48 protein-coding genes and 1 pseudogene (1 of these 49 running past the window's edge) are annotated in these 57,671 nt (G+C 74.1%); 21 read left to right on the top strand and 28 right to left on the bottom strand.

What is annotated here, in order from left to right:
* From LY71_RS21360 to LY71_RS21350, 3 genes are all read right to left on the bottom strand, one after another.
* A protein-coding gene (locus tag LY71_RS21360) for a hypothetical protein (protein WP_106281587.1) crosses the window boundary here: on the bottom strand, positions 1-460 show its 5' portion. It extends 44 nt beyond the left edge of the window; the window shows 460 of its 504 coding nt (coding positions 1-460); the start codon lies at positions 458-460; its stop codon lies off the left edge, out of view.
* Between the two features lie 122 nt (positions 461-582).
* A complete protein-coding gene (locus LY71_RS21355) occupies positions 583-1,005 on the bottom strand; it encodes a hypothetical protein (protein WP_106281585.1) in 423 nt (140 codons plus the stop codon).
* Positions 998-4,270: a TM0106 family RecB-like putative nuclease gene (locus tag LY71_RS21350; protein WP_106281583.1), complete on the bottom strand. Its 3,273-nt coding sequence runs from the start codon at positions 4,268-4,270 to the stop codon at positions 998-1,000. Before LY71_RS21350 ends, LY71_RS21355 begins: the two co-directional genes overlap by 8 nt.
* Before the next feature lie 66 nt (positions 4,271-4,336).
* On the opposite strand from LY71_RS21350, the gene LY71_RS21345 reads away from it, so the two are divergent.
* Both LY71_RS21345 and LY71_RS21340 read left to right on the top strand, forming a co-directional pair.
* A complete protein-coding gene (locus LY71_RS21345) occupies positions 4,337-5,740 on the top strand; it encodes an ADP-ribosylglycohydrolase family protein (RefSeq protein ID WP_106281581.1) in 1,404 nt (467 codons plus the stop codon).
* A 130-nt stretch (positions 5,741-5,870) separates the two neighbouring features.
* Positions 5,871-6,254, top strand: a complete 384-nt coding sequence (locus LY71_RS21340; protein ID WP_106281579.1) for a nuclear transport factor 2 family protein — start codon at positions 5,871-5,873, stop codon at positions 6,252-6,254.
* Positions 6,255-6,271: 17 nt separating this feature from the next.
* On the opposite strand, the gene LY71_RS21335 is transcribed toward LY71_RS21340, so the two are convergent.
* The 5 genes from LY71_RS21335 to LY71_RS21315 form a co-directional block, all read right to left on the bottom strand.
* A complete protein-coding gene (locus tag LY71_RS21335) occupies positions 6,272-7,819 on the bottom strand; it encodes an SIR2 family protein (RefSeq protein WP_106281577.1) in 1,548 nt (515 codons plus the stop codon).
* Positions 7,820-8,050: 231 nt separating this feature from the next.
* Entirely contained in the window at positions 8,051-8,482 is a 432-nt protein-coding gene (locus LY71_RS21330; RefSeq protein ID WP_106281574.1) for an ester cyclase, read from the bottom strand.
* 92 nt (positions 8,483-8,574) lie between these two features.
* Complete coding sequence (locus LY71_RS21325; protein WP_106281571.1) at positions 8,575-8,946, bottom strand: type II toxin-antitoxin system death-on-curing family toxin; 372 nt, start codon at positions 8,944-8,946, stop codon at positions 8,575-8,577.
* Positions 8,943-9,143, bottom strand: coding sequence for a ribbon-helix-helix domain-containing protein (locus LY71_RS21320; protein ID WP_245888190.1), 201 nt, complete (start codon positions 9,141-9,143; stop codon positions 8,943-8,945). Before LY71_RS21320 ends, LY71_RS21325 begins: the two co-directional genes overlap by 4 nt.
* Positions 9,144-9,185: 42 nt before the next feature.
* Positions 9,186-10,574 carry a DUF4407 domain-containing protein gene (locus LY71_RS21315; RefSeq protein ID WP_106281567.1) on the bottom strand — a complete coding sequence of 463 codons (1,389 nt, stop codon included), beginning with the start codon at positions 10,572-10,574 and terminating at the stop codon, positions 9,186-9,188.
* A 164-nt stretch (positions 10,575-10,738) separates the two neighbouring features.
* On the opposite strand from LY71_RS21315, the gene LY71_RS21310 reads away from it, so the two are divergent.
* From LY71_RS21310 to LY71_RS21290, 4 genes are all read left to right on the top strand, one after another.
* Positions 10,739-11,155, top strand: coding sequence for a cupin domain-containing protein (locus tag LY71_RS21310; protein ID WP_106281673.1), 417 nt, complete (start codon positions 10,739-10,741; stop codon positions 11,153-11,155).
* Between the two features lie 266 nt (positions 11,156-11,421).
* Entirely contained in the window at positions 11,422-13,152 is a 1,731-nt protein-coding gene (locus tag LY71_RS21300) for a DUF6398 domain-containing protein (RefSeq protein WP_106281564.1), read from the top strand.
* A gap of 281 nt (positions 13,153-13,433) precedes the next feature.
* Positions 13,434-13,664 (top strand): FitA-like ribbon-helix-helix domain-containing protein, encoded by a 231-nt coding sequence (locus LY71_RS21295; RefSeq protein ID WP_245888181.1) that lies wholly within the window; start codon positions 13,434-13,436, stop codon positions 13,662-13,664.
* Positions 13,661-14,053, top strand: a complete 393-nt coding sequence (locus LY71_RS21290; protein WP_106281562.1) for a type II toxin-antitoxin system VapC family toxin — start codon at positions 13,661-13,663, stop codon at positions 14,051-14,053. Before LY71_RS21295 ends, LY71_RS21290 begins: the two co-directional genes overlap by 4 nt.
* Before the next feature lie 201 nt (positions 14,054-14,254).
* On the opposite strand, the gene LY71_RS21285 is transcribed toward LY71_RS21290, so the two are convergent.
* The 5 genes from LY71_RS21285 to LY71_RS21265 all read right to left on the bottom strand — a co-directional run bounded on the left by LY71_RS21285 (position 14,255) and on the right by LY71_RS21265 (position 17,810).
* Positions 14,255-14,491: a DUF5615 family PIN-like protein gene (locus tag LY71_RS21285; protein ID WP_170121430.1), complete on the bottom strand. Its 237-nt coding sequence runs from the start codon at positions 14,489-14,491 to the stop codon at positions 14,255-14,257.
* Positions 14,488-14,715, bottom strand: coding sequence for a hypothetical protein (locus LY71_RS24330; RefSeq protein ID WP_245888179.1), 228 nt, complete (start codon positions 14,713-14,715; stop codon positions 14,488-14,490). The genes LY71_RS21285 and LY71_RS24330 overlap by 4 nt, the downstream gene beginning before the upstream one ends.
* Before the next feature lie 310 nt (positions 14,716-15,025).
* Positions 15,026-15,388: a DUF4333 domain-containing protein gene (locus LY71_RS21275; RefSeq protein WP_146146205.1), complete on the bottom strand. Its 363-nt coding sequence runs from the start codon at positions 15,386-15,388 to the stop codon at positions 15,026-15,028.
* A gap of 173 nt (positions 15,389-15,561) precedes the next feature.
* Entirely contained in the window at positions 15,562-16,926 is a 1,365-nt protein-coding gene (locus LY71_RS21270) for a DUF4407 domain-containing protein (RefSeq protein WP_106281558.1), read from the bottom strand.
* Positions 16,923-17,810, bottom strand: coding sequence for a hypothetical protein (locus LY71_RS21265; RefSeq protein WP_106281556.1), 888 nt, complete (start codon positions 17,808-17,810; stop codon positions 16,923-16,925). The genes LY71_RS21270 and LY71_RS21265 overlap by 4 nt, the downstream gene beginning before the upstream one ends.
* Before the next feature lie 221 nt (positions 17,811-18,031).
* Here LY71_RS21265 and LY71_RS21260 point away from each other — a divergent pair, with 221 nt between their 5' ends.
* Together LY71_RS21260 and LY71_RS21255 are read left to right on the top strand one after the other, a co-directional pair.
* Entirely contained in the window at positions 18,032-18,550 is a 519-nt protein-coding gene (locus LY71_RS21260) for an HAD domain-containing protein (protein WP_106281554.1), read from the top strand.
* 95 nt (positions 18,551-18,645) lie between these two features.
* Entirely contained in the window at positions 18,646-21,915 is a 3,270-nt protein-coding gene (locus tag LY71_RS21255; RefSeq protein WP_106281552.1) for an ATP-binding protein, read from the top strand.
* Here the strand turns inward: LY71_RS21255 and LY71_RS21250 are convergent, their stop codons facing one another.
* Complete coding sequence (locus LY71_RS21250; protein WP_106281550.1) at positions 21,916-22,596, bottom strand: hemerythrin domain-containing protein; 681 nt, start codon at positions 22,594-22,596, stop codon at positions 21,916-21,918.
* A 166-nt stretch (positions 22,597-22,762) separates the two neighbouring features.
* Here LY71_RS21250 and LY71_RS21245 point away from each other — a divergent pair, with 166 nt between their 5' ends.
* Together LY71_RS21245 and LY71_RS21240 are read left to right on the top strand one after the other, a co-directional pair.
* Positions 22,763-23,383, top strand: a complete 621-nt coding sequence (locus LY71_RS21245) for a hypothetical protein (RefSeq protein ID WP_106281548.1) — start codon at positions 22,763-22,765, stop codon at positions 23,381-23,383.
* A 219-nt stretch (positions 23,384-23,602) separates the two neighbouring features.
* Positions 23,603-26,077 carry a lysylphosphatidylglycerol synthase transmembrane domain-containing protein gene (locus LY71_RS21240; RefSeq protein ID WP_106281546.1) on the top strand — a complete coding sequence of 825 codons (2,475 nt, stop codon included), beginning with the start codon at positions 23,603-23,605 and terminating at the stop codon, positions 26,075-26,077.
* A gap of 51 nt (positions 26,078-26,128) precedes the next feature.
* On the opposite strand, the gene LY71_RS21235 is transcribed toward LY71_RS21240, so the two are convergent.
* Positions 26,129-26,584: an HNH endonuclease gene (locus LY71_RS21235; protein WP_211297470.1), complete on the bottom strand. Its 456-nt coding sequence runs from the start codon at positions 26,582-26,584 to the stop codon at positions 26,129-26,131.
* A 129-nt stretch (positions 26,585-26,713) separates the two neighbouring features.
* On the opposite strand from LY71_RS21235, the gene LY71_RS21230 reads away from it, so the two are divergent.
* Entirely contained in the window at positions 26,714-27,607 is an 894-nt protein-coding gene (locus tag LY71_RS21230; RefSeq protein WP_245888177.1) for a phosphorothioated DNA-binding restriction endonuclease, read from the top strand.
* Positions 27,608-27,659: 52 nt separating this feature from the next.
* Here the strand turns inward: LY71_RS21230 and LY71_RS21225 are convergent, their stop codons facing one another.
* Positions 27,660-28,244 (bottom strand): hypothetical protein, encoded by a 585-nt coding sequence (locus LY71_RS21225; protein WP_106281538.1) that lies wholly within the window; start codon positions 28,242-28,244, stop codon positions 27,660-27,662.
* Positions 28,245-28,278: 34 nt separating this feature from the next.
* Complete coding sequence (locus LY71_RS21220; RefSeq protein ID WP_106281669.1) at positions 28,279-29,925, bottom strand: nuclease-related domain-containing DEAD/DEAH box helicase; 1,647 nt, start codon at positions 29,923-29,925, stop codon at positions 28,279-28,281.
* 165 nt (positions 29,926-30,090) lie between these two features.
* Between LY71_RS21220 and LY71_RS21215 the strand changes: the two genes are divergently transcribed.
* On the top strand, positions 30,091-30,315 hold the full coding sequence (locus LY71_RS21215) for a hypothetical protein (protein WP_106281535.1): 225 nt from the start codon (positions 30,091-30,093) through the stop codon (positions 30,313-30,315).
* On the opposite strand, the gene LY71_RS21210 is transcribed toward LY71_RS21215, so the two are convergent.
* Positions 30,316-30,990: an NUDIX hydrolase gene (locus LY71_RS21210; protein ID WP_106281533.1), complete on the bottom strand. Its 675-nt coding sequence runs from the start codon at positions 30,988-30,990 to the stop codon at positions 30,316-30,318.
* A gap of 64 nt (positions 30,991-31,054) precedes the next feature.
* On the opposite strand from LY71_RS21210, the gene LY71_RS21205 reads away from it, so the two are divergent.
* From LY71_RS21205 to LY71_RS21185, 5 genes are read left to right on the top strand one after another with little or no spacing between them, the layout of a single operon-like run.
* Positions 31,055-31,906: an ARPP-1 family domain-containing protein gene (locus LY71_RS21205; RefSeq protein ID WP_106281531.1), complete on the top strand. Its 852-nt coding sequence runs from the start codon at positions 31,055-31,057 to the stop codon at positions 31,904-31,906.
* Between the two features lies 1 nt (position 31,907).
* On the top strand, positions 31,908-33,326 hold the full coding sequence (locus LY71_RS21200) for an ADP-ribosylglycohydrolase family protein (RefSeq protein WP_106281528.1): 1,419 nt from the start codon (positions 31,908-31,910) through the stop codon (positions 33,324-33,326).
* Positions 33,323-33,787, top strand: coding sequence for a hypothetical protein (locus LY71_RS21195; protein WP_106281525.1), 465 nt, complete (start codon positions 33,323-33,325; stop codon positions 33,785-33,787). Before LY71_RS21200 ends, LY71_RS21195 begins: the two co-directional genes overlap by 4 nt.
* Positions 33,784-35,040: a hypothetical protein gene (locus LY71_RS21190; RefSeq protein WP_146146204.1), complete on the top strand. Its 1,257-nt coding sequence runs from the start codon at positions 33,784-33,786 to the stop codon at positions 35,038-35,040. The genes LY71_RS21195 and LY71_RS21190 overlap by 4 nt, the downstream gene beginning before the upstream one ends.
* Positions 35,037-35,702 carry an HD domain-containing protein gene (locus LY71_RS21185; protein WP_211297469.1) on the top strand — a complete coding sequence of 222 codons (666 nt, stop codon included), beginning with the start codon at positions 35,037-35,039 and terminating at the stop codon, positions 35,700-35,702. Before LY71_RS21190 ends, LY71_RS21185 begins: the two co-directional genes overlap by 4 nt.
* Positions 35,703-35,882: 180 nt before the next feature.
* On the opposite strand, the gene LY71_RS21180 is transcribed toward LY71_RS21185, so the two are convergent.
* The 4 genes from LY71_RS21180 to LY71_RS21165 form a co-directional block, all read right to left on the bottom strand.
* A complete protein-coding gene (locus LY71_RS21180; protein ID WP_146146203.1) occupies positions 35,883-36,257 on the bottom strand; it encodes a hypothetical protein in 375 nt (124 codons plus the stop codon).
* A gap of 160 nt (positions 36,258-36,417) precedes the next feature.
* Positions 36,418-36,603 carry a zinc-ribbon domain-containing protein gene (locus LY71_RS21175; RefSeq protein ID WP_106281519.1) on the bottom strand — a complete coding sequence of 62 codons (186 nt, stop codon included), beginning with the start codon at positions 36,601-36,603 and terminating at the stop codon, positions 36,418-36,420.
* The gene (locus tag LY71_RS21170; protein WP_106281517.1) at positions 36,603-37,145 is read right to left on the bottom strand and encodes a hypothetical protein; all 543 of its coding nucleotides are present in this window, start codon (positions 37,143-37,145) and stop codon (positions 36,603-36,605) included. The genes LY71_RS21175 and LY71_RS21170 overlap by 1 nt, the downstream gene beginning before the upstream one ends.
* Positions 37,146-37,260: 115 nt before the next feature.
* On the bottom strand, positions 37,261-38,679 hold the full coding sequence (locus LY71_RS21165; RefSeq protein WP_106281514.1) for a hypothetical protein: 1,419 nt from the start codon (positions 38,677-38,679) through the stop codon (positions 37,261-37,263).
* A gap of 121 nt (positions 38,680-38,800) precedes the next feature.
* On the opposite strand from LY71_RS21165, the gene LY71_RS21160 reads away from it, so the two are divergent.
* Together LY71_RS21160 and LY71_RS21155 are read left to right on the top strand one after the other, a co-directional pair.
* A complete protein-coding gene (locus LY71_RS21160; protein ID WP_146146202.1) occupies positions 38,801-39,412 on the top strand; it encodes a hypothetical protein in 612 nt (203 codons plus the stop codon).
* Positions 39,409-40,761 carry a hypothetical protein gene (locus tag LY71_RS21155; RefSeq protein ID WP_106281509.1) on the top strand — a complete coding sequence of 451 codons (1,353 nt, stop codon included), beginning with the start codon at positions 39,409-39,411 and terminating at the stop codon, positions 40,759-40,761. The genes LY71_RS21160 and LY71_RS21155 overlap by 4 nt, the downstream gene beginning before the upstream one ends.
* A 69-nt stretch (positions 40,762-40,830) precedes the next feature.
* On the opposite strand, the gene recD is transcribed toward LY71_RS21155, so the two are convergent.
* The 4 genes from recD to LY71_RS21135 form a co-directional block, all read right to left on the bottom strand.
* Positions 40,831-42,720, bottom strand: a complete 1,890-nt coding sequence (recD, locus tag LY71_RS21150; protein WP_106281507.1) for an exodeoxyribonuclease V subunit alpha — start codon at positions 42,718-42,720, stop codon at positions 40,831-40,833.
* Positions 42,717-46,106, bottom strand: coding sequence for a UvrD-helicase domain-containing protein (locus tag LY71_RS21145; protein WP_211297468.1), 3,390 nt, complete (start codon positions 46,104-46,106; stop codon positions 42,717-42,719). The genes recD and LY71_RS21145 overlap by 4 nt, the downstream gene beginning before the upstream one ends.
* Positions 46,103-49,438, bottom strand: coding sequence for an exodeoxyribonuclease V subunit gamma (recC, locus tag LY71_RS21140; RefSeq protein ID WP_211297467.1), 3,336 nt, complete (start codon positions 49,436-49,438; stop codon positions 46,103-46,105). Before recC ends, LY71_RS21145 begins: the two co-directional genes overlap by 4 nt.
* A 202-nt stretch (positions 49,439-49,640) precedes the next feature.
* Positions 49,641-51,746: a DUF262 domain-containing protein gene (locus tag LY71_RS21135; protein WP_106281503.1), complete on the bottom strand. Its 2,106-nt coding sequence runs from the start codon at positions 51,744-51,746 to the stop codon at positions 49,641-49,643.
* Between the two features lie 280 nt (positions 51,747-52,026).
* On the opposite strand from LY71_RS21135, the pseudogene LY71_RS24615 reads away from it, so the two are divergent.
* Positions 52,027-52,838: pseudogene (locus tag LY71_RS24615) on the top strand (HNH endonuclease); the annotation flags it as partial.
* A gap of 118 nt (positions 52,839-52,956) precedes the next feature.
* Here the strand turns inward: LY71_RS24615 and LY71_RS21125 are convergent.
* On the bottom strand, positions 52,957-53,802 hold the full coding sequence (locus tag LY71_RS21125) for a thermonuclease family protein (protein WP_342748031.1): 846 nt from the start codon (positions 53,800-53,802) through the stop codon (positions 52,957-52,959).
* Positions 53,803-53,845: 43 nt separating this feature from the next.
* Positions 53,846-54,097: a thermonuclease family protein gene (locus LY71_RS23840; RefSeq protein WP_211297466.1), complete on the bottom strand. Its 252-nt coding sequence runs from the start codon at positions 54,095-54,097 to the stop codon at positions 53,846-53,848.
* A gap of 175 nt (positions 54,098-54,272) precedes the next feature.
* Between LY71_RS23840 and LY71_RS21115 the strand changes: the two genes are divergently transcribed.
* Complete coding sequence (locus LY71_RS21115; protein WP_106281497.1) at positions 54,273-57,380, top strand: DEAD/DEAH box helicase; 3,108 nt, start codon at positions 54,273-54,275, stop codon at positions 57,378-57,380.
* The last annotated feature ends 291 nt before the right edge of the window (positions 57,381-57,671 follow it).

Below are 57,671 nucleotides of genomic sequence, written 5' to 3'. Positions count from 1 at the left end.
GCGCCTGGTCGTCGGACACGGAGGGGAACATCCGCTCCACTCCCTCCGACATCCGGAACTGGTCGTACTCCGGCTGCGCCAGCCGGACGCAGATGCCGTCGGCGAGCACCCAGCCCGTGTGCGGGTCCAGCGGGATGCCGATCTGCTGCATCGCGGTGGCGAACTCGGGCGGGACCTCCGGCGTGGGTGCCACCTCCGCGGCGGTCGCGGCCAGCGCGGGCGCCGGCGCGGTCGGGACGGTCGGGGACGTGCTCGCCACCGGGGTCTGCGCGGCCCGGTCGGCGGCGGCCGCGTCGTCGTCCTGCTCCCCCGAGGCGACGAGCAGCGCGATGGCCACCGCGACGACGACCAGGGCGCCGACTGTGGCCAGCAGCAGCGGGCCGCGGGGGCGCCGGCGCGCCGGGCGGTGCGCGTGCCGGTGCCGGTCGGCAGGGGCGGGGCTGGTGGTGGGGTCGGCCATGAGGAGGCTCCGCGGCGACTCAGCGGGACGCACGGGGCGCCTACGGCGTCTTCGTGGCCCCCGTGTGAGGCGCGGAGCCTACGCGCCGAGCGATCCCGCCGGGACCCTCCGCCGCCCCGTCCTCAGTACCGGACGCCGAGGTGCTCGGCCGCGCAGCCCGTGCACAGGCCGGTGTTGTCGTGCACGTGCTCGCGGCCGCTGACCTGCCGGCACACCGGGCACCAGCGGAACGTCCGCCGTCGCCGGCGGGCCACCTCCTCCGCCGCCTCGGCCAGCTCCGCCCGCTCGTACAGCACCTCGTCGGAGGAGAACCGGCGGTCGGCCGCGAACTCCCACACCAGGTCGTTGCCGGCCCACCGCGGCTCGGGACGGGCCAGCGTGAAGCCGAACCCGTCCCAGCCGACCGCCACCTGCGCCGGCTCCCCGCTCACGAACCACCGCTCGTGCTCCGGCCCGCGCACCTCGGTCCAGCCGGCGCCGAGCGCCCGCACCAGCACGTCGGGTGCCACCCCGACCAGGGCGGCGAGCCCGGCGGTGTCAGGCACCCGCCATCTCCGCGAGCCGGCACAGCGCGTTGACCTGGCGCAGCTGCTCCGGCGTCCGCACCTGGGCGTCGAGCAGCAGCGGGCTCATCACCACCACCGCCAGCGCCTTGGCCCGGGAGACCGCGACGTTGAGCCGGTTGAGGTCGTAGAGGAACGACACCCCGCGCGGGGCGTCGTCGGCCGACGTCGAGGTCGTCGAGTACACGACCACCGGCGCCTCCTGGCCCTGGAACCGGTCGACGGTGCCCACCCGCGCGCCGTCGGGCAGCAGCGAGCGGATCAGCGCCACCTGGTTGTTGTACGGCGCGACGACGAGCACGTCATCCGGCCCGATCGGCCGCTCGGCGCCCTCGGCGTCCACCCAGCCGACGCCCTGCAGCGACCGCCAGACGGCGGCGACCTCGGCCGCCTCCTCCCGGGACGCCGCCGACGCCGACACCGTGTGGGACACCGACCGCACCGCCAGGCCGCTGCCGGACACCAGCCCGCCCGGCCGCACGGTGATCCGCTCCCGCAGCGGCGCCGACTCCAGCCGGCCCTCGTACGCCAGGTCGGACACGAACGCGGTCAGCGCCGGGTGCATGCGGTAGGTCGTGTCGAGGAAGACGCCGCGGCCCTCCGGCACCGTCGGGTGGCCCTCCAGCAGGTGCTCGAGCGCCGAGAGCCCGGAGTCGCCGGGGTGGACGCCCTGCGACGGCTGGGCGAGCTGCTGCGGGTCGCCCAGCAGCACCAGCGACCGCGCGGACCGCGCCACCGCGACGGCGTTGGCCAGCGAGAACTGCCCGGCCTCGTCGACGACGAGCACGTCGACGGCCTCGGCGAGGTCGGGCTGCGTCCAGAACCACGCCGTCCCGCCGACCAGCGACACGTCGCCGTCGAGCAGCCGCGAGGCGACCTCCTTGCCGTCCCTCGACCACTCCACGCCGGGCGCGCCGCAGGCCTGCTTCTCGTCGCACTTCTGCAGCGCGGGCCGCCCGACCGCCGACAGCACGTTGCCGATCACGGCGTGCGAGGTGGCCGTGACGCCGACCTTCTTGCCGGCGTCGAGCAGCGCGCGGATCAGGTGCGAGGCCGCCCGCGTCTTGCCGCTGCCGGGCGGGCCCTGGACGGCGAGCACCTCGCCGTCGAGCGCGAGTCCGATGCGGACGACGGCGTCGCCGGCCTGCTCGTCGGGACGGCGGCGGCAGTCGGCCGGCACCCGCCGCTCCAGCAGCGCCTGCCCGAGACAGGGCTTGCCGGTCAGCACGGCCTCGGCGGTGGCCGCGATCGCCCCCCGCATGCCCTTGTCGTCGATCGGCCCCTCCGGACCGAGCGCCCGCGGCGCGGGCTCCTTGGTCGACTTCACGACGACGCGGCCGGCGACGGCGTCCAGCTCGCGGATCTCGCCGACCCGGACGCGGGTGTCGACGTCGACCACCTTGGACCCCACCGACAGCTTGGTGTCCTGCGTCGGGAAGCCGAGCGCGTAGAGCTTCGACCGCTTCTCGGTGCCGACCTCGACCGGCGCCGACAGTCCGCCGAGCACCGTGCCGTCCTCGACCAGGGCGGCGTCGTCGAGGTCCTTGCGGCTGAAGAACTCCCACCAGCCGGGGCGGGCCTCGCGGCGGTGCCACTGGACGAGGTCGGCGAGCAGGTCGTGCCCGGCCTCCTGCAGCCGGCCGACCAGCGCCAGCTCGGCGAGCTCGGCTTCCGACCGCTCGGCCGGGCCGGTCGTCTCCGAGACGAGCGGGCGGTCCTGGCCGCCGAACTCGCGCTCCAGCTCCTCGCGCTGCGTCTCCAGCCAGTCGTGCAGCTCGCGGGTGGAGTCGACGTCGTCCTTGTTGTAGAGCTCGATGTCCACGAGCCGCTGGGGGTCGCGGTCGGCGAGCCACTTCTCGTAGGCGATGACGCTGCCCATCGCGTCGGCGACGTCGCCGGTGTGCTGCCGGCCGTAGAACGCCTCGACCTTCTTGATCGAGTAGGAGCCCTTGCTGATCCGCATCGACTGCTTGACGACCGGATAGAGGTCGACGAACCGCTCGGCGCGCAGCAGCTCGTCGAGCTCGGCCTCGCGGACGCCGTAGCAGCCGGTGAGCCGCTTGAGCGCGCTGACCTCGTAGGCGGCGTAGTGGTAGACGTGCATGCCCCGGTCGGCGTGCCAGGCCGCCCGGATCAGGTCGATCAGGTCGGCGACCATCTGCTTCTCGGCGGCGGGGTCGTGGGCCCACAGCGCGGTGAAGCTGCCGTCGCGCCGTCCGATGCCGGCGAGGTACTCCAGCCCGGCGCCGTCGGCGGAGTGCGGATCGCCCTCGAAGTCGAGGTAGAGGTCGCCGTGGCTGGGTTCGGGCAGCCGGAGCAGGCCGGTGTTCTTGGCCGGCGGGAGCAGGGTGCGGGTGGGGACGCCGGTGGTGCGCTCGCGCAGCTGCTCGCGGGCCTGCTCCTGGACGCGGGTGCGGGTGGCCGCGCCGATGCGGGCGGCCTTCAGCGTCGCGTCGTCGGCGGCGGCGAGCTGCTCGAGGGTGGTGATGCCGGCGGTGCGCAGGGCGGCGCGGGTGTCGGCGCGCATGCCGGCGACGAGGCTCAGGTCGTCGGCCGCGAGCAGTTCGCCGTCGCAGCGCGGCTTCCAGGTGCACTGGCTGCAGTAGGGGGTGGGGACCGGCTCGGTGGCCGGGGGGTCGGCGACGAAGGCGGTCAGCTTCGCGCGGGCGCGGCGGGCGTAGGCGGCGACGTCGACCAGCCGCCACGGGTGGGCGACGCCGTCGCCGGTGACCACACAGACGCGGTCGGGCTGCCGGCCCTGGAGGACGGCGAGCCGCTCGGCGTAGGTGGCCATCTGCAGCAGCGCGGGCACCTTGACGCGGCGGGCGAGCTTGGCGTCGGCGACCTCGTAGGACCACTCCCCCAGCGCCGACGGGGTGGGCACCTTGAGGAGGAAGTCGGCGGCGCCGGCCCACGTGCCGTCGGTGAACTGCGCCTGGTGGACGACGTCGACGCCGGCGCGCATCGCCTGCAGGGTGAGCGCCTCGGCCTCCCGGCGGCCGCGCGCGTCCAGGCGGACGGGGATGCGCACGACGCTGCGCCCCTCGGCCTCCATCGCGTCGAGGTAGCGCAGCTCGTGCTCGGTGCCGAGGTCGGCGATGAGCTCGGCGTGGTCGCCCGGGCCCTCCGCGAGCGGCGCGAGCCGGCCGTCGGCGACGGCGAGATCGAGCGTCGTGAGGTGGGCGCAGGCCTGGTGGCGGGTCAGGTCGGTGGGGCTCAGGACCAGGGAGCCGTCGGTGCGGTACATCGAGACGGGACGGTCTCATGCGGGCGCCGGGATCGGGGCGTCCCGCGCCGGAGGGAGGATGCGTGCGTGACCGCTGGACTGCACCGCTCGCACCGGGTGGCCGGGGCCCTGGTCGGGTCGGCCGTGGGGGACGCGCTGGGCGCGCCGTTCGAGTTCGGCCCGCCCGGGGCGTTCTCGGCGCGCTTCCCCACGCCCGCCCGGGGGTCGGCGACCGAGATGTGCGGCGGCGGGTCCCTGGACTGGGAGCCGGGTGAGTTCACCGACGACACGCAGATGGCGCTGCTGGTGGCGCGGTCGCTGGTCGAGCGCGGCGGTCTGGACGAGGCCGACCTGTTCGACCGGTTCGCGACCTGGGCGGCGGCCGGCCCGCCGGACATCGGCGTGCAGACCCGGGTGGTGTTCGACTCCGGGCTGCCGTGGGACCGCGCGGCGGCCGAGCACTTCGCGCGCACCGGGCGGGCGGCGGGCAACGGCTCGCTGATGCGGACCACGCCGGCGGCGATCTGGTTCTCCCGGTTCGGCACCGCGGCCACGGTGGACGCCGCCCGGCGCATCTCGGCGCTGACCCACGGGGACCCGGCCGCGGGTGAGGGGTGCGCGGTGTTCCACGAGCTGCTGCGGGTGGCGCTCGACGGCGGCGACCCGCTGGCCGCCGTCCCCGCAGCTCTGGAGCTGGTCGCCTCTTCGGAGCGCGAGCGGTGGGCGACCGTGCTGGCGCCGGACTGGGAGCCGTCGAGGGCCACCGAGTCGAACGGTGCGGTGTGGCCGACGCTCGGGCAGGCGCTGTGGGCGCTGCGGCACGGGCGTGACTTCGCCGAGGTGCTGCGGCTGGTGGTCGACCTGGGCGGGGACACCGACACGGGGGCGTGCGTGGCCGGCGGGCTGGCCGGGGCGGTGTACGGGATGGGCGGCATCCCGATGCGGTGGGCCTCGGTGGTGCACGGCCGCGTCCCCGGGCACGGCGACCGGGTGGAGCGGCTGGCCGACCTGCTGCGGCTGGCCGCCGACCTCGACGGCAAGGAGTTCTTCCAGGCGGAGACCGGCGTGATCCCGAAGGTTGGGCCGGCGGAGGTGCTGCCGGGGATCTGGGCGGGCAACCTCGACGGCGCGCGCTGGAGCGAGGAGGACTTCGCCGTCATCAGCCTGTGCCGGCTGGCCGAGCCGTTCCCGCACACGCTGCACCGGATGGCCTACCTGACCGACAACAACCACAACGTGGACGTCGACGTCGTGCTGGCCGACGTGCTCGACGACCTCGCCGCGCTGCACGCCGAGGGCCACCGGGTGCTCGTGCACTGCCACGGCGGGGCGTCACGCACCGGGCTGGTGCTGCGTGCCTGGCTGGTGCGCGAGCAGGGCATGACGCCGGCCGAGGCGACGGCGCACGTGGCCGAGCGCTGGCCCTACCTCGGGCTGTGGAACGACAGCTTCACCGCGGCGCTGGAGCGGCTGGCCGCGCGGTCCGGCTGATCACGCGATCGCCACGGGCAGCGGGCTCCGGGACCTCGGTCCCTACCCCGGCCGGGGAGACGCTCACTACCTTCCCCGCTCACGGGGCCGTGACCGCACGGCCCGGGTGCTCGGCGGAGGGGGAACCGCGATGTCCCAGTCGGACGTGGCCGCGCTGCGGGAGGCCTACGAGGCGTTCAGCCAGGGGGACTTCGCGGCTGCCAGCAAGGTCCTGGCCCCGGACGTCGAGTGGGTCGAGCACGGCGTGGGCATGCCGTACAGCGGGACCTGGCACGGCCGCGACAGCGTGGTCAACGACGTGTGGACGTCGTTCGCGCAGTACTGGGGCGGCCCGGGTGTGGTGGGCCTCGAGACGGACCAGTTTCTGGACGCCGGTGACCAGATCGTGGTGACCGGCCGCTTCGTGGGCAGGGACAGCGAGGGCCGGACCCTCGACGCCCCGTGCGCTCACGTCTGGCGCATGTCCGACGGCGTCGCCACGCACTTCGCCAACTACACCGACTGGACCGTGTAGGGGAGCTCCGACCCGGTTCAGAGATCGGCGAGGCCCTGGATGGCGTCCCGGATCTGGCCGTAGTCGTCGAACCAGACGATCTGCACCCCGAGGTCCCGCAGCACCTCCTCGGCCAGCCCGTGGTGCCAGGCCAGGAAGGAGCCGAGGGTCGCTGCCGGCACCTCCTGCAGCGTCTCGTCCTCCCGGAGCAGGTCCGGAACCGTGCGCCGCTTCATGAAGGCGTAGTGCCGGACGGTCTCACTGCTCCGCGACCCGATCTCCAGGAGCCGCCGGAGGTTCGGATCGGTCATGGACAGCCCGATGAACACGCACGTGTGCTCACGGATGGCGTTGAGCTGGACGATGTTGGTCCAGTGGTACGGGTCGGTGTAGAGCGCGTGGTACTGCTGCTCGGCGAAGACGACCGGCTCCCGGGCGGGTCTACCGGTGTTCGCCGGGTCCCGCGGCAGCAGGCCGTGCACGTGGTAGACCGGCAGCTCGTCGGCGCGGGGCGCCGCGCTGGCCTCGAACACCGACAGCGCCTTGACCCGCCGGGTGGCGAGGTTCTCCTCCAGCAGGTCGTCGAAGTTGTAGGTGACGACGGAGTGCACCCGGGACCCGCGTCGGGTCGCCATGCAGAGGTCCGAGATGGCCCACAGCAGAGGCCGGCCGCCGTCCGCCCCGACGTCCCGGTACAGGACCGAGGACAGCCGCTCCTCGAACCCCTTCCCCTGCTGGGCCAGCGCCCGCTGGACCGCGCGGGCCGCCTGCAGCGGGGAGTCGCTGCTGAGGCGCACGGTCAGCCGCTGCAGGTGGGCGAGCTCCTCCCGGGACAGCGAACTCCCGAGCTCCTCCTCCAGTGCGCTGCGGTAGAGGTCGGCGATGATCTGCGACCAGGACGGCAGTCCGAACTCGACCGATGCGCCGGCGCCGAGGAACAGCGAGATGCCCTCCGAGGCGTAGACCGCCTGCAGGTCGGCCAGGCTCTGCTCCCGTGCAGCCGTGTGGGCGAGGTCGGTCGTCGCGGTCGGGAGGCTCGACGCGGTCGCCCGCAGGGGCGCTCGCCGGTCGGCGTCCAGCAGGGCGGACGGGTGCTCGTCCGCCAGCGTCCGCAACTCGTCGATGCCCCAGACGGCGATCGTGGGCGCGTCCTGCAGCGCCGCGTCGAGGGTCCGCCGCTCCGACTCGAGCACCGCTCGCAGGTCGTCGTCCACGGGGGCGTTCTGCACGACGAGGACCGTGCGCGCGTCGACGACCGCGCCCTCGAGCACCAGGTCGCGCAGTCGCTCGCGCAGCCGGCGGGCGACCAGTCGCCTCCCGGGCCGGGCGAAGTACCGGACGTCCACCGCCACGGGCCCTGGCAGACCCGCCACGCCCCCCGTGATCACGGCATCGAACCGGGAGCGCCCCCGGCTGGTGGACGACGGCACCTGCGCCTCGGGCGCCGCGGCGCCGCCACCCTCGGCCCGGAGCAGTGCCACGACGATGCTCTCGAACCGCCGCGAGGCGAGGAGCAGGTTGTCGACGGCGGCGAGGTCACGCAGGGCGTCGTCGAGGGCCTGCGCACCGTCGGGAGGTCGGGGCACTGCGTCCTTGCCGGTGTCAACCACAGCGAGCCCTCATCGTCCGGAGCGGGCCGTCGAGCACGGGGCCGACCCACCCTGCGAGCCGCCTCCGGCGCGGAGTGTCACACGAGCCGGCGGGGCCGGACCACCGTGACGGCCGCGGTCGCTCGGACCGCCGCGAGAATACGGTCGGACCGCGACGGCCGGCGCCTCAGCGCTCCTCGGTACCGGACGGTGGACGCCGGGCTGCTGTCAGGCTGAGGCGGGAGCCGGGACAGCGCCCAGTTGCACCATGAGGCCGAGGAGGTCGGCGGTCGTCCAGCGCTCGACCACCTGGTCGCCGCGGAACCGCATGATCGTGATGCCCTCCAGCACGTAGGGCCGGCCCGTGGCGGGCACACCCATGAACTCGCCGCGGTGCTCGCCGGTCACGACGAACCGGCAGCTGAACAGGTCGCCGTCCGTGAGCCGCTCGTGGATGTCGAACTGCGGGTTCGGGCGGCCCGGCGCCCCCAGGGCCGACCAGAACTGCTCGTAGAACGCGGCCACGGCGGTCTTGTCCATCGGCTGGGGTTCCGGGCCGTGGTACCGGACGTCCTCGGCGTACACCTCGAGGTAGCCGGGCAGGTCCCCGGCGTGCCACCGCTGCCGCGCCCGTTCGACCAGTTCGGCGGGAGTGGTCATGACTCCTCCTGGACATCCCGACCCCGCAGTCTGCGGGAGGACCGTGGCAGCCGGACCCACTCGCCTCCAGAGGCGTTCGGCCCGCGAGTCGGTCAGCGCGTCGTGACCCGCAACCGCTCGGCGATGTCCTCGACGGGCACGGAGCACGCCGAGACGTCCATAACCAGAGCGAAGGCGGCGTCGTCGTCCAGGTCCGGCGCGTGCCCGTTGACGTCGAGGAACACCACCGCGGCGAGCCAGGCCAGTCTCTTGTTCCCGTCGACCAGCGGGTGGTTCTTGGCCAGTGAGTGCAGGAGGGCCGCCGCCTTGAGCGGGAGCGTCGGGTAGGCGTCCTGGCCGAACGCCTGGGCGCGCGGTCTGCCGGCGGAGGAGTCGAGCAGCCCGACGTCGGCCACCGGGCCCGCGCCGAGGACCCGCACGAGCAGGAGGAGGTCCTCCAGGTCGAGGTACTCGACCTCCGTCACACGGTGCCGAGCCGGTGGAGGACGTCACTCCACCGGCTCGCCAGCCGCTCGGCGCTCTCGGTCACCCGGGCGGAGTGGCCGCTGCGTGCGTAGCGCTCGAGGACAGCGCGCCGGATGACCTCCTGCCGGGACGTGCCCTCGGCCTCCGCGAGCGCGGTGAGCGCCCTGTCGAGTTCCTCATCGGTGCGGAGCGTCATCGCCACGGCGTGATGATACCGCCGTGATACCGACGTCCCGTGTCAGACCGCGACGCGATCGCTCGGACGGCGGCGCGCGGTGCGGACCGTCCGCGCTGCCGAGCGGGCGAGCCGGATCGGGCCGGTGTCCCAGATGCTGCCGGGCTCCTCGACCGGCGGCGCCGGCTGCGACGTAGGACGCGCGGCCTCCTCCGCGTCGAGCTGGGCCTGCGCCAGCGCGGCGAGCCGGCGGGCGCGGATGGCGGCCTTCTGCCGGTCGAGGCGCTCCTCCTCGGCCATGACGAGCAGCTCCTCCTTGGCCTCGGCCACGGTGCGCCGCGACTGCTGCTGCAGCTCCTCGATGTCGATGTCGCTGCGGTCGCGCAGGGCGGCGAGCTCGTCGTAGGCGGTCGGCGGGCCGAAGTTGAGCAGCACCTTCATGAGCACCGGCAGGATCTCCACGCACATGAACAGCAGCGAGAGCATGAACTTCGCCGCGGCCAGGGTGGCGTTGCGGTCGCTGAGCCGGTCGAGCGCCTCCAGCCGCAGCAGGATGCCGCCGGAGCCCTCGTTGGTGGCGTCGAAGGCGGCCTGCAGCCGGTCGAGCTCGGCGGTGAGCCGGGCCAGCTCGGCGGAGTCGGTGGCCAGCGCGGCGGCAGCCAGGTCGGCGCTGCGCGACTCGGCCCCGTCGGCGGCGTCGAGGGCGGCGTCCAGCTCGCCGCGGGCGCTGGTGACGACGGCGGCCTGCGCGTCGGCGGCGGCGCGCGCCTGGACGTAGGCCTCGCCGGTGCCGGCGTCGCCGGTGCCGCAGGTGCCGTCGAGCTCGCACTGGGCGCGGGCCTCGAGGTCGCGCTGGGTGGTCAGCGCGGCGTCGTAGGCGGCCTGCTTGGCGGTGACGTCGGCCTGCACGGCCACCAGCGCGGGGTCGGACTGACCGCCGGTGGCGACGACGTCCTGTTCCTGCGTGACCTTCTCCTGCAGCTCGTCGAGGCCGGCGAAGCGCGCGTCGGACTCCAGCGACTGCCGGTAGGCGTCGGCCGCCTCGGCCTGCATGACGGTGATCTCGGCGTCGATCTCCTTGTGGAACACCTGCAGCGTCAGCGGGGTGGCGACGACGACGCCGAGGATCAGCGCCAGCCCCACGCGCGGGACGGCGAGGGCGAGGTTCCGCTTGAGCGAGGCGTCGTGCGCCATGCCGACGAGCAGCATCCGGTCGAGGTTGACCACGACGGCACCCCAGCCGAGGCCGAGTACCAGCGCGAAGGGCCACCACACGCCGAGGGCCATGTGCAGCGCGAAGGCCGCCGAGGCGACGGCGAGGCCGCCGGTGCTGAGCAGGACGCCGCCCAGCGCGGCGAACTTCGGCCGCGCGCCCGGCGCCGCCTCGAGCAGGTCGGGCCGCGCGCCACCGAGGACCGCGAGGCGGTCCTGCAGCCGTCGTCGTCCAGCCATGCGAGAGCCACTCCCCCGAACGACGGGGGTCTGACCGCCGCTCCCCTGGCTCATCGGCAGTCCCGTCCCCGGTCAGGACCCGGTCGTCACACCCGTCCCATCGCGGGACCGATGTGCTCACCGGCGCCTTGACGCACGGCCTCGGCGCGCGGTCGGCTGAGGTCATGACCGAACAGCAGGCCGACGGCTGGCACCAGCCACTGCGGCACATCCGGGCCGACGAACTCAGCGGGGACACCGGCCAGACGAGCGGCATGTCCCGGCGGGAGGCGATCTCGGCCAAGACGGTCGGCTCGCAGCGCGTGTGGATGGGGCAGACGCACGTCGCGCCGCGGACGTCGTCCGGCGACCACCACCACGGCGACTCCGAGACCGCCATCCACGTGCTGCGCGGCCACCCGGTGTTCGTCTTCGCGCAGGACGACGAGGAGGTGCGGCTGGCCACCGGGCCCGGCGACTACATCTTCGTGCCGCCGCACACCCCGCACCGCGAGGAGAACCCGACCGACGAGGAGGCCGTGGTCGTCATCGCGCGCAGCAGCCAGGAGGCGATCGTGGTCAACCTCCCCGGGCTGACGTGATCGGCCGCGAGCCCCATCGTCCTGTAGTCGGTCAGACACCCCGTCGGGAACAGCGCCGTCAGGCAGCGGCTCGGGATGCGGCCATCCTCGCCGACGATCCCGGTGGCGACGACCTGGACGCACTCGCCGAGCACGTCGCCCGGACGCCGATCGACGACCTCGACTGATGTGCCCGATCCGCCTTCCCCACCTTCCGGAGGAGCACCCGTATCCACAGGAGCTGACGGCCGCCTCGAACCGGCTCGGGAGTCACTAGCGTCGTCCGGGTGGCGAAGCGCCAGCACCGCAGGCGGCCGCCGTCGGGACCGCGCCGCGGACGGGACCGGGCCGATCGTGCCGACCGGCGCAGTCCGGACCTGGTCGACGAGGTCACCGGGGCCCTCGACACCGGCGAACCGCTCGACCTGCTCGCGCTCACGAGCGCGTTTCTGGCCGCGACCGACCCTCGCGAGCGCCGACTGCCTAGGAAGCGGGACGACCTCCGGCTGCCTCCGCGCGAGGAGATCGTCGCGACCTTCTTCGAGGTCCCGCAGCGTGCGACGTCGGCCCTGCTGACGGCGATCGCCGCCCTGACCGGGGACGACGTCCTGCGCTCGCGGGTCCGCCGGGAGGTCGCCGCGCGTGGACACGTGCTCCCCCACTGGCTCGCCGAGCTGGACCAGGCACGGGCGCACGACACCGTCCTGCGGATGGCGGACGTGCTGGGGGACGGCGAGAGCCTGGTGTGCGGCGTGGTGCTGCCCGGCTGCGCGGAGCTGTCGGCCGCCGTCTCCGTCGACCACAACCTGGGCACGGTGGCGACGGACGGCTTCGTCGTGCCCGGCGCCCTCCCGGACCTCGTCGAGCTCATGCGCGGCGACGCGGAGGACCCGGACGTCGTGTTCACCGAGCTCGACGCGGCCGACGCCCGGGCCCGGGTCACCGAGGCGGTGGAGCACGGCGCCCTGCTGTTCCCGCCGCCGGAGAGCGACACGTGGCCGGCCTGCCGTCCGCTGGTGGAGTGGGCGGCCGGGCTGCTGCCGGCCGGTGGCCGCGGCTACGAGCGGCCGGAGTGGAGCGACGTCGAGAGACAGGCACTCGCCGGGCGCTTCCTGGCCTCGCCGTTCGCCGCCGGACTGGACGACGCCGACTCCCGGGCACTCGTGGACCACCTGCTCTGGTACGGCTGCGACTACGGCTCGGGCGACCCGCTGCACTGGAGCCCGGCAGCCGTGGAGATCGTGCTGGCCGACTGGATCCCGCGGAAGATCGTCGCCGACTTCGCCCACCTGAGGAAGGCACCCGCCGTGCTCCGCGCGCTCATCCGGTTCAGCCACGCCGAGCGCGGCATCCGGCCCAGGCTGACCGAGCAGACCGTGGCTGCTGTCGACGAGTGGGAGCCGGAGTACCAGGCGGCGATCCGCTCGTCGCGGCCGCAGGGTCCCGAGGCGCTGCTGGCCGCGATGGGCGTCCTCGACGTCGAGGAGTACCTCGACTCAGTGGTGCTGGACGAGCTGCGCCGCGCGGTGGGCGGCGCGCGGGCGCTCGAGGAGCTCGACGACGCCCCGCTCCCGGACGAACCGTTCCGGGAGGACGCGGTGCCCGCGGACGTGCGGCAGCGGGTGGGTGAGGTCCGGAAGCTGGTCGACCGGTGCTGCGACGCGCTGTGCGACGTCGAGCACCGGACGGCGGCCCGCCGGCTCCTGGCCGCAGTGGCGGCCGGGGATCCGACCGTCTTCCGCCGCCGGGGCCGGGTCGAGACCGCAGCCGCCGCCATCGTGTGGCTCGTCGCGCGGGCCAACCGGAGCCTGTACCCGCACGGCATCCAGGCGCAGGAGCTGCTGAGCTGGTTCGGGGTGGGCTCGGTCTCGACCCGCAGCCGGCCGGTGCTGGCGGCGATCGGGGTCGACCCGCACCACCCCGGCGAGCTCGCCCTGGAGTCACCGGCCTACCTGACGGCGGCCCGCCGTCGTCAGCTCATCGCCGAGCGGGACCGGCTGGCAGGGAACGGGAACTGACGGCACTCGCCGAGCAGCAGGGCCACCACCGCGGAGGAGTCGACGACGATCGTCACCGGCGGTCGTGGTCGTGGAGCTCGAGGACCTCCTCGGCCGCCAGCCGGCTCCCGGTCGCCCCGACCCGCTGCTCGAGCCGCGAGCTCGTCATGCGTCTCGTCCGGCACGTGCCGGATGGTCATCGACACGGGTGTGCCCGCAGATCGGCAGCACGACCCGACATCCGGCGCGTGATCACCCCGAGCACTAGATCGACGCATGCGAATCGCATGTAGCCTTTCCTCATGGGCAAGATGCTCCAGGTGCGCAACGTGCCCGACGACCTGCACGAGGAGCTCCGCCGCCGCGCAGCGGCCGCCGGCATGTCCCTGTCGGAATACGTGCTGCGGGAGCTGCGTCGCGTCGGTGAACGCTCGCCCATGGCTGAGGCCTTCGCCCGCGCCGCCGCGCTGCGGATCCCGCTCCCGGTGGACGAGGTGGTCGAGGACATCCGGGCCGACCGCGACGGCCGGTGATCGTCGTCGACGCCTCGACGGTGGTGGTGGCGCTCCTCGACAGCGGTCAGGGCGGGCAGGAGGCCCGAGACCTCATGCTCGGGGACGAGGCGCACGCTCCCCACCTCCTCGACGTCGAGGTGCTCTCTGCCGTCCGGCGGCACGTGCTGGGCGGGCGGCTCAGCGCGACCGCCGCTCGGGACGCCGTGGACGTGCTGCGGGAGCTGCCCGTGGTCCGCCACGGCCACGACCCGTTGCTCGACCGGGCACTGCAGCTGCGCGACTCGGTCACCGCCTACGACGGCGTCTACGTCGCCCTGGCCGAGTTCCTGGAGGCCACCCTGGTCACCGGCGACCGCAGGTTGGCCCGCGCTCCGGGGGTGCGCTGCCCGGTGTCGACGATCAGCTGATGCCCCCGACACCCGCCGACCGGCCGGCACGCCTGTCACGGCATCCGTCGGGCTCGCCCGGTCCGACCAGAACCCGGGGCACGACGAGGTCGACGGTGTAGGCGGCGTGGTGGGGACTCGCCGCCTTGCCATCGCACTCTGGCCGGTGGACCGTCACCGACCCCGCCGAGAGCTCCTCACCCCTTCGGGTCAGACGCGCGACTAACGGCGCCCGTGGACCAGCAGCAGGCCGGCGTGTGCGTCGAGGTCCAGCGGCGCGTAGTCGACGACGTTCTCGGTGACGACGACGCGCCCGGTCTCGCGGGCCCAGCGCGTCACCTCGGCGTCCTCCCGACCGACGAGGTCCGGGACCTCGACGACGGCGACGACGTCGTGGCCGGCGGCCCGCAGTTGCTCCGCGAGCCTGCGCGGGTACATCTCGTCGAGCAGCAGACTCACCGGCCGGGACCGGCCAGGACCTCCTGCTGGCGACGCCAGGTCGCCTCCGCCTCCTTCACCGCCCGCTCGTGCGCCGCGATCCGCGCGTCGACCTCGTCCCGGTGGTCGGCGTAGTAGGCGACGGCTGCCGCCACCTGCGTCGGGGACAGCGACGTCATCCCGGCGACCGTCGCGACGACGTCCGCGGGACGCTCCTTCTGGACGGTCCGGAGCGTGCGGATCACCTCGTCGACGTCCGGCCCGGCGACCAGCCCGGCCCGCCGACCGCTGGGACCGTCACGGAAGGTGATGCCCAGCTGGGCTTCGCGACGCAGCGCCTCGTCCAGGAGGTGCTCGATGGCGACGACACCGACACACCGCGCCGCCCGGCCAGGTCGGCAAGGCGGTGGAGGACGTCGTCGGACAGACGCACGGACCTCGGACTTGCCTTGACTACAGCGTAGTCAGGTCATGAGGAGCGACGTCTGCTTCGGCCGACCGATGCTGACGACCCATCGGATGCCGCAATCACCGGCCTGTGAGGGGCCCGCGACATCACACGATCTCCCAGGTGTACGACGCCGATACCGCGTCGGTGATGACGACCCTGATCGTCAGGCCTTCGCCATCGTCTGTACGTCCGGTGCACTCGTACTGAGCGCCGGTGATGACGTGCATCCGCTGGGTGCAGGAGATCTCGGAGGCGACACCGAAGGTGTCCTCGAACTGCGCGGCGATGTCCCTCTCGGCTCCGTCAGGATCCAAGACCGAGGACGCACGAGAGGGCTGGTGGGCAGGGGCCGCGACTCCCTCGACCGGATGCGCGCACGCCGCCACGCCGAGGAGCAGCACCAGGCCGAGGAGGATGAGCCTCCAGCGCCGCATCGCAGAACTGGCTTCAGTCGGCTTCTCGGCCATGTACGAAAGCACGGGTTCCCCGCTCCAGAGTCAGACAGTCGACCGTGGATACAGCAAGACGTCGGCCAGGCTGCGGTGCGGCACGCCATGGGCTCCGTCCGCTCGGGCTGCGACAACAAAGGCACGTACTGACAGCCCACCGGCCAGGTGTCCCACACCGCACGCGCGAACGGCTACGGACGCTTGACGAGGTCCGTCCCGTGGCCGTTGACCCGGCGCGCGCCGGCGAGCTGCTCGTCACGCCAGCGCCCGACGCCGTGGCGGGTCACGTCGAGTTGCGCGTCGAGCACCATCCCGGTCGCCCGTGACTCCGCTTCCAGCGTGCGCGCCGCCCGCGCCTCGGCCGCCGCCAGTGCCGACCGGGCCAGCACCTCGGCCTCCTCGTATTCGCTCTGCATCCGCAGGCGGACCCGCTCCTCCACCTTCTCGTCCCCCAGCGCGAGCAGCCGCTCGTAGAGCGACGGCGGGGCCAGCGCGAGCATCGTTTTGAACAGGATCGGCAGGCACTCGAGCGCGGTCATGAAGGCGAAGAGCAGCCAGTGTGCCGTCGCCAGCGTCGGGTTGTCCTCGCCCAGGCGTCCGAGCGCCGTCAGCCGAGCGAGGATGCCGTCGCTGGTGCCGACCGCCTCCTGGTGCCCGGCGACCTCGACGTCTCGGCTCTCCTGGGTGTCGGCGACCAGCGTCTCCAGCTGATCTAGGTCCGCCCGCTGGTCGGCGGTCTTCTGCGCCTCCTCCGCCTCCAGCTTCGCGCGCACCTCGACCTTGAGGTCCTCGAGTCGCTGCGTGAGCTCGATGACCTCTCGCTCGAGGCGGTCGCGCACGATCCTCTTGGCTTCGGTCTCGGGCCCGTCCCCCCGCACACCGCTGCCACCCGTACCGTCGCGCTCCGCCTGGTACGCCTGCTCGGCCGCCTCGAACCGGGCGCGCGTGTTCACCAGCTCCTCCTGCAGGGCAACCACAGCAGGATCCGCGTTGACGTCCGCGGGCGTGACCCCGTCGGCGATGTCGGCCTTCAGTGCGGCGATCTGCTCGCGCAGCGCCGGCAGCTGGGCGTAGCGGCTGTCCTCGGCGAGCTGCCGGGTGAAGGCGTCCTCCTCCTCGGCGGCCATGACCCGTACCTCGGTGCCGATCTCGGCGCTGAAGACTGCCAGCGTCAGCGGCGTCGAGACGACGGCGCCGATGAGGACGGCGAGCAGGACGCGCGGCGTCGCCATGGCCAGGGTGCCGGCCTTGCTCGTCAGCCGCGGCGAGGAGACGACGAGCCAGCGGTCGAGGTTGAGGATGACCAGGCCCCACACGAGACCGCCGACGATGGCGACCGGCCACCACAGGTGCAGCGCCAGGTGGAGGGCGTAGCTCGCGGACACGACCGCCAGCCCGGCGGTCGAGAGCAGGACGGCGCCCATCGCGACCTGCTTGCCGCGCTCCTTGGGCGCCTCGCGCAGCACCTCGCGGTTGGCGCCGGCGACCGTGAGCAGCTGCTCGGTGATGCCGGCGCGGCTGAACAGGCGGCGGGCTGCCGACGTCCGGGTGCTCACTTCGGGTCCTTCCGGCCGGCATTGCGCAGGCTGTCGACGAGGGAGGAGGGGACGCCCACGAAGCGGGGCGACGCCTCGAACTGCGGGCGGAGGGCCTCCTGGTCGGCCCAGAAGGCGTCGAGCCGCTGGGTGACCGGCGACGGCGCACCGACGGTCGCCGCGACGTCGGAGTGCAGCGACACCGGCGGCGGTGCGCTCACGGTGGGGAGGTCGAGCTGCGGCACGGCGACGGCGGCCACCATCGGCGTGGCCGCGGGCATCGTCGTGAAGCGGTTGCGGCCGACCACCTCGATGCGCCGGCTGGCGTCGACCCGGACCATCGCCTCGCCGCACGGCGGGTGGCCCGCGCGGCCGTCGACGAGGACGTCGAGCGCGTGCTCGAAGCACCAGGTGACCAGGACGCGCGACCCGGGCCGGACGATCGTGTGGCTCACCGACAGCGCGCGCAGCACGGGCACCTGGCTGTCGTGCGGGCCGCCGTCCGCGGGGACGCCGTGCCGGCAGGCGATGAACCGCGGCTCGCCGTCCGCCGTCCCGGAGGAGCGCCGCTGGGCGTCCTCCTCGCGCCAGTCGCGGATCCAGCGGTCGGTCCACGGCAGGGACGAGTCCGGCCGCCGCGCTCCCCCACCGCCGCCCGTGCGGCGCACCGGACTGCTGCCGCCGGTCCACCGCCATGCCTTCGCGCGCAGCCAGGCGAGGAGCAGGAGGAGGAAGAAGGACCAGAGGAACGCCTCGGCGAGGTCCTTGAGGAAGCCGGCGACGCGGTCGGCCTCGAGGGAACCGCTCCACTCGGTGTTGCCGTTCAGCGCGACGAAGCCGGCGAGCAGCAGGACGACCGCCCAGCCGACGACGAGCGGATCCCGGCGCAGCGGTTCCCGGAACACGTCTCCCCCACCCGCGGGTGACACCCGCTCGTCCGACCAAACGGACCCCTCCGTTCCGGAGTCCTCGTGGTTCGTACCGGGAGAGGCCGACGGGAGGCAGGGGCTCCTCACCCCTTCGGGTCAGGCGTGCGACTGAGCGCTCAAGGAACCGGGAGCAATCTCATGGCCTGGCGTGGGTAGGGGCTGCCTGCTTGTCCGTCCGCGGCAGCCGGAGGAGCGCCATGAGCTCGGCCCGGGACCGTCCGATCCTGTTGCTCGACGTCGACGGCGTGCTCAATGCGCCGCGGCGGGACCTGCCGGACGGTTGGCGGCGGGGCACGTTCAACGGCTTCCTGCTGTCCTGGGACCCGACGATCACCGCGCGGCTGCGGGAGCTGCACGAGTCGGGCCGGGTGGAGATCCAGTGGCTGACCACCTGGACGACGGACGCCGACCGGCTGCTGGCCGAGCCGATGGGGCTGCCGCGGGGGCTGCGGACCCACGGCCGGGCGAACACCGCGCCGACCGGCTTCCTCGGGGTGTTCGGTGGCGCGTCGGGCTGGTGGAAGCTCGACGTCGCCCGCGAGGTCGCCGAGTCCGAGCCGGACCGGCGGATCGTGTGGATCGACGACGACCTGGCCGAGCAGGCCGCCGACACCGGTGACTGGCTGGCCGCGAACCCGCACGTGCTGGTGGTCGCGCCGGACCTCTACGTCGGGCTCACCCACGCGCAGCTGGACGAGATCGAGGCCTGGCTGTAGCGGTGCCGCCGCCGTCGACAGGACGGGACACGCCCGCCGCTCCGTCCGCCCGTCGGCGGCGCACCGCGTGCCCGCCCGGTTAGGTTCTGCGCGCCATGGCTGCTCCCGTCCCCGAGGTCCCGCCTGTCGACGAGGTCCCGCCCGTCGACGTCCCGCCGGTCGCGGTGTCCGTGCTCGGGCCCGTGCAGGCCACGGTCGCCGGGCAGCCGGCGGCGCTGGGCGGCCCACGGCAGCAGTCGGTGCTCGCCCGGCTGGTGCTCGCCGGCGGGCACGTGGTCTCCACCGACCGCCTGCTCGAGGACCTCTGGGACGGCGAGCCGCCGCCCAAGGCCCTGGCCGCGCTGCAGGTGCACGTCTCCCGGCTGCGGCGGGCCCTGGAGCCGGCCGGTGGTCGCCGGTCGGGCGCGACCGTCGTGGTCAGCGTGGCGCCGGGCTACCGGCTGCAGCTGCCCCGGGAGGCCGTCGACGCCTGGCTGTTCGAGGACCTCGTCGCCCGGGCGCACGCCTCCGACGACGTCGCGACGCGGCGCCGGCTGCTGGAGGAGGCGCTGCGCTGCTGGTCCGGCCCGGCCTACGCCGGCTCGGCGGACGCCTCCTGGGCCGCGCCCGAGATCGCGCGGCTGGAGGAGCTGCGGCTGGTCGCCCTCGAGCTGCGCGCCGACGCGGACCTCTCGCTCGGGCGGGCGCCGGCCGTCGTCCCCGAGCTGGAACGCCACCTGCACGACCACCCCGGCCGGGAGGAGGCCGTGCGGCTGCTCGCCCTGGCGCTCTACCGCAGCGGCCGGCAGGGCGACGCCCTCGCCGTGCTGCGCCGGGCCCGCGAGCACCTGGCCGAGGAGCTCGGCGTCGACCCGGGCCGCGGGCTGCGCGACCTGGAGGCGGCCGTGCTCGGGCAGGCGCCCGCCCTCGACCTGCCGGCGCCGCCCAGCGTGCCGCTGCCGGCCGCCCCGGCACCCCCACCCCCGCCGCCGGCGCCCGCCCGGCCCGCCGAGCTCCGCCGGCTGCTCGAGCTGGCCGGGGAGGGGACGCACGTCGTCTGGGTCGCCGGGGAGGCCGGGGCGGGCAAGACCACCCTGGTCGAGGCCGCCGCGGCGCAGCTGCGCGGGACCGGCTGGCGGGTCGTCGAGGGACGCTGCCCCGAGGTGGACGGCGCTCCCCCGGCCTGGCCCTGGACCGAGATCACCCGCGCGCTCGGCGGCCCCCCGTTGCGCGAGGACACCGCCTTCTGGCTGGCGCGCGCGGTCGCCGACCGGCTGCGCGACGCCCTCCGGGAGCAGCCGCTGCTCGTCGTGCTGGACGACGTCCACCGCGCCGACGAGCTCACCCTGCAGCTGCTGCGCCAGGTCGTGGACTCCCTCGACGACCGCCCGCTGCTGGTGCTGGCGACCTACCGGGACGCCGAGGACGGCGAGGCGCTGGGCGCCACCCGGGCCGCGCTGGCCTCGGCCGGGGCGCGGCACCTGCAGCTGCGCGGGCTGGACGCCGCCGGCATCGCCGTCCTGGCCCGGCAGCACGGGCTGGAGGACGCCGGGGACGAGGAGCTGCGGCTGCTGCGCGAGCGCACCGACGGCAACCCGCTCTTCGTCCGCGAGCTGACCCGGCTGCTGGTCGCCGAGGGGCGCGGCGCGGCGCGCACCGGGGTGCCGACGGGGGTGCGCGACGTGCTGCGCCGGCGGGTGGAGCGGCTGCCCGGGCCGGCTGTGACGGCGTTGCGCCAGGCCGCGGTGCTGGGCCGGGAGGCCGACGTCGACGTGCTGGCGGCCGTGGCCGGGCGGGACGTCGACGAGCTGCTCGACGCCCTGGAGACCGCGGTGTTGGCCGGGCTGCTCGACGAGCCGGCTCCGGGGCGGGTGCGGTTCACCCACGCCCTGGTGCGCGACGTGCTCTACGAGGACACGCCGCTGCTGCGCCGCGCGCGGGTGCACGCCGCCGCGCTGGCGGCGCTGCGCGACCAGGACGGGGTGGACGCCGCGACGCTGGCCCACCACGCCGTCGCCGCCGCCGGGCCGCGCACCGCCGCCGACGCCGTCCCGTACGTCGTCGCGGCGGCGCGGGAGGCCGGCCGGCTGGGCGCCGCGGCGGAGGAGGCGCGGCAGTGGGCGTCGGCGCTGCGGCTGCTGGAGCTGGCGGGCCGGCGCGGGATGGTCGAGGAGCTCGACGTGCTGCTGCCGGCGATCTCCGCGCACGCCCGCGCCGGGGACGTCGTGGCCGCGCGGGCCCAGCAGCGGGACGCCGTCCGGACCGCCCGGCGGCTGGGCCGGCGCGACCTGCTGGTCGCCGCGCTGGCCGCGTGGGACGCGCCGCTGGTGTGGACCGTCCGCGACGACGGCGCGCAGGACCCCGAGCTGCTGGACCCGCTGCTGGAGCTGCTGGAGACCCCCGCCGGCGACGACCTGCCCGGGGACGTGCGCTGCCGGCTGCTGGTCGCGCTGGTGCGGGAGGTGGAGGGCGTCGACGACGAGCGCACCGACGCGGCCAGCGCGGAGGCGGTGCGCCTGGCGCGGGCGGCGACCGGTCCGGACGCCGCCCGGCTGCTGTGCGCGGCGCTCAACGTGCGGGCGTACGCGGCGCTGGGTCCGCACCTGGCCGCCGTCCGGGAGCCGCTGGCCGAGGAGCTGCGCGCGGTGGCGACCGCGGCCGGGATGACCGACCACCGGGCGGTGGCGCACTGGCTGCTGTTCCTCGCCGCCTCGGCGCGGACCGACCTGGTCGCGGCCCGCCGGCACGTCGACACCGCGGTCGCGCTGGCCGATGCCGGCCAGCTGGGCCACGTGCTCGGCGCCCTGCAGGTCTTCTCCGGCGCGCTGCTCGTGCTGGCCGGCCGCTCCGACGAGGGGCGGGCGCGCTACGAGCAGGTGGCCGCGCACCTGGTCGAGACCGGCGCGATGAACGGCGGGCTGATGGCGCTGGTCGGCCGGTTCGTGGCCGGCTTCGCCCGCGGCGACCTCACCCCGGTGGTGCCCGAGCTCGAGTGGCTGCACGCGGCGATGCCGGGGGCGCTCACCGACGCCGTCGTCCTCGGGCTGCTCGACGCCGGGCGGACGGACGACGCCCGCGCGGCCTGGGCGGTGCGCCGGCCGATCAGCCGCGACTACTACTGGCTGGCGTCCACGACGCTGCGCGCGCACGCCGCCGCCCGGCTGGGGGACCTGGCGACGGCGCGGCGGGTCCGCGACGAGCTGCTGCCCTGGGCCGGCCGGATCGCCGGGCTGGACTCCGGCACCCTCGTCGTCGGCCCGGTGGACGACGCGCTGGCCGCGGTCGCCGACGCCCTCGGGGACGCCGGCGCCGCGGCCGCCGCCCGGCGCGGTGCCGAGCGGGTGCGGGCGGAGCTGGCCGCGCAGCTGGCCGCCGTCGGCGTCTGATCAGACCCCGAAGACGGCGCGCTCGCGGCGGCGGAACGGCGGGACAAGGACGGCGAGGAGGACCCGGAGCGCCGGTCCGCCGTCCGCCTCGATCGCCGCGCGCTCGGCGTCGGTGGCGACGGCGAGCACCCGAGGAGCCTCGAAGGAGAGCTTCGCGCGCTTGCGGATGCGGGCCTTGACCGCGGCCCAGTCGGCGACCGACACGTACCGCTCGATCACCGGGAAGACCGAGGCCTCCTCGTCGCCGATGTGCTCGGTGAGGGTGTCGCGCAGGTCGGCGAGCTCCACGGCCAGGGCGGTGGCGGTGTCCTCGCCGGGGCGGGCGCGGAAGGCGTCGGCGGTGGTGCGCAGCCGGGCGAGCGCGGGATCGAGGGCGGCGTGGTCGTCGGACAGCTCGGTGAGGTCGACGTGCGGGCCGGCGGAGGCGGCCAGCACCGGCCAGAGGACCTCGTCCTCGACGCTGTGGTGGTGGTGCACCGAGTCGGCGAAGTCCCGGACGTAGCGGGCCACGGCGTCGGCGCGCCGCGCGTCGCAGGTCCCGGCGGCGAGCCGCTCGGCCAGGTCGGGAAGCCGGTTCGCGTCGCGCAGCATCGCCCGGTGCGCCAGCCGCATGCCCAGGACGTCGGGAACGAGGTCGCCGTCGGTGCGGGGGCGGACGCGGACGGGGTAGGAGCGGGTCATCACTGTTCCTCCAGGAGCGGGGTCGGTCGCTGGGGACGCTCGCGCGGACCGCTTACCGGCCGCTTGCAGTGCCGGCGCCGACCGGCGGCAAGACCGCGGTAAGGAGCCGCCGTCACGGTGGTCGCCGACCGGGTCACCCCGACCCGCTCCGACCCGAGGAGACGCCGTGACCGCCACCGCCCTGCCCACCCCGTCCACCCCGGCCCCGGCCGTCGCCGACCACCGGCCCGGCCTGCCCCTGCGCGGACTGGCCGTCACCGCCGGCGGCCTGCTGTTCGCCGCCGGCAACGCCCTGCACCCGATGGAGCACAGCGCCGCGGCCCACTCCGCCGCGACCTGGGTGGCCGCGCACGTCGTCTTCAGCGCCGGCGCGCTGCTGATCGCCGCCGGGGCCGGTGCCCTGGCCGCCCGCCTCGCCCCCTCCCGGGTCGCCACGGTCGGGCTGGCGGTGCTGTGGGTCGGGCTGACCCTCATCCCGGTCGGCGGCTACACCGAGGCCTATGTCGCGCCGGCCCTGCACGACGGGTTCGCCGCCATCGAGGAGGCGACCCTGTGGTTCAGCGCGCTGGCGGGCACGGCCACGCTGCTCGGCCCGCTGCTCATCGCGATCGGGGCGCTGCGGCACCGGCTGCTGCCGGCGCCGGTGGCGCTCTCGCTGGTCGCCCTGCCGGTCGGCGGCGTGCTGGCGGGCGTGCTCCCGGTGGAGGGCTGGGGGATCATCCCGGGCACCGTCGTCTTCGGCCTGGGCATCGCCGCGGCGGGGTGGTCGAGCCGGTCGCGCGACTGACGCCCCGTCCGAGCGCCCCGACCCCGTGTCCCCGGGTCGGGGCGTTCGCCGTTCCCTCTACTTGGAGCCCGCCGGGCGGCCCGTGCGCCACCGGGCCCCGCCGCGGGGCGTCCGCCCCTACCCTCGTTGCCCGCCGAGTCCGTCGACCGGGGCCCTCCCCTCCCGCGCCACGTCAGGCGTGCCGCCCGGCCCGGCGACGTGGCCGGGAGGGGTGGACGCATGGACCGGACCGGAGGCACGGCGCTCCCGAGCCCACGCCCGCCGCGGGCGACGGCCGCTCAGCCGAGCGGACCGGTCCCGGCGGCGCGCCCGAGCCCTCCGGGGGCGGGGGACCACACCGAGGAGGAGATCACCGGCTACGAGCGGTCGCCGAGCGACGTCCTCCGCACCGTCGCGTTCGCCGTCCTCGCCCTGCTGCTCGTCCTCCTCGCGCGGTGGGCGCGCGACGCGGCGACGGCGCTGGACGAGGACCTCGTCCAGCGGCTGTCGTTCCTGACGCCCACGGTCGGGCGGATCCTGGCCGGCGCGGGAACCCTGCTGGTCCTCGCGTCGGTCGTCGCGGCGTGGGTCACGCCGCTGGCGACGCGCCATCCGCGGCTGCTGGGCCACCTGCTGATCGGCGGCGTCCTCGCGGGAGCGCTGGCGCAGGGGGCCAGGGAGCTCGTCGACCGGGGGGACACCGACGCCCTGGTACGCGAGGTCGCCCGGCGCGGGGGCGCCGACAGCACCCTGACCGTGGACGGCCTCGCGGTGGTGGCCGCGTCGTTCACGGTCCTGGCGCCGTTCGTGTCCCGGCGGTGGCGGCGCGCCGGGGCCCGCCTGCTGGCGCTGGTCGTGCTGCTGCGGCTGCTCGTGCCCGTCGCGCACCCCGGCACGCTCGCGGTCGCGCTGGTCCTCGGCGCGCTGGCGGGTTCCGGGACGCTGCTGCTGCTCGGCCGCCCCAGCAGGCGGCCGACCCTGGCCGCGGTCGCCGCCGCGCTGACCAAAAGCGGTCTGCCCCCGGCGCACCTGGCGCCGGCCGTGGTCGACGCCCGCGGTTCGGTGCCGTACGTCGCCACCCTGCAGGACGGCGGCCGGGTGTTCGCCAAGGTCATGGGGACGGACAACCGCGCGGCCGACCTGCTGTTCCGGGCCTACCGCTTCCTCCGGCTCAAGGACGTCGGGGACGAGCGCCCGTTCTCCTCGCTGCGCCGGACCGTGGAGCACGAGGCGCTGGTGTCGCTGCTCGTCCGGGACGCCGGTGCGCGAACCCCCCGGCTGCGGTCCGTCGCCCCGGTGGGGTCCGACTCGTTCCTGCTGTCCTACGACCTCGTCGACGGCTCGACCCTCGACCGGCTGCCCTCCAGCGCGGTTCCCCGGCCGGTGCTGCACGGGATCTGGGCGCAGGTCGCCGTCCTCCGCCGGCACGCCGTCGCCCACCGCGACCTGCGCCGCGCCAACGTCCTGCTCGACCTCACGGGCACCCCGTGGCTCATCGACTGGGGGTTCAGCGAGGTCGCCGCCGCGCCCGCGCTCCTCGACGCCGACGTCGCCCAGCTCCTCGTCGCGCTGGCCCTGGACGTCGGCGTCGACCCGGCCGTCGACGCGGCGATCGCCGAGCTCGGGCCCGAGGCCGTGGCCGCGGCACTCCCGCGGCTGCAGCCGAACAGCTACAGCGGTGCCACGCGCGACGCGCTCAAGCACCGCAAGGACCTGGTCCCGCAGATCCGGGCCGCCGTGTGCCGGCGGAGCGGGGTGCCGGAACCCGCGCTGGCGGACCTGGAGCGCATCCACCGCAAGACGGTCCTCACCGTCGTCCTGCTGGTGGCCGCCACCTACTTCCTCGCGCCCCAGCTGGGCGACGTCGGCGGCATGGTCGCGCGGGTCCGGGAGGCGGACTGGGTCTGGGTGCCGTGGATCCTCGCGGTGTCCGCGCTGACCTACGCGGGCGCCACATTGAGCATCGTCGGCGCCGTCCCGGCGCGACTGCGCCTGCCCACCACCTTCGTCGCCCAGCTCGCGTCGTCGTTCGCGAGCAAGCTGGCACCGGCCGGCCTCGGTGGGATGGCGCTGAACGTGCGGTACCTGCAGCGGAGCGGCGTCGACCTGCCGGTGGCCACGTCCGGGGTCGGCCTGAGCTACGCGGGCGGCTCGGTCGTGCACGTCTTCCTGATGGTCGTCTTCGCCGTCTGGGCCGGGCAGTCGGCCTTCGGCTCCCTCCGGCTCCCCCGCCCGGAGGCCGTCCTGTGGGGGGTGCTGGCGGTCCTCGCGCTGGCGGCCGCCGTGTTCGCCGTCCCGGCCGTCCGCCGGCTCGTCGTCGCGAGGGTGGTCCCGCTGGCGCACCGGTCGGTCCAGGCCATCGGCGCCGCCCTGCGCCGCCCCGGGAAGCTGGCGCTCCTGCTGGGCGGCGCCGCCGTGATCACCCTCGGCTACCTGGTGTGCCTCTACCTGTCCACGCGGGCCTTCGGCGGGGGCGTGGACCTGGCGACGGTGGGCGTCGTCTACCTCGCCGGCGCGGCCGTCGCGGCCGTCGCCCCCACGCCCGGCGGCCTCGGCGCGCTGGAGGCCGCCCTGATCGCGGGGCTGGTCGCCGCCGGGATGGACCACACGGTCGCCGTCCCGGCGGTCTTCCTCTACCGCCTGGCCACGTTCTGGTTGCCGATCCTGCCCGGCTGGGCCGCCTTCGCCTGGCTCCGCCGGTCTGACTACGTGTAGCAAACGACGACGGTGGACGAGATCGAGGCGTGGCTGTGACCCGACCTGGGCTCAGTGGTGCACGACGACCGTGGAGGTACCGGGCGGGAAGTAGCCGGCGCGCTGTTGCGCGAGCCGCCGCAGCTCCCAGTCCCACGGGACCCGTGCGGCCTTCCGCGTGTTGTGCCGCGGACACAACGCCTGGCCGTTGTCCACGCTCGTCGCCCCGCCGCGGCTGTGCGGGTGAACGTGATCGGCCTGGAGATCGTCGGTGGCCGTGCACCGTCGACCGAACACCGAGTGGTGTTCGCAGCGGTGTCCGGCGCGCTGCAGGACCAGCCGCTTGTCCGCCCGGAGGAAGCACCGCTGTGGGTCGCGACGTCGTCGCCCGTGGACGAGGCCCGGGATCCGCCGGACGACGGCGGTCGCGACGAGCAGGACGACGAGCGCGCCGAACCACGGCTCGACCACGAACTGGTGCAGAACGCCGTCCAGCGCGCCGCTGACGAGCTCCGCCGGCTCCGTCACTGCCGGCGAGGAGGGCTGGGTGTTCGACCAGGTCACGAGGTCGACGTCGGGAACACGGGCGACCTCCTTGAGCGACGCGCCGGTGGTTCACCCGGGCAGGTGGACGCCGGTCTGCGATGGTCGGTGTCCGTGAGAGACCCCGCGGCCCAGGTCGCCGACCGCCTCGCCGCGCTGCGACAGCACCAGCAGGACGGACGGCGATCTCCGCACAAGCCGCTGCTCGTCCTGCTCGCCCTGGGGCGCCTGGCGCGGACCGGAGAGAGCAGCCTGCCCTGGGACGACGCCGAGCAGGACCTCGCGGACCTCATCCAGGAGTTCGGCCCGCCGTCGAAGACAGGCCGGGCCCAGAGCGCCGCGTATCCGTTCACCCGGCTCCGGTCGGACGGCGTCTGGACCCTGGACCGCGACGTGCCCATGGACAACGTCGGCCCCCTGCGCCAGGGAGTCACTGGACGGCTCGAGGCCTCACTGGAGGCGGCGCTGCGCGCCCGTCCGGCACTGGTCGACGAGGTCGCCCGCGGCCTCGTCGAGGCCCACTTCCCCGCCACCGTGGCGCCCGACGTGCTGGTGGCCGTCGGGCTCGACCCGGAACTCCTGCGCGGCGGCACGGTGGAGTTCATCCCGGGTCGGCGGCGGAGCAGTTCGTGGCCGGCACAGGTGCTCGAGGCCTGGGACCGCCAGTGCGCCTTCTGCGGCTTCGACGGCCAGGTCGGCGGCGTGCCGGTCGGACTGGAGGCCGCCCACATCCGGTGGTTCACGGTCGACGGGCCCGACCATCTCGACAACGGCCTGGCGCTCTGCTCGCTGCACCACAAGCTGTTCGACCGCGGCGTGCTCGGCCTCGACGACGACCTGACCGTCGTGGTGTCCCAGCGCTTCTCGGCCCGCACTCCGCACGGTCGAGCCGTTTACGACCTCCACGGTCAGCGGCTCCGGCCGCGTCCGGGGACACCGGCGCCGGCCGAGCGGCACCTCGTCTGGCACCGCGAGCAGGTCTTCCACGGCCGGCCGCTCGCGGCCTGAGGACGACCTCGCCGGAGCCAACCACAAGGCGTGTGCGACTGAGTCTCAGCGGTCAACCGAGGGACCGACGGGCGTTGGCCTGTCGTTGCAGGAGCGATAGCTCCTGCTGCGCCTTCGTGTACTTGCCTCGGAGGACGTCCTTCTCCCAGTCCGATCGCGCCATGAGCAGGTCCTTGCGAGCGTCCTCGACCGCCCGCTCCGCCTTCTTCAGATCTGCCGCACCGGCGACACGAGTGCCCGGGCGGGCACGCGTCTGTCGGGTAGGTGCGCTGGAGACCCGCTTCTTTCGTGCGGCGATGCGCGCTCGGGCCTCGTTGATCTGACGCTGCAGGGCGCCTCGATCGATCTTTTCCGACCCGTCGGAGTACGCGAGCCGGCCCTGCGCGTTGACCTTTCGACTTCTCTTCGGCTGTAGCTTCCGGTTCGCCGCCTTGATGACCTGCTCGTCGGCGAGGCACGGACGACAGGCGCCGTCCATGACCTGCGCCTGTGCCCCACAGCTCCGGCACCGCTTCGGCTGTGCGGTCGAACTCGCGCGCCGTGATGCGGCGAGTTCTTCCGCGATGGTCCTGATGCGCTCGCCGCCGCCTGCGTCGATGGCCTTGAACGCCGCTCGTCCGTGGTTCAGCTTCGTCACGGGTTCCGCCCCATCCGCGCGGGAGCCGGCTGCCTCACTGTTGCCGTTCGGTCGTCAGGCGACGGGCCACCGCCTCGCCGCCGACGCGGCGGATGAGCTCCAGGTCGCCACAGACCACGAGCAGGTCGCGGGCGCGGGACAGGCCGACGTAGAGCATCTCGCGGGCCCGCGCCTCGTCGCGGAAGCCGTTGACGGCGAGGACGACGACCGGCCGCTCGAGCCCCTTGAACCCGAGCACGTGCCCGTAGAAGAGGTCCTCGTCGTCCCAGAAGGTGGCCCAGTAGGCGTCCTGCCCCTCGGCCTGCCGCTCCCTCTGCACGGGGTGCCGCTGGTGCGTGGTCAGCAGGGCCACGGACTCCGGCGGCCAGTCCTCGTCCTCGAGCAGTGCGGCGGCGACGTCGTCCGCCACGTCGACGGCCTGCTCGGAGGCGCACGGCACGAAGCGCACTGGCATCCCGGACAGCCCGCGCACCCTCATCCCCGGCGCCAGGCTGGAGAAGGTCCCGGCGATCTGCTTGGTGTTGCGCAGGTTCTCGACGAGGGAGAACGACTCCAGCTCGACGGTGGGCCGTCCCTGTCGCGCGAAGATCCGCTGCCCCTCGTCGGAGAAGACGTGGAGCGCCCCCGTCGCGGGGTCGCGGAGGGCGGCGAGGACGGCGTCCCACCAGCTCTCGGCGAAGTCCTGTCCTTCGTCCACGACGATCGCGTCGAAGCGCTCGGACTCCGGCAGCTCCCTGGCGAGGGACACCATCTGCGCCGGCAGGAACTCCTCCCAGTACCGGCTGTCGTCGTCCGACCCCTCGGGGACGCCCCAGCCGATGCCGAGGTGGTGGAAGGTGCCGACGTAGTCCGGCCGCTGCCGCTTCGGCAGCTTGTCGACCCGGCGCCGGAGGAACTCGGCCAGGCCGCGCGAGTAGCACATGAGCGCGACGCGCTGTCCCTCCGCGGCGAGCCGGCGGGCCTTCTCCACGGCCAGCCAGGTCTTGCCGGAGCCTGCTCCCCCGGTGATCTCCACCCGGTCCCGGCCGGCCAGGAGGTCGAGCACCTTGGCCTGGTCCCTGGTGAGCAGGTCGCAGGCTGCCTCCTGTTCGGCGAGCCAGGCCACCAGGTGCTGCTGCGGGATCGCCGTCCCGGCGAGGCAGTCGACCAGGTCCTCGACGTCCCCGGCGGTGGGCGGGTCCGGCTCCTCCCGCACCTGCTGGAGCGCTGACCGGATGCGGGCAGCCGCGTGCGCTACATCCGTCCTGTCGATGGCCATCCACCGGGCGAGGCCCGGGGCGCGGAAGGCGGCCGGCAGCGTGGTGGCCGGCAGGGCGACCAGGTGCGCCATGCGCGGACGCCCCGCGGTCCAGCGGGGGTGCTCGGCGAGGTAGTTCCCGAGCAGGTACTTGCAGGCGACGGCCTGGTCGACCGGGTGGATCTCGCGGTCCACGCCGTCCCCGACCTGGCGCCACACCCCGCGCTGCAGCGACACGCTGCCGCCCTTGACCTCGACGACGGCGACGCCCACACCGGGCCAGGCGACGATCAGGTCGGCCTCGCGGTCCTCCGCGCGGTCGCTGAAGCGCAGGTTGCAGAAGAGGACGGCGTCGTCGGGCAACTGCTCCTGCAGCGTCTGGACGAACAACTGCTCGGACGCCGACGCGAACCGCGGCTCGTCGGGGAGGACCCGCGCCGTCATGTGCACACCCCGCTCGTCTCCGTCCTGCGCCGTGACGGTCCACGGCGTGACGCGGCGAGCATCGCAACGGACGACCGCGTTCTGGAACACCCCGGAGAGGTGGACACCTCACCTGGCCCTGCGGGCACCACGGCCCCACGGGTCGCACCGGCGTGCCGGACCTCCGTGGCCCGTACCGGCGTCCGCGCGGTCGTCGGCTACACCCGGCAGGTCTACTGGCACGAGAGTGCGGCCTTCGACCTCACCCTGCTGCCCGAGCTGCTCGACGACACCGACCCGAAGAACGTGTACGGGCGCCTAGTCAAGCGGCACCCGTACTTCGTCGACGGACTCGGACTCCGCATCGCCACGGCGACGTGGGTGTCCCCGCGGACGCGCACCGCGGCGTAGTCACCGGGCTGCGTGGCGGAAGAGCTCGGCCGGTCGGCCGACCGAGCCGCGGGTGGCCTCCCCCGTGCTCTCGAGGTGGTCCCTGACGTGTCGCCGGAAGACGTCCGGCTGGAGCCGGCGACCGGCGACGGCCTCGTGCAGCCGCCGCAGGTCGCGCAGGGTAAAGGGCTCCGGCAGCAGTCGCTCCGGGTCCGGCCGCTCGGCATAGGCGGACCGGACCCGGGCGACCGCCATCTCCACGATGTCGTCGTGGTCGAAGGGCAGGCCGACCGCCTCCGCCACCGGGCGGAGCTGGACATCCCCCGGCCGTTCCTCGCCGACCGGCGCGACGACCGCGCTGGGGAGCAGGACGACGTGGGCCACCGACAACACCCAGCCCCGGTCGTCGCGCCGGGGGTCGTCGAAGACGTGCAACTGCCGCGGCGCCTGGCCGCGGAGGCCGGCCTTCTGGTCGAGCGACCGCAGCACCGCGTCGGCCAGGGTCTCCCCCTCGTGCAGGAAGGTCCCCGGCAGCGCCCATGCGTCGGACCGGGTCGCACTGTCGCGGCGGACGAGGAGGACCAGGAGCCCTCGCTCGGGGTCGGGTGTCAGCACGGCCGTGTCGACGGCGACGGACGGCCGCGGGTAGTCGACCAGCCTCCTGCCGGATGCGTCGCGGTACTCGGGGGTTGACATTAACGCGGGTCCCGCCTAACTTAGAGTTTGCGCGGTTCAGCGCAATCTACGGGAGGTGGGCGCCATGAACAACCTCGAGGTCCGGTTGCACGTCGGCCAGGGGACCACGCGCGGACCGCTGACGGTCTTCCCCGTCTGGACCGACGCGCCGACGGTGCCGGCGCGCTACCTCACCGGTGCAGGCGTCCCGGTCGAGGTCTCCGAGCGCGCAGGCTCGCCCGTCGTCGACCAGCTCGTGGTCACCAACCGCGCCGACCGTCCGGTCCTGCTCCTCGCCGGGGAGCTGCTCGAGGGGGGCTGGCAGACGCGTGCCCTGACCGGCTCCACGTTGCTGGCTCCCGCGCTCCCGACCGTGCAACAGGTCGTCTGCGTGGAGCAGGGCCGGTGGGGTGGCTCCACCGGCCACACCCGGCGCGCCCGCCGGACCCCCTTCACGGTCCTGTCCGCGATGGACGGCGACCAGGCCCAGCACGCCGTCTGGGACCGGGTGCGTGGGCTCGGGTCGGTCGCCGGCCCGTCGGCCACCGACTCGCTGGCCGACCGCCTCGACCGCACGGAGACGTCGGCCCGTGACCTGACCCGCGGACTGCGGCCGCTGGCCGGCCAGCGCGGCCTGCTGGTGGGCATCGCCGGCCGCCCGGTCTGGACGGAGGTCTTCGACAGCACCCGCACCCTGAAGGCCCACTGGCCGGGACTGCTGCACGCCGCGACGGTCGACGCGCTGGGCCGTCCGGCCGTCCGCACCCCCGCTGCCGTCGCCCGGGCCTTCGCCGAGAGGGTCGAGCGCACCCGTCTCCTCCCCGACGGCCCGGCCGGCCTGGGACAGCGTCTTCACGGCGGTGGCCGGATCCGGACGACCGCCCTCCGCTGGACCGACCGCACCGTCCACCTCACCGCGATCGCCCAGGAGGGCTGAGATGACCACTCCCCTGTCCCGCCGGCACCGTGTCGCCGGCGCCCTCGTCGGCTCGGCCGTGGGCGACGCGCTCGGCGCGCCGTTCGAGTTCGGCCCGGCCGGCCGCTTCTCGCACCGCTTCCCCACCGCCCGGCGAGGTGCCGGGACCGAGATGTGCGGTGGCGGCTCCCTCGGCTGGGAGCCGGGTGAGTTCACCGACGACACGCAGATGGCCCTGCTCGTGGCGACGTCCCTCGTCGACAACGGCGGACTGGACGAGGCGGACGTCTTCGACCGGTTCCGCACCTGGGCCGCCGCCGGTCCGCCGGACGTCGGCGTCCAGACGAGCGCCGTTCTCCGCTCTCGCCTCCCGTGGGGCCGGGCCGCGGCCGAGCACTTCGCGCGCACCGGCCGGGCGGCCGGCAACGGCTCGCTCATGCGGACGACGCCCGCCGCCATCTGGTTCTCCCGCTTCGGCACCGCGGCCACCGTCGACGCCGCCCGGCGGATCTCGGCCCTGACCCACGGCGACCCGGCGGCCGGCGAGGGCTGCGCGGTCTTCCACGAGCTGATGCGCGTCGCCCTCGACGGCGGCGACCCGCTGGACGCCGTCCCCGGAGCCCTCGTGCTGGTCGAGGAGCAGTACCGCGACCGGTGGGCCGCCGTCCTGGCGGAGGACTGGACGCCGGAGCAGGCGACCGAGTCCAACGGCGCCGTCTGGCCCACGCTCGGCCAGGCGGTGTGGGCCCTGCGGCACGGCCGGGACTTCGCCGAGGTCATGCGGCTGGTCATCGACCTCGGCGGCGACACGGACACCGTCGCCTGCGTCGCCGGCGGCCTGGCCGGCGCCGTGTACGGGATGGGCGGCATCCCGTCGCGCTGGGCGACGGTCGTGCACGGCACCGTCCCCGGACACGGCGACGAGGTGTGGCGGCTGGCCGACCTGCAGCAGCTCGCGGCGGCGCTCGACGGCGGACCACTGAAGGCACACGACCCCGGCCCCACCGAGCGGCTCGGGCCGGTCGAGGTCGTGGCCGGCATCTGGGCCGCCGACCTCGACGGCGCCCGGTACAGCGAGGAGGACTTCGCCGTCGTCTCGCTCTGCCGGCTCGGGGAGCCGTTCCCGCACCGCGTGAGCCGGATGGTCTACCTGGCCGACAACGACGACAACCCGGGCCTGGACGACGTGCTGGCCGACGTCCTCGACGACATGGCCGCGCTGCGCGCGGAGGGCCACCGGATCCTCGTGCACTGCCACGGCGGCGCGTCGCGGACCGGCCTCGTCCTGCGCGGCTGGCTCGTCCGCGAGGAAGGCATGGGCGTCGACGAGGCAACCGCGTACGTCCGCGAGCGCTGGCCGCACCTCGGCACGTGGAACGCGAGCTTCACCGCCGCGCTGCACCGGCTGGCGGACCGTCGTAGCGACGAGGAGGACGTGTGAGCACCCTGCAGGAGCACCTCGACGACCTGGCCCCGGCGCAGGCGATCAAGACTCTCGCGACCACGCTGGCCGCGGAGACCGCCGTCGAGTCCGACCGGCAGGAGCAGTACGTCAGCCTCCGCCCCTCCATGGAGGGCGCCGTGGCGGTGTACCTGCACCGGACGTGGATCTCAATCGCCGTCGAGCCCGACGACGCGGCGTCGATCGCGGCACGGCTACCCGGCGCGACCGTCCACCCGAAGACACCGGCGACCACGTACCTGCACCTCACGGCCGAGGCCCTGGCCGGCGCGCCCGACGCCGCCCTGTCCGTCGCACGGGAGGCGGTCGTGTGGCGCGCCGCCGGTCCGCGATCGAGCGTCGGCGCCAGTTCGGCGAAGAAGGTCGCCGAGTTGGTCGCCACCTGCCCGTCGCACTGGATGGCGCTCCTCCCGAGCGGCGCCTGCCCGGTGTGCGGATGACCGTCGTAGACATCGCCGCGGTCCGCGGCCGGGTGGCCGAGCGCGTCGCCGGCCGGGACGACGAGGACGTCGCCGTCCGCGTGTTCGTCGGCGAGGACGGGGCGCTGCACGTCGACGTCACCAGCCGCCACCCGCTGACCTACTACAGCCAGGGCGTCACCCTCCGGCCCGACGGGCGGATCGAGACCGACGCGCCGGACGACGGCTCCACCTCCTCCGGCGCGCGCGGGACGGAGGCCGGCACCGCGACGGGCGACGACGAGGCCGTGGAACTCGTCGTCCGCGAGGTCGAGGACGCCGCGCGGGAGCTGCGGCGACGGCAGATGGCCTCGCGCGACCTGGCCCGCCCAGACGAGCAGCCGGCCGTCGCCGCGGAGGACCTGGCCGTCGCCTGCGAGATGTGGCAGGGCGGACGGGACAGCGGGTCCTCTAGGCTCCGCGGCGCCGCCCACGTCCTGGCCGGTGTGCGGCACTACTTCTCCGCGCCGTTCATCACCGCGCAGGAGCGGCAGGCGCGGGTGTCGCTTCCGGACCTCCGGGCGGGCATCGACCTGCTCCGCGCGGTGAACGCCGCCGACCACCTCGACGCCAATGGGTGGAACGCGCGGGTCGGCCTGCCGGTGCGCGGCTTCGCCGGCCGCGGCCTCGCCGCCAAGCCGGAGCAGGACCCGCAGATCGAACGGCAGCTGCGGACCGGCTCGATCGAGATGCCGCTGTGGGGCGTCTCGCTGAGTCCCGCGGTCGCCAAGGGGTTCGGCACCCGGTTCCTCTTCGAGCTCGCCGGCCCGTTCCCCGCCGCCCCGACGTGGGTGGCGTCCGGCGTCAAGGCCGAGGAGGAGGAACTCGTGACCGGCGGTCGGTACCGGGTCCTCGGGCAGGAGCAGCGCGGGGAGACGACGCACGTCCGCCTGCGGTGGATCGGCGCGAGCGGCGACCGGGTGGGTTCGGACGACCTGCTGCTGGACGTACTGAGCACCGTCCCGGGTGTCGTGGGCAGCTCGCTGACCCGGTCGGCCGGCGCGGAGAGGCTCGAGCTGCGGCTGGGCGCCGAGGACTCGGCGACGGTCACCCGCGCGCGGGACGCGGACGAGGTGCGGGTCGTGCGCTACTGGCCGCCGACCCCGGGACGGGGCGCGACGGGTGACGACCCCAACAGCCAGTGGGCCGCCACGCGGGCGGCCTCACGGACGACGACGGAAGAGGCGACGGTCGAGGCGACCGTCGCCGCGGTGAGGAGAGGACGGAACGGATGACGACGCTCGAAGAGCGCAAGGACATGGGCAGCGGGCCGCTGTCGACCCGCTACGACGAGGCGCTGGCGTACGCGTCGGAGCACCACCGGAAGCAGCTGCGCAAGGGCTCGCGGGTTCCCTACATGACGCACCTGATGAGCGTCAGCGCGCTGGTTCTCGAGCACGGCGGCAGCGAGGACCAGGCGATCGCCGGGCTGCTGCACGACGCCGTCGAGGACGCCCCCAAGGGCACCGGCGGCAAGGTCCTGAACGAGATCCGCTCGCGCTTCGGCGGCGGTGTCGCGGACATCGTGCGGGCGTGCTCGGACGGACTGGACGCCGACGGCAACCGTAGTGGGACCTGGGCCGAGCGCAAGCGCGACTACGTCGCCGGGCTGAGCCACAAGCCCCTGGACGCCCTGCTCGTGACCGCGGCCGACAAGACGCACAACGGGCTCTGCATCGCGTCTGACGTCCGCCGGTACGGGCCGGACTTCTGGTCGACGTTCAACGCCTCGCGCGACGAGCTGCTCTGGTACTACACGAGCGTCGAGCGTGCGGTCTCCCAGCGGCTGCCCGGCCACTCGATCACCGACGCACTGCACCGCGCCGTCGGCGAGTTGCTCGCTGCGGCCAATACCGAGCGAGCCGCGGTGCCGACCGAGATGCCGGCCCGCCGATGACGCCTGCGACGATCGACCCGTATGACGGACGGAGGACGGCGATGGCCAGCCACTCGCGCCGCTCACGTCCGGCTGGCCCACATCCGTGCGGGCGGGTGCGGGTCTGAGGACGACAGAGCCCACGTCCTCGGACCCGCACACCTCACCGTGGCACCGGCTTTGCACTCGCCGGCGCAGGGCTCAGACGGAGAGCGCCAAGTGAGCCGAGACCTCGTCGTCGGCCAGCGCCGCCTGTACGAGAGAGACCGCCACCACTGGGTCCACACCCGCGCGGCGGGCCCACAGCACCGACGGACACGGGTCCTCGCGCCCCTCGCCGTCCGCGAACTCAAGGAACGCACCGTCGGCGGCGCGGACGAGCACGTGCCACAGATCGACGTCAGGTGCCTCACGGTCGCTACAGAGCGTCTCCACCATCGGCACGAGCACCAGGCGCCGACCGTCGCGCAACAGCACCTCGGCGGTAGTCAGGTCGCCGAAGGCGCCGGTCGTGGCGGCGAATCCGGCGCGTCCGAGGAGAGCGGCGGCGCCGGTCGCCACGACGTCCTGGGACATCGGGACGGTGGACGAGACAGGGCGGACGGAGGTCATCGGCATGGGGCTTTCCAGGAGTCGCGGAACGAACGACCCCGACGGTGCCGGGCACCAGTGACAGGACCGCCCCGTAGTGAGGCGCCCCCGCCGAGGACCACCTGATCGGGCGATGCTGGGGCGGTCATTGATCCGGGTGGCACTCCGGACACCGGGCACGACGAGCGACCGCCTCGGCCAAGGTGAATTGGTACTCGTGACCCTCGGGGCACTGGAACCACACCGGCCGGTCGGTCACGTCGACGCCGTCGTGGTACCAGCGGTCGTCGTCCCCCTGATGGATGTTCTCGGGAGTGAACGGCGTGGCCATCAGGTGGTCACAGCCTCGTGCAGGGCGATGAACCCGGCCTGGTGCAGCGACTCGAGGAAGCCGTACTCGTCGATAGGGCGTAGCCAGATGAGGTTAGGCGGGTCCTGGACGTCGGCGATGCCGGGGATCGGCTGGTCGATGTCGGTGTAGGGCGCATAGCCGGTCTCGACGAGCACCAGCGGCACCTGCGGGTCCCAGGAGTCGACCCGCGGCTGCTCGTGGCGCGGACCGTGGAGGATCGCCCGTTCCTCCTCGGTCAGGGGCTCGGCGTCCTCCGCGTCCAGGTCGGCGTTGATGTACGCCTGGACGACGACCTGGGCCCGGATGGCCAACCGAATGCGGTGCTCCAGCCGACCGGCGTCGTCCATCTCGTCATAGCCCAGAATAAGGACGGCGAGGAGTTCCTCAGGCTTGTCCGCGAACGCGATGCTCTCGAAGCCGTCGAAGAACATGGAGTACAGATAGAGCCCCCCGTCCTCCCTCCGAGGGGCGGGCGGCGGCGGCTGCCCTTGCCGACTGTTCTGGATGACAACTGCGCTCACGTGCTCCTCCTAATAGCTGAACGGCGATAGGGCCGCCCGTGAATCCCGTTCGGTCGGAGCGACGCCGTCCTCAAGCGCGACGGCACGGTCTCCCCACCAAGAGGTGATCTGCGTATCAGTGGCGGACTGGGTGCTCGTCTGGCTCGGCCACCTCGTCATCGACCCGCGGACGGTGGGATGCCGCTCCGTTCCTACGTACATCACTCATTTCCCGCCCAGCGTCGGGACCTTCTGCCGCGGCCAGCGCCTTGTCACGTCTCTCCTCGTACCGGTCCACCCGACGGCGCTGCCGAGTAGCGGTCGCCACGAGAGCAGAAACCAGCAGACTCACGCTTCCCGCAAGGGCCAGCAGGAGTTGACCCGGGTACCAGTCGGCGTAGACAAACGATGACCCCGCGGCTACGTAGATGAGAGCGACCGCGCCGGTCCACCGCCGCACGGTCTTCTGTCGTGCCTTCAGGTGCTTACTTCGCTCGACAAAAGGCGACCTGTCTTCGGCCGACGAGTTTACTCCCGATTCCACTTCGCAGATCTGGCTCATCCGCGCGTCGACGGCATCATTCGAAATGGCCAGCGCCCTGCTGAGGAGCCACCAGGCGAGCCAGGGGAGAGCCACAGCACCGGCGATCCCCACCCAGGCCCAGTGGTCCGCAGGCGCCAGGACGAACCACGCTGGCACAAGTGCCACGGCAAGCGGATGGGCTGCGGTACGAATCCAACTCTGTTCCCGAAGAACCTCGCGCCGTCCACCCTCTTCCTCCTTCTCTAAGAGTGACGCCAGGTCGGCGACGGACTGCAACTCACCGCGGACGGAGTTCCGGAGTTGCAACCAGCCGTACCCCAGCAGGACGGCAGCGAGCCCCACGCGCAGACGCCAGTCCATCGGCACGGGCGAAGCGGGAGACGTCCCGTCCGTCAGCGGATCCACAGCCGCTCGAATGAGCAACACCGCCGCCGAAGCGAAGGACAGGAGTGCGAACGAGAGCACAGCAACGGCCTCACTCGTCCGCGCGTACTTGTACTCCGCCCGTACGGCGAGGTTGTGGGTCTCCCGGACAAGCGACTCGTTGCGTTCCCGCAGGAGCAGTTCGGCCGGCTTGACGTGCCACTTCCGGTGCCATTCAGCCAGCGAGCCCGAGGCGATCTCGTTGAAGTAGACCTGTCCGGCGTGAAGACCTGTCACATAGGGAATGGCGGGGGCGTCCGGGCGACTACCGCCCGGGAACCGCAACGGGGAAGTCATCGTGCCAATGAGCATTACCACCGCCGCCAAGACCCCGACGAGGAATACCCCGACCATCAGCAGGATCAGCGGCACGGATGCGCTGCCTGAGAGCTCGAACAGTCGCATTGCAAATCTCGCGTCGGCGAGATTGGCCAGCGCTAACGCTCCCGCGACGAGGAAGGCGATCGCGGTGAGTAGCTTGTTGATCTTCTCGTCTTGGTGCTTGGTCGCTGCGAGGACCTCGTTGTAGGTGAAGCTCAACAGTTCGAAGCGTTCAGCTTCAAATTCTTTATCGACCGGACTCGACACGGTGGTAGTCGTCGGCGGAGCGGGGACGACCCTTAAGCCGACGCCCCGGAGGAGTGAGACGTATTCCGACGCCCGCACGGCATCCCGGAACCGTCTCACTCAGCGTCTACCCTCCCTGCCCATGAGCGAGGACACCGTGAGCCACCCGACTCCGCCGGCCGACGCGATGGTCGACGCCCTCCTCGGTTTCCTCCGCTGCCTCGGCGTCGAGGACGGCAACGCGGTGTACGTGAGCGCGCCGATCACCACCGGCCGCGACTTCGCCACCTGGTACCCGGCGCAGGCCGACCAGGGGACGCCGGCCTACTGGGCTCGGCTGCGCAAGGAGATCATCGCGCCCAATCTGGAGCGCGCCCGCCCGCTGGTGCGCCGTTGCCGCGCCCGCTGGGCCGACCGGCCCGTCGTCGACCCGACGATGCTCGCCGACATCGCGGGCTGGCACCAGCCGGACTACCACCGCTTCTGGACCCGCCTGGTCGAGCAGCACGCCGGCACGGTGGTGTTCAGCGAGGGCTGGCAGTTCAGCACCGGATGTGCGCTGGAGTTCGTGGCGGCGCAGCGCGTCGGCGCCGAGCTGCTCGAGCACACCCTCGCCCCGCTGTCCGTCGAGGACGGTGAGCGCCTGCTGCATGACGCCATCGCGGCGCTCGACGCGGCTGGCTGTGACTCCTCGGCCCTGGGCGCGGCTGCACGCGAGCTCTCCCCCGCGCCGGCCGGCGGCGCGGTCCGGTGACCGCCCTGAAAGACGACCGTCTGGCCGCGCTAGCGCGACGGGGGAACGTCGCCCGTTTCGTCAGCTTCTCCTCCGGCACCCAACCGGCGCTCCGGCACGCGTGCACGAGCGCCGGCGAGGTCGGCGGCGACGTCGAGGCAGCGATCACCGCGGTCCTGCTGGAGTCGGCGGGCACGGTGAACGTCCGCAGCTTCCGTCCCGACCGCGAGAAGGGGTGCCCCTTCCACTACGGCTTGGCGTCGGCCGCCGAGGCCGCCGCGCTGGTGCGCTCCCTGGCCGCGGACGGCTTCTTCACGATCGTCAACGAGACGGTCGACGTCCGCGACGGCGGTGTCTCCGGCGTGGCGCTCGGTGGCATCGTCGAGTTCGCCCCGGACGACACGCCCCGCACCGTGGAGAAGCCCGGTGCTGCGTCGCTGCCGCATGACCTCGCCGTCCGCCTGCTGACGGCGGTCTACGGCTTCGTGCCGGAGATCGAGTCCGCCGACGGCGAGCGGCTGGAGTTCTCCGTGCACCCCGGCCGCGTTGGTCACCGCCGGACGCACACGCTGTGGTGGGAGACCGAGGACGTCGACCCCGGGACGTTGACGGCGGCCCCGAGCTGGCCCAACCGGTTCAGCCGGCACCTCGGCGACAAGGCGTACGGGCTGCTCATGGCGCACAGCCTGGGCCTGCCCGTCCCGCGCACCACTGTGGTCGGGCGGCGGGTCGCGCCGTTCACCTTCGGCAGCGCGACCGGCACCGCGGACCACTGGACCCGCACCTGCCCCACCGAGCAAGCGCCGGGCAAGTTCACCACCGTGCCGTACTGGACCGACCCGTTCGCGCTCCTCCATGCCGAGGACCCGGACGGCACGAACATCGCCTCGGTGCTGTCGCAGGAGGCGGTCGACGCGCGCTGGTCGGGCGCCACCATCCCCTCCGGCGACGACCGCCCCGACCACGTGGAGGGCGTCCCCGGGAGCGGGGACGCGTTCATGCTCGGCCAGCAGCCACCTGAGGCCGTGCCGGACGACGTCGTCGCCGACGTACTCGCGGTAGCCGCGTTGGCGCGAGCGGTCCTCGGTCCGGTCCGGTTGGAGTGGGCGCACGACGGGAACACCGCGTGGGTGGTACAGGCACATGTCGCCACACACTTCTTCCGCGGCCGCGGCGTGCTCAGTCCGGGCGACCCGCAGGAGTGGCTGGACTTCAACGCCGCCGACGGGCTCGACGAGCTCGGCACGCTGATCACCGCGGCGCGCCGGCGGAATGCCGGGATCCGCGTCCACGGCTCGGTCGGGCTGACCTCGCACGTCGGCGACCTGCTCCGGAAGGCCGGCGTCCCCGGCCGGCTGGCCGAGGCCTAACCGGCCGGGGACGCCGGCCCGGTGGGTCCCCCGACTCGCCTGGCCCGCCGAGGGGGGGCCGGCACGGGCTCAGGCCAGCCGCGCCCGCAACCCGGTCGCCCGGGCCACCGGCTGCGCCACCGAGCTCAGCACGGCCGCGGCCGAGCCGACCACGGTGACCGCCGTCCTGGCGCGGGTGACCGCGGTGTAGAGCATCTCCCGGGTGGCCAGCGGGGACGACGGCGCGGGCAGCAGCACGGTCACCCGGTCGAACTGCGACCCCTGGCTGCGGTGCACCGTCAGCGCCCGCATCGGCGCCACTGCCCCGAGCCGGCCCAGCGGCACCTCGATCGGCTCCTCCGGCGACCCGAAGGCCGCGACCAGGTCGCTCCCGCGCGCCACCACGACGCCGGTGTCCCCGTTGAACAGGTCGTTGTCGTAGTCGTTGGCCAGCACGATGAGCGGCAGCCCCGCGTAGCGGCCGTCGCGCCGGGCCTCGACGCCGACGTCCTCGGCGACCCAGCGCTCCACCAGCCGTTCCCAGTAGCCCACCCCGCGAGGGCCGCGCCGGTGCGCGCACATGAGCCGGTGCCGCTCCAGGCCGGCCAGGGCCGCGGCGGCGTCCCCCGCCCGCGCCGCTCCCACCACCTTCCGCGCGTGGTCGGTGACCTCGGCGCGCAGCGCGGCGAGGGGTGCGCCGGTTATTGGCCCGTCGTCGGCCACGTCGTGCAGCACGACGCCGTCCGCACCGCCGCGCAGCACGTCGAGCGCGGCCGCGCCGGAGCCGGCGCGGATCCGGTCGGCGAGGGTGGCGATCGGGCCGCCGTCGGCGAAGCGGTGCACTGTACGCAGGACGCCGATGCCGTCGCGCACCCGCCCGCGCGGCGACCCCGGCGCCACCGGCCCGCCGGCGGCCACGTCGTGCGGCACGGCGGCCCGGAGGAGCTCGGTCCGCGCGGGGGTGCGCAGGCCGTCGGCGTCCGCGGTCAGGTCGGCGAGCACGGCGCCGGCCTCCACGGCCGCCAGCTGGTCGGGGTCGCCCACGATGACCAGCCGGGCCCGGGGCGGCACGGCCTCCAGCAGCTTGGCGAACAGGGTCAGCGAGATCATCGAGGCCTCGTCGACGACCAGGACGTCGAGCGGCAGCGGGTTGTCCCGCCCCGGCGCGAACCGCGGCACCCGGTGGCCCAGCTTCAGCAGCCGGTGCAGGGTGGAGGCGGTGGTCTGCCGGAGCAGCGCCCGGTCGGCGTCGACCAGGTTCGGGTCCCGCTCGGCCGCCTGCTGCATCGCCTCCTTCATGCGGGCCGCCGCCTTCCCGGTGGGCGCGGCCAGCGCCAGCCGCGGCGGGGCGCCGGGCTCGGCCAGCTCGCGGAACGCGGCGACGAGGCGGGCCACGGTCGTCGTCTTGCCCGTTCCCGGCCCGCCGGCCAGCACCGACACCCGGGACAGCGCGCACACCGCCGCGGCCAGCCGCTGGTCGTCGGGATGGGTGCCCGGCCACAGCCGGTCGAGGACGGTCCGCAACCGCGCCAGGTCGACGTCCGGGACGTCGGCGGCCCGGCGGAGCAGGCCGTCGGCGACGGCGACCTCTTGCCGCCAGTAGCGGTCCAGCCACAGGGCACCGCCGGCCATCCGCAGCGGCCGGCGGGTGCCGTCGCCGGTGGCGACCAGCGGGCTGCCGGCGACCGCGGCCAGCCAGCCCGCCGGCTCCGGCCACGGCAGCCCGGCGGCAGCCTCGGCCCCGTCGGCCGGGACGGCGGTCCGCGGGGCGTCGGCCAGCGGCAGCATCACCGACCCCTGCCGCGTGCTGCGGACGACCAGCGCCGCGGCGAGCAGCACCCGCTCGTCGCTCTCCTGCTGCATCTGGCCGAGGCGCTGCGCCACGTGCACGTCGGCGGCGTCGAGCACGCCGGCCCGGTTGAAGGCGCCGAGCACGCCGTCGGCCCGCAGCGCCAGCCGCGGCTCCGGTGTGACCGTCATCGGGTTCCCTCCGCGAGCAGGTCGGACAACTCCACGACGACCGACGCCGGTGGCCGCCACGACCACACGCCGGGGACGTCGCCCTCCGGCGCGCTCCCCAGGGCCGATCCGCACATGCCGCGGAGGAAGAGGTACAGCACGCCGCCGAGGTGCTCGGCCGGCACGTAGTCCGGCTGCCGCCAGCGCAGAAACCGGTGCAGCGCCACCTGGTAGAGCAGCGCCTGCAGCGGGTAGTGCGCGGCGATCATCGCGGCGTCCAGCGCGGCCGGACGGTAGTGCCAGGCGGTCAGCGGGACCGCCGGGTCGGCCAGCCGGTTGGTCTTGTGGTCGACGACCACGTACCGCGGCTGCCCGCCGTCGGCCACCCGCAGCACCGCGTCCAGCGAGCCGGTCAGGAACCCGCGCAGCCGCTGCCGGGCCAGCTCCGGGACCTCCAGCGCGGCCGGGTAGCCGGCCATGCGGTCGCCCGCGGGCAGCCGGTCGCGCAGCAGCGCGGCGACGTCCCCGAGCCGCACGTCGGCGGCCACGGGGGCGTCCCCGCCGGCCAGCGCCAGCTCGAAGTCCAGCTCGGTCAGGACGTCCCGGGCCGCGACGTCGCGCAGGCTGCGGTCGCCCGCCAGCGCCCCCAGCGGGGTCGCCAGCGCCGGCTCCAGCGCAGTGGCGAGCTGCTCAGGGAGCAGCCCGCCCGTCCGGCCGGCCAGGTGCCGGCCGGCGGCCGCGCGCAGCCGCTTCCCCGGGTCGCCGTCGGTGGTCAGCACGTCCTCGAGGACGCCGTGCACCAGGGTGCCGAACGCCGCTCCCCCGGCCAGGTCGGCCATCGGCGAGGGCACCGCGCGCAGTCCCTGGTCGGCGTGGTGCCCCCCGGCGTCCTCGGCCGGGACGTCGTCGGACTCGTCGTCCTTCACGGCGACCTCGGGCTCGGAGACGATCGCGGCGGGCCGCTCGTGCACCCGCCGGGTCAGCCCGGTGTAGGAGGTCCGCCGCCAGTCGGGGTCGACGGCCCGGGTCAGCTTCGCGGCGGCCAGGTCGGTGTCGTCGGCCGGCGTCGCGGCGGCCTCCCCGCCGTCCCCGGCGTCCGCGGCGGTCACAGGGACGACGTCGAGCCCGCCGGGCGCCGCGCCGGCCAGAGCCCGCAGCCGGGTGAGCGCGTCGGCGTCCGCTTTGGGCACGGCGACCTTGGCGGGGACGTCGGCCGACGGGTCGGCGGTGAACAGCAGCCGGTGCAGCGGGCTGGTCGACGTGCTCCCGGCCGGGGCCCACCACAGCACCAGCTTCGAGACCGCCCGGGTGGCCGCGACGTAGAGCAGCCGCAGCTCCTCGCCGGCGCTGTCGTCCTTCTCGGCCTGGCAGGCGGAGGTGTAGTCGGCGGCGGTCTTCCCCCCGACGTGACGCACCCGCCGGCCGTCGGCGTCGTGCAGCTGCGGCAGCCGCTCCCGGTTGCCGCCCCCGGCCGGGTCCCACCCGAAGGGGACGAACACGACGGGGAACTCCAGGCCCTTGCTGGCGTGCACGGTGACGATCTGCACCGCGGCCGCGTCGGTGTCCAGCCGGCGGGCCCGCTCCTCGTCCTGGTCGTAGCGGGCCTCGTCGACCCGGGCCCGCAGCCAGGCCAGCAGTCCGCTGAGCCCCAACCGCGCCCGCGTCGCCTCCGCGTGCAGGGCCTCGGCGACGTGCCGCCGGTCGGTCAGCTGCCGCTCGCCGTCGGGCCGGCCGAGCAGCCGGACCGGCAGCTGCCGGTCCGCGCAGACGGCGGCGAAGAGCCCCGCCACGCCGCTGCGGGAGAACACCTGCTCCCAGCCGCGGAGCACGTCGGCCAGCTCGTCGGTGGCCTCGCTCCCCCGCTCGTCGATCTCCGCGGCCGACCAGCCGAACCACGCGGTCAGCGCCAGCCGGCGGACCAGGCCGCGGCGGTGCGGGGCGCCGAGCGCCTCAAGCAGCAGCAGCCAGTCCCCGGCGGCGTCCGAGCCGAACACGCTGAACAGGCCGGTCAGCACCGAGGGCACGCCCCGGGCCAGGAGCGCGTCGCGCACCAGCAACGCCTGGGTGCCGGTGCGCACGAGGACGGCGAGGTCGCCGCAGGTCAGGTCGCGGGGGTCGCCCTTGCGGGGGGCGATCGTGCTGCCGGAGTCCAACACCGCGCGCACCTGGGCGGCGACGTCCGCGGCCACCGCCGAGCGGGCGGCGTCGGCCTGGATGCCGCCGCCGCGGACGGTCTGGAGGCCGTCGCGCTGCAGCACCCGCAGCTGCACCGGGCGGGCGTCCGCCGGGGTCAGCGCCGTGCCGTCGCGCCCGGCGCGCACCGGGCGGACGACGATCTCCGGGTCCCCGAGCGCGGCGCCGCGGAAGACGGTCTGGAGGCCGTCGAGCAGGCGCTGGTCGCTGCGCCAGTTGGTGCCGAGCGTGGCGCGGGTGCCCGCGACGCCGGCGGCGGCCAGGTAGGTGCGGACGTCGCCGCCGCGGAAGCCGTAGATCGCCTGCTTCGGGTCGCCGATGAGGACCAGGGCGCGGTCGGGCACGCCGTGGAAGGCCAGCCGGAACACCTCCCACTGGACGGGGTCGGTGTCCTGAAACTCGTCGACGAGGACCACGCGGAACCGGTCGCGCAGACGGTCGCGGGCGGCCGGCCCGGTCACCGGGGCGGCGAGCGCGTCGCGGGTGCGGACCAGCAGGTCGTCGAAGCCCTGCACCCGCAGCGCGCGCTTGCGCCGCTCGGTCTCCGCCCGCACCGCGGTCGCGAACTCCACCCGGAACGCCGGGATCGAGCCGGCCGGTGCGTTCGCGGGCACGAGCAGCGCCTGCGGGTCCTCCAGGGCCGCGGCCCGGGCGACGGCGCGCGCGTCCGGGTGCGGGAAGTCGGCGTCCGGCGTGTCGATGAGCATGCGCAGGTAGACGTCGTCGCAGACCTCGTCCACCAGGTCGCCCAGGTCCTCGCGCAGCGTGGTGCCAGGGTCCACGTCGGCGACCACGCCGAGCCCGCGCAGGGCCTCCTGGCAGAACTGGTGGATGGTGGCGATGGTGGCCGCGTCGTAATGGGCCAGGGCCGCGGTGAGCCGGTCCCGGCGCTCCTCGACCTCGGCGTCCGAGCCCCGGGCCAGTCGCGCGACGACCTCGTCCTTCGACGCCCGGGCCGTGGCCGGGTCGGCGAGCGCGTCGCGGGTCACGGCCAGCCGCTCCCGGATCCGGGCGCGCAGCTCGCTGGTGGCCAGCCGGCCGAACGTGACCACGAGCAGCTCGCCGAGCCGGGCCTGGTCCTCGGCGACGAACTGGGTCACCAGCGCGGCGATCGTGTACGTCTTGCCGGTGCCGGCGCTGGCCTCCAGCACCGTGGTCCCGGTGGGCAGCGGCCCGGAGAGGTCCACGGGCACGGCGGGCGGGACGGCGGTCATCGGGACTCCTGATTCTCGTGCGCGAGCAGCGGCTCCCACACCGTGCGGGCGAGGCGGTCGAGGTCGGTCGGGCCGGTCGTGCCGGGGTCGAGCGCACCGGGTGGCGCGGCCCAGGCCTCCAGCACGTCCAGGCCGGCGCCGGCCCCCCAGACGAGGACGTGCGCCTCCTCGGTGTCCTCCTTGCTCCAGCGGCCGCTCACCCAGCACTCCTCGGCCGCCTTGCGGGCGGCGGCCAGGTTCGACGGGTCGCGCCGGCGCGCGACGGCGTACGCCTCGCCGGTGGCGATCGGCAGCGGCAGCGGGGTGCGGCAGCCGGCGTCCCGCAGCCGCACGAGGTCGAGCAGGGCGGCACGAGCGGCCTCGGCGTCGAGCGGCGGCAGCGTGACGACGGTGACCTGCGGGTCCTCGCTGCGGCCGACGACGACCGCGCGCCACGGCCGGCCGGGGTGCGCGACGGTGAGCGCGAGCAGCTGCAGCCAGGCCCGCAGCCGCTGCTTGGCGCGCACCTTCGAGAAGGTGACGCTGACGACGACGTCCCCGTGCACCCCGCGGACCGCGCCGGTCAGCCGCCGGCCGCCGGGTAGCGGGAGGTCGACGTCGACCGTCTCGGCGGCGCCGGTGCGGACGTCCCGGCTGGCGTCGAGCAGCCGGTCCACCACCGTGCAGATGTCGGCCAGGTCGCCGTCGCCGAGCGGGGACGGCGGCAGTGCACCGCGGGCGCGCTCCAGCACGCGGGCCGACTCGGCGTCGAGCCCGCGCAGGCGGTCCTGCAGCACCCGGTCGCCCATCCCCCAGCGGTCGAGGTTGTCGGGGGCGACGGGCAGCGCGTCGTCGGGGAACTCGCCGGCCGACGGCTGGACGACGTCCAGCCGCTGGCGGAGGAACTCGCGGGCCGGGTGCTGCCAGAACGACACGAGCCGGTCGAGCGCGACGACCTCCTCGTCCTCGATCGGCAGCGGCCCGTCGAGGAGGTCGGGCGCCGCGGCGCGCTCCGCGCCCGCCGCCTCCGCCCCGGCCAGGGCCAGGCGGTCGAAGGAGAACGGCCCGGGCCGGCCGAGCGCGCCGGGGAGGAAATTGCGCCGGTCGAACGGCTGGAGCGGATGGTAAACGACGATCGCCGCGCGGGCCGGCCGGCCGTCGGTGGTGACGGCGAGGCCGTCCAGGGCGTCGAGCAGCTCGCCGACCGGGACGGCGGGCGGCAGCTGGGCGCCGGTGCGGACGTCGGAGCCGCAGTAGGTGACCACCAGGTGCTCCCCGGCCGCGCACAGCGCGTCGAGGAGGAGCTGCCGGTCCTCGCTGCGCGGGTCGCGCTCGCCGAGGCAGGGGTCGCGGAGCAGCAGGTCGTCGCCGTCGACCGGGGCCTGGCGCGGAAAGGCGCCGTCGTCCATGCCAAGCAGGCAGACCACGCGGTGCGGCACCGACCGCATGGGGGTCAGGGTGCAGACGGTCAGCCCGCCGGTGCGGAAGCCGGCGGTGGTGGGCCGGGCCTGCAGGCGGCCGCCGACGAGAGCGGTGAACTCGGCCAGCCCGATCTCCGCCGTCGCCCCGGCCGCGCCGGCGCGCAGCTCGTCGAGCACGCGGCGCAGGCCGGCGACCTGCCACGGTTCGTCGGCGGGGACGTCGGCCAGCGCCGCGACGGACTCCTCGAGCAGGTCGACCCAGGCGGTGGCGGGCTGCCGGCCGGTCATGCGCGTGACGGCGTCTTCCAGGCGGTCGACCAGCTCGGCGAACCGGCCGGCCAGCTCGATGGCGGCGGAGTCGATGCCGTCGACCGGCAGCGCGGGACCGCACAGGCCGGCGTCCTCGTCGAGGGCGACGCCGGCCAGCAGCCGGTCGATGCCCGCGCGCCAGGTGCCCTCGGAGAGGTCGCCGAGCTGCCAGCGGTCGCGGTGGCCGGCGTCCAGCCCCCAGCGGACGCCGGCGGCCACGGTCCAGTCGCGCAGCTTCTCGAGGTCGTCGTCGTCCAGGCTGAAGCGCTGCCGCACCGGGTCGGCGCCGGCCAGGTCGAGGACCTGCGTCGCCGGCACGCGGCCCGCGGCGAGGTCGAGGAGGTCGGCGGCGACGCCGAGCAGCGGGTTGACCATGCGGGGCGACCGGTCGGCCAGCGACACCCGCAGGGTGCGGCCGGGGTGGCCGTCGTCGCCGAAGGCAGCCTCGATCAGGGGCGCGTAGGCCTCGACGTCCGGGCACATGACCAGCACGTCGCGCGGCTCGAGGCCGGGCACGTCCTCCAGGAGGCCGACGACGACCTCGCGCAGCACCTCGACCTGGCGGGCGCGGCCGTGGCAGGCGTGCACCTGGACGGAGCGGTCGTCGGGCTTGAGCTCGACCGGCTGCGCCGGGCGCTCGTCGAGGGACAGCGACGCCTGCAGGTGCTCGAGCAGGGTCTGCTTCGCCCGGCGGGCCGGCGGGTGGTGGACGTCGGTGGCGGGCTTGAGCGCGTGCAGGCGCGCCTGCAGCTCGCGAACGTCGCGGGAGAGCGAGGCGAGGAGCGGGTTGTTCGTCCGCACGCGCAGGTCGGCCCGGCGCGGGCCGGTGTCGCCCGCCTGCCGAACGGCGTCCCACAGGGCGGGGCTCGCGGAGTTGACCCACAGGTGGACCTCGCGGCGCTCGGCCAGCGCAGCGAGGACCCGGAGGTTGGCCGCGTCGAGGCGGCTGGCGCCGAAGACGCTGATCCGGCCCGGCAGGTCCGCGGCCTCGGGCCGGCGGCGCAGCTCGTCGCACGCGCCGTCGAGGAGCTCGGCCGGGGACGGCGCGCCGACCCGCTCGCGCAGCCGGCGCCAGAGCGGGGGCTGCCAGCTCAGGTCGGCGGGCGCGGTGTCGTCGCCGGCCTGCCAAGCGGTGATCAGCTCGGGGCGGGCGGCGGCGTAGCCGGCGAACCGCTCGGTGAGCCGGTGCGCGACGCCGTAGCGGCGCTCGCTCGGTTGGCCGTCGGCGGTGGTGAGGTGCGCGCGCAGCGCCGCGCACCAGTCATCTGTGCTGGTGAGGGCCTCGCGCAGGACCTCGTCGAGGGCGTCGAGCATCGACCAGACGACCCGGCCGGGCTGCCAGGCGTCGACCGCGTGCCGGTGCTCTGCGCTGGCGGCCGCGATCGCGCTGAGGAGGAGGTCGTCGGGCCGCGGGAAGTCGACGCGCGCGCAGACGCCGTCGCGCTTGCCGGTGGCGCCGAGGTGGGTGGCCATCTGCTGGGTGATCCACCGCTCGACGCCGCGCGCCGGGACGGCGACGACGTCGCGGTCGAAGGGGTCGTCGGGCGGTGCGGCCAGTAGGTGGACCAGCGCGTCGACCAGGGCCTGGGCGCTCTCCGACCGGTGGACGTGCAGACCTGCCACCTCGCTCAGCCCTGCTCGTCGAGACGGGGGCAGGGCACGGCGGCACGGTGGGACATTCGAGGCACGCTCCAGGGTCAGGCAGACGGGTCGGGGCCCCAGACCGTGCTGAGGAACTGAGACGCCATCGTCTCTTATCGGCGGCCGAGCTCCTCGCCTTGACCTCCGCCACCCGAAAGAGCGCCCGGCCTACCGGCCCCGGCGATCAGGCGGCGGTCTTCCTGGCCCCGCGGACGCCGTTGCGTTGGTCAGGGACGACGCCGACGAGGGTCATGGGCCCGCTGGCGGGGAACAGCCGCGCGGAAATCGCCCCGGCAGACGGTGCCGTCCCCTCGTACTCCGGGGACGGCGTGTTTCGGATCTGCGAGACGGTGAGGAAGGAGCCGACCGGCAGGTCCGCGAAGGCGTGCGCGATGTGCGCGGCGATGTCCCGGCGCCGGCCGCTGGCCGAGGGGGTCGACTGCGGAGCCCGGCTGGGTCGCGGGCGAGCGCCCTCCCGGTCGGGGCGCAGATCGCGCTCTGCCTCGTCGACGTAGGTGGTCTGGCCGAGAGCCAGCGGCGGACGGCGCCAGACGGCGGCGGCGAGGCTGGCCAGATAGCGACCGCGCGCCCGGACCGACTCGTTGCCGAATACCACCGGCAAGCCGCTGTTGAGCCTCAGGCTGCTGAGCTGGGTGATCTCGGCCCGCTTGCGGTCCCAGCTGCCGTTGGAGATGGCGCTGTTGAGCGGCTGCGTGAGGAGCGTCAGGTTGCCCAGCGTGTGCAGCAGCGCGTCCCGCTCCGCGGCGTCGTCCGACGGCCCGCCCGGCACTGCCAGGGGCCAGTTGTCCTGCCACTGCTGCGGGACGAGGTGCTCGACCGACAGCTTGCCGGTCAGCCGGACCGACTCGGTGCGCGGGCCGCGGGACTGCTCCTCCAGCGCCACCAGGACCTGGTTCAGCTTCGCTCGCTTGAGCAGCTTGTAGGCCGGGAGGATGAGGATTGATCGCTCGAGCTCCTCGTCGCTGGGCCACACCCCGGAGTCGGATCCCTGGCGGGCCAGGTAGGAGGTGACGAACTCTCCGGGGGCGCCCTCGCCGTTGGTCAGCCGGCGCAGCAGGTCGAGGAAGATGCGGTTGTAGTTCTTCCCGCTGAGGCGGCAGATGGCCCGCCGGACGAGGTAGGACTCCAGCGCAGCCAGCGCCCGCGCGCGCTCCGGGCCGGCGTGGTTCGCGAAGAGCCACAGGAGGAGCGGCTGGACCGTCTGGGTGTCTGCGATGGCGAGCCGCTCCAGCGACGCGACCTCACGCTCGGTGAGGTCCTCGCGCCGCTCGATCCGGTCGTAGACCTGCGCGTAACGCGACAGCTCGACCAGCACCTCTTCGGCCCGGTCGGCGCTGCGTCCGACGTGGTCGCGCAGGCTGGAGAACAGCTGGTGGGCCTGAACCTCACGCTGGAGGTGGACGACCAGGAAGTGCCCCACGAACGCGTCGAGCCGCGGGCGCATCAGGCGGCCCTGGCGGACCTCCGTCCGCCAGTGGTCCTCCTCGAGCGGCCGCCAGTGCTTCTCGTAGAGGTGGTCGCTGGGCCGGCTGGCGCCCTGCAGCGTGCGGAAGATCAGGTTCTTGATGAGGTCCGACGCCAGCAGCGCCGTCCCGCGGGCGTTCAGCGTCTCGAAGATGACCTGCGCGTTGTCCTCAGGACCGAGGTCGATGACGACGGTCTCCAGCCCGTCGGCGATGACGGTGGTGAGCTCGTCGATACGGTCGGCGCGCTCGTCCGGAGCCACCGGCTCCAGCCAGCGCTCGACCTCGCGCATGAACCACAGGTAGGCGCCGACGATGCGGCTGGATCCGGCATCGGCCGCGCAGGACCGGCGGTGCGCACCAGTGAGGACGGCGCGGAAGTCGGCCCGGTCGGCGTTGGTGGGCCACAGCCGGAATACGTCGTCGGCGGAGTCGATGATCTCGGGGTCGTTCTCCAACAGCACCCCCAGCCGCTTGACCGTCCGGGTCGACGCCCCGAGTTCGACGGCGACGTCCCGGACCGCGGCCGTCATGAGCTGGAGCGTGGTCAGACGCTGCTGCCCGTCGATGACCTGGCGGACCTCGATGCTGCCGTGCGGCCGGCGCACGTGCTCCAGGACGATCGCGCCCATGAAGTGCGGAAGGGAGTCATCACCCCTCATGCGCTCCAGAGTCGCCAGCACGTCCTCCCACAGCGGCTCCCACTGCTGCTCCGCCGTCCAGACGTAGCGGCGCTGGAAAAGGGGGACCTCGAGTCGCACGTTGGGGTGGAACACGCTCTTGAGCGTGCGTGGGCGAGCCTCCATGGCGGTACCTCCGGGCAGGTCCACGACGAGCTGACAGCCGCCGGGAATGGGGCCGGCGGGCAGACACCGAGCACGGCCGGTCCGCTGTCTAGCACGCCGACCGCAATCAGCGGGCACACGAGCTCATCTCGTCGTCCACACACCCACACCGGCCACAGTCAACGCGCCAGCCACACCCACGCGGGCGCAGGCTGGTCGGTTAGACACGACACCCGCGCAGCGGCGCACTCAGACGCGGTGCTCGATCAGGTCCCGAGCGCGCCGCTCCCACGCAGCTGGCCCGTGCTCGTGCTCCCTGGCGCTTGACCGGCTTGCGTCCACCGAATTGAGCAGCCTGCCTAGGTCCGAGGCGGAGCAGGAGCTCGCCGACCTGATCGAGAAGTTCGGGCCGACATCGACGACGGGCCGCGCGCAGAGCGCCGCGTTCCCGTTCACACCGCTGCATTCCGACGGCGCGTGTGGCCGCTCGACCACGACGTCCTAATGAACTACGTCGGCCCGCTGCGCCAGGGCGTGACCGGACACTTCGAGGCGTCGCTGGGAATCTCCCCTGCGGGACTGTCCGGAACTCCTCGCCGAGGCCACGCGTGCCTAGCTAGTCGAGAACCGCTTCCCGAGCACGGTGGCACCTGACGTCCTCGTCGCGGTCGGCCTGGATCCGGACCTACTGGAGGGTAGCGGACCCACCCGCGAAGCGAGATCCGCCCGACGACGGCGGAGCAGTAGTGGCCGGCCGCCGTCATCAAGGCATTGGACCGACAGTGCGCGTTCTGCGGCTTCGACGGTCAGATGGGCGGCGCGCCGGTCGGCCTGGAGGCCGCGCACATCCGCTCGTCGGGCCCGTCGACTCGACAACGGCCTGGCGCTCTGCTCGCTGTACCACAAGCTGTTCGACCGCGGTGTCCTCGGCCTCGACGACGACCTGACGGTCGTGGTCTCGCCGCGCTTCTCCGCCCGCACCTCCACGGTCGAGCCATCTACGAGCTCCACGGTCGTCGATTTCGGCCGCGCCCCGGGACACCGACGCCAGCCGAGCGACACGTCATATGGCACCGCGAACAGGCCTTCCACGGCCTGCCGCTCGCCTGTTGAGCGACCGGCGGCCGCGACCTCGGTTGGCGACCCATCAGGAGTCCCGGTCCTCATCACCCGGGGCAGGCGCCCCTGGCCAGCCGAATCTAGCCTGCACGGCAGCGGTCCGTATCGCGGCTCAGCAGGGGATCGGCGTCCAGCTCCCGCCACCCGGCGCGTAGCTGCGACACCCGGTGTACCCGCTGGGGCCGCCGGAGCCAGAGTTGCTTGACGAAGGCTGTGGTGGGGGCGTCGTGGTGCGCGGCGCACTAGACGGGCCGGAGGAGCGGGACGACCCGCCGCTCGTCGACGACGATGGCTGGGAAGCACGCGCTGCAGCCTCGGCCGCGGCCCGCTCAGCCTCGTGGCGAGCGGCCTCCTCGGCTGCCCGCCGAGCTTCTTCCTCCGCTGCTCGGGGCGCCGCCTCCTCGGCCGCGCGACGAGCTTCTTCAGCAGCACGCGCTTCCGCCTCAACCCTCGCTCGTGCCTGCCTGAGTGCTGTCGCGTTGGCGTCTCGCGCAGAGGTGAGTTCGCCTTGGGCAGACAGCAACCGTCCGCGGAGGTCCGCCAGTTGACCCGGACTGAATGGAAGGACAGGGAAGACCTTCGGGTCGCCGTTGAGCTCGCCGAGGAGCGCAGAGACTTCAAGCAACGACTCCGCGATGTCCTCACCTGCAGCAGCGATGTCAGACGGCGGGGCACTGGAGGCCATGGGCTGTGCGGCCTGAGCTCCTGCCTCTGTTGCAGCCACGCGTGCGGGCACGGTGCACGCGACGTCCTCGGCGTACAGGCCTCGTCCGGCTCTCTGGGCCTCGGATTGACCGGCCTGCACCGCATCGAAGATGCGCAGGTTTTCACCCACCGCGATGGCGACCCCGAGCCCCTGTTCGGCGATCTCGGCGTTGACGAGCAGGTCGCCCAGAAAGACGCCGGCCAGCTCACGGCTGTAACCGTCCTCCCGCTCGACGTCGTACTCGAGGCGCACGGACGTACCTGCTGGCAGCAGTCCTTCGAGGTACTGCGTCGCCTCAGGACCCATGCACTGCACAGTGCTGCTTGGGATCGACGGATTCCGGCGTGTCGAGGTTTAACAGCCGCACGCGGTGTTCGGCGCCGTCGTAGCGCACGTCGAGGGTGTCGCCGTCGACGACGTCGACCACGGTCGCCTCGACCGAGTCGTCAGCGGTAACCACCGCGATAGCGCCGCCGACTACGACGGCTCCGGCTACCGCCGAGGTGATGACCTTGGCGGTAGCCCATGCAGGCAGCAACGCTGACAAGACTTCCTCCGGATCGACGAGCGAGAAGCCGCGCCATCGTAGGAACGAGCCGCCTGTCAGTCGGACTGGACGAGCCCATGGCCACCCTGATCGAGTGGCTGCCATCCGTGCTCCCCTCGGACAGCGGCCGAGTGGCATGACCAGCTGAGGGTCGCCTTCCGGTTACGGTCCGTTCGTGGCAGACCTGACGCCGGGCGTCTACGAGCACCTCCTGACCGCGGCTCTGAACGGTCGACTGGCCGGCGCGGACTCCGACCTCGTCTCCCTCGGCGAACTCGACCCGGTCGACGCGCACGAGGCGCTGACCCGCCACATCACCGAGCTGGCATCGCGAGCCCTGCGCATCGCCGGCGGCGGTGACCGGGCCGCGGTCGGCCGCCAGGTCGCGCTGGCCAACGACATGGTCAAGGCCATCACCGCACTGGCTCCGGACGCGGCCGCTCCCGAGGACGCCGTCGTCGAGCCACCGCGGACGCTCCTCGCCGTCGCCCAGCCCTCCCCCACGCCTGGCCCAGCGACGTTCCCCGAGCGACCGGCCGTCCCGATGTCCACCAGCGCCCTGCTGGTCAACGGCCGCGGTCAGCCGCGCATCGGCTTCGAAGTCGCCCGCGAGCTCGCCTCCGCCGACTCCGTCGACCTGCTGTGCGCCTTCATCAAGTGGCAGGGCCTGCGGGTCATCGAGAAGCAGCTCACCGAGCTGCGCGAGCGCGGCGGCCAGCTGCGCGTCATCACCACCACGTACATGGGCGCCACCGACCAGCGCGCGCTCGATCGCCTCGTTGAACTCGGCGCCGAGGTGAAGGTCTCATACGAGACCCGGACGACGCGGCTGCACGCCAAGGCCTGGCTCTTCCGCCGCGGCACTGGCCTGTCGACGGCGTACGTCGGCTCCTCCAACCTGTCCCGCACCGCCCTGACCGACGGCCTCGAGTGGAACGTGCGGCTGTCCAACGTCGAGCAGGCGCACCTGCTCACCACGTTCGCCGAGACGTTCGACAGCTACTGGCTCGACCCGTCGTTCGAGACCTACGAGCCGCACCGCGATGGCGACCGACTCCGCGCGGCGCTCGCTGCAGAGCGCGGCGGTCCGTCCGACCTGCCCATCGAGATCACCACGCTCGACGTCCGCCCGTTCGGCTACCAGCGGGAGATCCTCGAGGGGCTCGACGCCGAGCGGACCATCCACGGTCGGTGGCGCAACCTCGTGGTGATGGCGACCGGTACAGGCAAGACGGTCGTGTCCGCGCTCGACTACCGGCGCCTGCGGGAGAGCGGCATGGTCGACCGGCTCCTGTTCGTCGCCCACCGCGAGGAGTTGCTGACCCAGAGCCTGTCGACATTCCGGCACGTGCTGCGTCAGGGGGACTTTGGCGAGCTCTTCGTCGGCGGGCAGCGGCCCCGCGAGTGGCGGCACGTGTTCGGTTCCGTCCAGTCGCTCAACCAGCTCGACCTCGATCAGCTCGACCCCACGCACTTCGACGTCGTCATCGTCGACGAGTTCCACCACGCCGAGGCAACCACGTACCGGCGGCTGCTCGAGCACCTCAAGCCGACCGTCCTGCTCGGGCTGACGGCAACGCCCGAGCGAGCCGACGGCGCCGACGTGCGCACCTGGTTCGACGGGCGCACCGCCGTTGAGCTGCGGCTGTGGGAGGCGCTCGAGCAGGGCCTGCTCGCGCCGTTCCAGTACTTCGGCATCCACGACGACGTCGCGCTCGACCAGCTGCGGTGGAAGCGCGGCCGCGGGTACGACACCACCGAGCTGACCAACGTCTACACCGGCGAGGACCATCGCGTCCGGCTCGTCCTCCAGGCGGTGAAGGACAAGGTCGAGGACCCCGGCCGGATGCGAGCGCTGGGCTTCTGCGTGAGCGTTCAGCACGCGCAGTACATGGCCGACCGGTTCACCCGGGCCGGCATCCCGAGCCGCGCGGTGACGTCGATATCGAGCCGTGAGGAGCGCGCCGCAGCGCTGGCCGCGCTGCGCGACCGAACGGTCAACGTCCTCTTCGCCGTCGACCTGTTCAACGAGGGCCTGGACATCCCGACCGTCGACACCGTGCTCTTCCTCCGCCCCACGGAGAGCGCAACGGTGTTCCTCCAGCAGCTGGGTCGCGGCCTGCGGCTGGCCGAGGACAAGGCCTGCCTGACCGTCCTTGACTTCATCGGCGCCCAGCACAAGGAGTTCCGCTTCGACCTGCGCTTCCGCGCGCTGACCGGCAGCTCGCGGCGAGGACTGCAGCGCAACGTCGAGCAGGGCTTCCCCACCCTGCCGGCCGGGTGCCACATCGAGCTCGACCGCGTGGCGCAGCGGGTCGTCCTCGACAACATCAAGCAGTCGCTGAGCGTGTCGTGGAAGGGGCTGATCAGCGAGGCCAAGCGCGAGCAGGCGCCGTCGCTGTCCGACTTCCTCGAGGAGGCGGGCATCGAGCTCGAGGACCTCTACCGCGGCAATGGTCGCAGCTGGTTAGACCTGCAGCGGGCGGCCGGTTGCGTCGAGGACACGCCAGGCCCTGACGACGCCGGCCTGGGTGCTGCGCTCGGCCGCATGCTGCACGTCGACGACCTCGAGCGGCTGCGGTTCTTCCAGTCGGTCACCCGGCCGGACGCCGCAGCGCAGACTAGCGCCCGGCTCCGGCGGCTGGCCGCGATGCTGTACTTCTCGCTGTTCGGCTCGCGGAACCCGTTCAGCAGCATCGAGGAGTTGCTCGCCCGACTTCTGGCAAACCGAAGCCGCGCCGAGGAGCTCGTTGAGCTGAGCGGTGTGCTGCACGAGCGGATCCATCGGGTGGCCCCTCCGCTGAGTGAAGCTGACGACCGCCCGCTGCACGTGCACGCGCGCTACAGCCGCGACGAGGCGTTGGCGGCCTTCGGGCTCGAGGACCTCAACGGCACGTGGGGCTCCGGCGTGCGCTGGGTGCCCGGCGACCGCGCTGATGTCTTCTTCGTGACCCTGCAGAAGACCGAGGCGCACTTCTCCCCCACCACGATGTACGCCGACCACGCGATCACGCCGACGCTGTTCCAGTGGGAGTCGCAAAACGCGACGGCCGAGAGATCAGCGACAGGGCAGCGCTACGTCAACCACCGGCAGATGGGCACGTCGGTGCACCTGTTCGTCCGCGAGTCTAAGACGGCGGACGGGACGCTCGGCACGCCGCCCTACCTCTACGCCGGTCCGATGGCTTACGTCTCCCACACCGGCGAGCGCCCGATGCGCATCCTCTGGCAACTGGACCATGCCCTGCCGGCGGACGTCTTCCACGCCGCCAAGGTTGCGTGAGCCCGCCAAAGCGAAGTGACTGAAGTGACCCCCTGGGGCAACCCCAAGGCCTCCACTGAAGTGACCCCCGTGGGCCGGACGCCTTGGTGTGCCCCCTGTTTCCCGGAGTCGGGTTACTGGATTCTGAGGCCTCCCGAGTCCCGGGGAGGGCCGCATGGGGCGGCGTGGATATCCGGCGGAGTTCCGCCGCAAGGTGCTAGACGAGTAAGTCCTATCGACCCGAAGGGTCGAAGGGCGCTGTAGACGCGGACGGAGGGTGTTCAGGCTCGGGTTGTGACGACCGACCTCAAC

It is taken from the genome of Geodermatophilus tzadiensis, assembly GCF_003002915.1.
Taxonomy (GTDB): domain Bacteria; phylum Actinomycetota; class Actinomycetes; order Mycobacteriales; family Geodermatophilaceae; genus Geodermatophilus; species Geodermatophilus tzadiensis.
The sequence above is the reverse complement of the archived record's forward strand: the minus strand, read 5'-3'. Positions and strand labels throughout refer to the sequence as shown.

Excerpts from the sequence above, each read along its gene's own strand:
- LY71_RS21310 (WP_106281673.1), top strand. The coding sequence starts at position 10,739 with ATGACCGAACAGCAGGCCGACGGCTGGCACCAGCCACTGCGGCACATC.
- LY71_RS21320 (WP_245888190.1), bottom strand. The coding sequence starts at position 9,143 with ATGACGCTCCGCACCGATGAGGAACTCGACAGGGCGCTCACCGCGCTC.
- LY71_RS21175 (WP_106281519.1), bottom strand. The coding sequence starts at position 36,603 with ATGGCCACGCCGTTCACTCCCGAGAACATCCATCAGGGGGACGACGAC.
- LY71_RS21330 (WP_106281574.1), bottom strand. The coding sequence starts at position 8,482 with ATGACCACTCCCGCCGAACTGGTCGAACGGGCGCGGCAGCGGTGGCAC.
- LY71_RS21185 (WP_211297469.1), top strand. The coding sequence starts at position 35,037 with ATGACGACGCTCGAAGAGCGCAAGGACATGGGCAGCGGGCCGCTGTCG.
- LY71_RS21350 (WP_106281583.1), bottom strand. The coding sequence starts at position 4,270 with ATGTACCGCACCGACGGCTCCCTGGTCCTGAGCCCCACCGACCTGACC.
- recD (WP_106281507.1), bottom strand. The coding sequence starts at position 42,720 with ATGACGGTCACACCGGAGCCGCGGCTGGCGCTGCGGGCCGACGGCGTG.
- LY71_RS21210 (WP_106281533.1), bottom strand. The coding sequence starts at position 30,990 with ATGTCAACCCCCGAGTACCGCGACGCATCCGGCAGGAGGCTGGTCGAC.
- LY71_RS21315 (WP_106281567.1), bottom strand. The coding sequence starts at position 10,574 with ATGGCTGGACGACGACGGCTGCAGGACCGCCTCGCGGTCCTCGGTGGC.
- LY71_RS21190 (WP_146146204.1), top strand. The coding sequence starts at position 33,784 with ATGACCGTCGTAGACATCGCCGCGGTCCGCGGCCGGGTGGCCGAGCGC.
- LY71_RS21275 (WP_146146205.1), bottom strand. The coding sequence starts at position 15,388 with ATGGCCGAGAAGCCGACTGAAGCCAGTTCTGCGATGCGGCGCTGGAGG.
- LY71_RS21250 (WP_106281550.1), bottom strand. The coding sequence starts at position 22,596 with ATGACCCGCTCCTACCCCGTCCGCGTCCGCCCCCGCACCGACGGCGAC.
- LY71_RS21200 (WP_106281528.1), top strand. The coding sequence starts at position 31,908 with ATGACCACTCCCCTGTCCCGCCGGCACCGTGTCGCCGGCGCCCTCGTC.
- LY71_RS21340 (WP_106281579.1), top strand. The coding sequence starts at position 5,871 with ATGTCCCAGTCGGACGTGGCCGCGCTGCGGGAGGCCTACGAGGCGTTC.
- LY71_RS21260 (WP_106281554.1), top strand. The coding sequence starts at position 18,032 with ATGAGCTCGGCCCGGGACCGTCCGATCCTGTTGCTCGACGTCGACGGC.
- LY71_RS21180 (WP_146146203.1), bottom strand. The coding sequence starts at position 36,257 with ATGTCCCAGGACGTCGTGGCGACCGGCGCCGCCGCTCTCCTCGGACGC.
- LY71_RS21240 (WP_106281546.1), top strand. The coding sequence starts at position 23,603 with ATGGACCGGACCGGAGGCACGGCGCTCCCGAGCCCACGCCCGCCGCGG.
- LY71_RS21145 (WP_211297468.1), bottom strand. The coding sequence starts at position 46,106 with ATGACCGCCGTCCCGCCCGCCGTGCCCGTGGACCTCTCCGGGCCGCTG.
- LY71_RS21295 (WP_245888181.1), top strand. The coding sequence starts at position 13,434 with ATGGGCAAGATGCTCCAGGTGCGCAACGTGCCCGACGACCTGCACGAG.
- LY71_RS21160 (WP_146146202.1), top strand. The coding sequence starts at position 38,801 with ATGAGCGAGGACACCGTGAGCCACCCGACTCCGCCGGCCGACGCGATG.
- LY71_RS21255 (WP_106281552.1), top strand. The coding sequence starts at position 18,646 with ATGGCTGCTCCCGTCCCCGAGGTCCCGCCTGTCGACGAGGTCCCGCCC.
- LY71_RS21135 (WP_106281503.1), bottom strand. The coding sequence starts at position 51,746 with ATGGAGGCTCGCCCACGCACGCTCAAGAGCGTGTTCCACCCCAACGTG.
- LY71_RS21205 (WP_106281531.1), top strand. The coding sequence starts at position 31,055 with ATGAACAACCTCGAGGTCCGGTTGCACGTCGGCCAGGGGACCACGCGC.
- LY71_RS21220 (WP_106281669.1), bottom strand. The coding sequence starts at position 29,925 with ATGACGGCGCGGGTCCTCCCCGACGAGCCGCGGTTCGCGTCGGCGTCC.